Raw genomic sequence first — 57671 nt, forward strand, 5'->3', positions numbered from 1 at the left:
CGCGCCCGTCACAGCTTCACCCGCACGCCGACGGCGAAGGTGCGGCCGTATTCCTCGTACTGCTGGGTGTGCGCACGCGTGCCCTGGTAGCGCTCCAGCGGCTTGTCGAGCAGGTTGGAGGCGTCGAAGTACAACTGCACGGTGTCGGTCACCTGGTAATCGAGACTGAAATCGAGCTGGGTGTTGGGTGCCACGAAGATATCGTAGTCGCGGGCCTTGCCCAGCTCGTCGAGGTACGCACTGCGGTACACCGCCGAGAGCCGGGTGGAGAAGCCGTCGCGTTCGTAGCCGAGGAAGGCGGTATAGACGTTCCTGGAGGCGCGCGGCAAGGTGAAGTCCTCGCCTTCGCGATCGTCCAGGCCCGGGTCGAACTCGGTATGCAGCCAGGTGCCGCTGACGCCGCCGAGCAGGCCGTTCCAGCCTTCCGGCAGGAACGCTAACTGCTGCTGCCAGTTGAACTCGGCGCCGTAGACCTTGGCGCGCTTGCCGTTGATCGCCATGCTGACGTCGTAACCGGCGTAGGCGGGCGCGTTGTCGATCACCGTGTCCACGATGTAGCCGTCGATCGACTTGCCGAACAGGCCCAGCGAGACGATGCCGGTCTTGCCCAGGTAGCGCTCGAACGACAGGTCGAGGTTGGTCGACGCGTAGGGATCCAGATTCGGATTGCCCAGTTCCGCTTCCTCGTCGTCGTTGTTGATGGTCGCGTGCGGGGCGACCTGGCCGAAGCCGGGCCGCGACACGGTCTTGTTCAGCGCCGCGCGCAGCGACCAGTCCTCGCCGCCGTTCCAGCGCAGGTGCAGGCCCGGCAACACATTGGTGTAGCTGCTGCTGGCCTGCAGCGCGCTGGCCGCGAACGACTCGCCGTCGTCGCCGACGTCGACCTGGTAGCCGCTGGCCTTGAACCGGGTGCTCTCCACGCGCACGCCGGCGATCACCCGCAACGCGCCGATATCCCGGGTGCCCATCGCATACGCGGCCAGCACGTCCTCCTTGGCGACATAGTCCTCCGACAACGCGCCGACCGCATTGCTGCCGACATCACCGTCGTCGGCGCTGTACTGGCTGCCGTTGCGCGCCCAGTAGGCGCGCATCGCCGAGGAACTCAACGCCTGGCCCAGGCTGTTGTGGCGGTGTTCGGGCGGCGCCACGGTCCAGTCGGCCAGGTCGATGTCGGGACCTTCGGACAGCTCGCTCTCGTTCTTGTCCACGTCGCGGTCGCGCCAGCGCCCGAGCAGGCCGAATTTGTAGCTGGCGTTGTCGGCGTCGAAGCGCACGTTGATCTTTGCGCTGTATTCGTCGTCGTCGGTGCGGCCGGGCGAGAGCACGAACTTGTCGAACACGTAGTTGCCGTTGGACACCCAGTCGTCGCCGGACAGGCCGATGGCAGGCAGGCGGCCGTTCTGGTCGATGGTCGCGTCGAGATCGTCGCCGTCGTACTTGAAGCGTGCCTCCTTCTCGTCGTTCACCCGCTCGCGGGTCTTGGTATAGCCGGCCTGGTAGTCCAGCACCGCGCCGCCCAGGTTGTTCTCGCCACCGAAGCTCGCCGCCAGCGTGTCCTGCTGCTTGGTGCGGTAGCGCACCCGCTTGGACAGCTTGTCCACCGGCGCCGAGTAGGTGCCGTCGCCGTTGGCCTGGATGTCGTCGGCGTCGAAGGAAATCACCGTGTTCTGCCGGGTCTCGGCATCCTTGAAGCTGCTGAACAGCGTGCGCAGGTAATAGCGGTTGTCCTGGTCCGGATGCCAGTCCAGGTTGAGATTGGCGCCGATGCGCTTGCGGTCGATGTGGTACTTGCGGCGCTGCTGCTCGACCATGACCAGGTCGCCATTGTCGATCGCGTCGTACTCGCCTTCGGTGTTGTCGGACTCGAACTCGCGGTCCTGGTAGTTCAGGCCCAGCGCGATCCCGAACGTGTCGTCGGCGAACAGGTCGCTGTAGTTGAACGAGGCCTTGGGGCTGGTCTTGCCGCTGAGCTGCTGGTGATTGGCCTCGAGCTTGGCGCGGATGCTGCGGCCGTCGCGATCGAACGCCGAGGCCGACTCGACCAGGATCGCGCCGCCGATCGCATCGCCGGGCATGTCCGGGGTCGGCGACTTGACCACCTTCAGCCGCTCGGTGGATTCGGACGGGATCACGTCCATCGGCGCGGCGCGGTTGTCGCTCTCCGGGGTGCCGATGGCGATGCCGTCGATGCTGACGCTGTTGAGCGCCGCGTCCAGCCCGCGCACCACCACGAAACGGCCCTCGCCCTGGTCGCGGGTGACGCTGACCCCCGGCAGGCGCTGCAGCGATTCGGCGACGTTCTGGTCCGGATAGTCGCCGACCTCGTCGGCCGAGACCGCGTCCAGGATCGCGTCGGCGCCACGTTTGAGATCCACCGCGCGGGCCTGGGCCTCGAGTTGCGGGCGGACTTCGACCCGCTCCAGATCGATCGCCGCATCGGCGGCGTCGGCGGCCTGCGCGCCGTAGCCGGCGCAGGCGGCGCCCAGGCCGAACGCGATCGCCACGAACAGCGGAGTCTTGCTAGGCACGGTATGCACGGATGCGGATCCCCATCTAACGTTAAGAATTGGGAAACAACATATTTCCGACACGTTGCGTGCTAGTGACACGCCGGCGCCGGACGGGCAGCTGGCGGCCACGGAGCCGGCTGCGGCACACTGTGCGCACCCCCGTTGCGAGTGCGCCCATGAAGATCGTCGAAGTCCGCCATCCCCTGGTGCAGCACAAGATCGGCCTGCTGCGCGATGCCGCACTGAGCACCAAGGGCTTCCGCGAACTGGTCACCGAACTGGGCACCCTGCTCGGCTACGAGGCCACCGCCGATCTGGAAACCGAGACACACACGATGGACGGCTGGGCCGGCCCCACCCAGGTGCAACGCATCGCCGGCGCCAAGATCACCCTGGTGCCGATCCTGCGCGCGGGGCTGGGCATGCTGCCGGGCGTGCTGGCGCTGATCCCCGCGGCGCGGGTCAGCGTGGTCGGCCTGCAGCGCGACGAGGAGACGCTGCAACCGGTGCCCTACTTCGAGCGCCTCACCGGCCGCCTGGAGGAACGCGACGCGCTGATCCTGGATCCGATGCTGGCCACCGGCGGCACCCTGATCGCCACCGTGGACATGCTCAAGCGCGCCGGCGCGCGGCGGATCAAGGGCATCTTCCTGGTCGCCGCGCCGGAAGGACTGCGCGCGCTGGAAGCGGCGCATCCGGACGTGGAGGTCTATACCGCCGCGATCGACGACCACCTCAACGACAAGGGCTACATCCTGCCCGGCCTCGGCGACGCTGGCGACCGCATCTTCGGCACCCGGGTGGGTTGAGCCCGCCGCCGCCGCGCGCGGCGGCACTCACAAGGCGTTCGTGTCCACGTTCTAGGCAAGGCGGCCATGGCCGTCGCTGCCCCAGGCGGCGGCCGCGGCCCGGTCTCCGTCCGCACCCCCGCGGCGGGCATCGCCGTCGGCGCGCCCGCTGTCCCACCGCGGACGCGCCGGGCCGGCCGCATCCCTCCTTCCTTCAGGACACGGCATATGAGCTATTCCCTCAATCAAGCCTCCAATCCGCTGGCGATCGGCCCGCAGCAATTCGCGCAACTGGATCTGGAAAGCGGCAACAACCAGGGCGCCCTGTTGCAGTTCAGCACCTTGCTGTCCAGCGTGGGCATCGCCGTGGTGAGCAACGGCAACCTGATCGGGATCAATCTCCCCCTCTACGACAACCTTGGCGAAACGTTCACCGCCGCCGACGTAGCCACGGTACTGAACGTGTTGCAGACCGGCCTGGCGCCGGGAAGCACGCCGCCTTGCATCGTGTTCGGCCAACTCGCCTACTGGGAAAATTCGGCCAGCCAGGCCTACCAGGCGCTGATCACGGCATTGGTGCCGCAGGATGCGGTCGGGCTCGGCAATGTCGCGCCGGCCATCGGCGTCAACGACGGCGGCGCGCCTTACCTGATCCAGTCCTAGTGCGCTCGCGGCGGCGGCGCGCTGCCGCCGCGGCGGCCGCGAGCATCGGCAAGCGAGATGCAGCCGTCAGGCGACGGCGCGGCGGCCACCACGCAGCGCCGGCACCGCCGGCGCACCACGCTCAGCGCTGCAGGTTCTGCAGCGCTGCGCTCACGTACACCAGCGGCGCGTTCCAGTTGATCGCCACCTCGTTGCTGGCATAACTGCATTCCTGGTCCAGGTAGGACAGCGCCGGCAACGACGAGGCGTAGGCGTGCTTGCACTCCCGGGCGTCCTGCTGGCCCGGCTGCGGACCGCCGACCAGCAGGCCCGGCACCGGCAGGGCGACGCCATCGGCGATGGAGATGCGATGGTGGATGTGCAGCGGCGAACGCGCGCCGATGCCGGTCACGAACGACATGCCCAGCGGGTTGCGCCCGAGCACGTAGTCCAGCTGCGACTGCGCGGCCTGCAGGTACTCCGGCTTGCCTTGCAGCCGATAGGCCTGCAGCAGCAGCATCGCCTGGTTCAGCGCGGTGCTGTTGCTGCCCCAATGGAAGTCGCCCGGGGCCATCGCCACTTTCCACGCCGAGCCCTGCCAGGCATGCAGCAAGTGCGTGGCCACGCTGTCGATCTCGTGCGCGATGCGCGCCTGGTCCGCGTGCGCGGTCAGCCGCGTGCGGTGCTGCGCCAGCGACATCCACGCCAGCCCGCCGACCGAGCCCCAGTTCGGCACGCTCGCCGGCACGTTGCGCGCCATCGCCGCGTCGTAGAACGCGTCGTCGCCGGTGGCCAGGTACAGTTCGGTCGCCGCCCAGGCGAACTCGTCGTCGAGCTTGTCGTCGTTGTAGCCGCCGGTATGCACGTCCGCCGGCTGCCGGTAGACCGCATCCGGATGCGCCTGCGCCCACGCCCAGGCGCGGCGCGAGGCCTGCAGCATGCGCTTGGACACGCCGTCGAAGCGGTCGTCGAACGGGGCGTAGATGCGGCTGGCCTGGGCCATCACCGCCGCGAAGTCGAGCGTGGCCGCGGTGCTCTTCTGCACCACGTAACGCGGCGCGCGCGCCTGGTCGGGCATCTGCATGCCGCCGAAGTCCAGGTTGGTCAGCTTGTGGTAGACCCCGCCGTCGCCCGGATCCTGCATCGCCAGCAGCCACTGCAGGTTCCAGTCGACCTCGCGCAGGATGTCGGGCACGCCGCCGCCGCTGTCCGGAATGCCTTCCTTCTGCGCGGCGAAGTAGGCCGGGAATTGTTCGTAGGCGGCCAGCAGCGTGTACACGGTGATGCCGGAATTGACCACGTACTTGTTGTAGTCGCCGGCGTCGTACCAACCCTTCGGCGCGGAGATCGCGGTGCCGGCCGGACGTCCCGGCGAGCCCGCCGAGGCGTGGACCAGCACGTGGGTGTCGGGATGCCCTTCCGCGCGCGCGTGGCGGCCGGCGTACTCGCCGGGCAGCGCGGTGCTGGCGCGGTTGAAGTAATAGGCTTTCAGTGCCGCGCGCGTCACCGCGTCGTAGGCGTCGGCGGCAATGGCGAAGCTGTCCGATGGCGCCAGCCCGTCCACGCGCAGGCGATAGCGGCCCGGTTCGCGCAGCGCGGAGAAATCGGCGATGCGCACCGCCTGTTGCGCCGGCGCCCATGTCGCCACCGGCCCCAGCGTGCCGCGCAGCACCACCTTGCCCGAGTCGGCGCGTTCGACCGCGAAGGCGTCGCCGTGGCCATCGGGCACCACCGCAAGCTTGCTGGCGGCCGGCAGATAGCCGACCTGGTTGAGCCGGATCGGCGACATGGCGGCATCCTCGGAACGCGAAGCGCAGCCACCGACGACCAGGCAGGCGAGAAGCAGGCAACGCAAGGCGGTAGGCAGGTTCATGCGCCGATACTGGCCGGCCGCGATGACGGCTGCAAGCGCGGCGCGGCGCGCTTTCAGCCGCCAGCCGGAATGCCGCGGCGCCTGCGGCCTGTCACGCGATCGGGGCTGGCGCCCTAACCCGCCAGCGACCGCGCCTGCAGCGACGGCAGCTCGTGCGTGGTGACGAAACGGCCCTTGCCGTCGCGCGCCAGTTGCGCCAGCGCGCAGTCCGGGTCGTGGGTAAAGAACAGGTGCACGTTGCGCGCCAGCGCGTCTTCCAGGAACGCGCGCTTCTCGTCGATCAGCAGTTCGGCGTTGCGGTCGTAGCCCATCGTGATCGGCACATGCACCCAGGAGCGCCCGGGGATCAGGTCGGCGCAGAAGGCGACGCCGCCATGCGCCTGGCCCTCGACCTGCTGCGCGCCGACGATCTCGGCCAGCATCAGCCCCGGCGTGTGCCCGTCGCTGAAACGGAAGCGCACCGCCTCGCCCAGGCTGCGCGAATAGTCGCCGTCGACCAGCTCCAGGCGGCCGCTGGCCTCCAGCAGGCCGGGCAATTCGGGAATGAAGCTGGCGCGGTCGCGCGGATGCGGCTGCAGCGCGCGCTGCCAGTGCGCCGCGCCGACCAGGAAGCGCGCGTTCGGGAACAGCAGTTCCGGCGCGGCGCCTTCGCGCCATGGCGCCAACAGCCCGCCGGCATGGTCGAAGTGCAGGTGGCTCAACACCACCACGTCGATGTCGGTATGCGCGACGCCGGCCTCGTGCAACGACTCCAGCAGCACGTGGCGCTCTTCCTGGATCCCGTAGCGCTCGCGCAGCGCCGGCGCGAAGAACGCGCCGACACCGGTCTCGAACAGCACCGTCTTGCCGGCCAGCGGGCGCGCCAGCAGCGCGCGGCAGGCCAGCGCGATGCGGTTGCCGTCGTCGGGGGCGGCCCACTGCTGCCACATCGCCTTGGGCGCGTTGCCGAACATCGCGCCGCCGTCGAGTTTCTGGGAGTTGCCTTGGATGGACCAGAGCTTCATTGCAGGGATTCGGGATTGGGGATTCGCAAAAGCGGGCGGCTCAGCGCACCGGCGCTGCCAGTTGCAGGACCTCGGCGCTGCCGACCTCGTTGCGCGGGTCGCTGCCGCCGCTGAGCGTGTTGCTGCGCTTGTCCCACTCCACCGTCTGCAGGTTGCCCCACACGTGGCTGGAACCGCGGCCGCCCTCGGCGCTGTCGCCCGGCAGCTTGAGCGCATGGCCCATCGCCTGCAGGCCCTGCACGGTGGCCGCGTCGAAGGTGCCGGTCTCGGCCTCGATCACGTCCGGCAGCCACTGGTGGTGGTAGCGCGGCAACGCGGCGACCTGCTGCGCACTCAGGCCGTCGTCGTAGCCGAGGATGCCGAGCAGCACCATGGTGATGATGCGGCTGCCGCCCGGGGTGCCGAGCACGATGGTCTTGTCGGCGTTCTCCATGAAGGTCGGCGTCATCGAGCTGAGCGGGCGCTTGCCCGGCTTGGGCGCGTTGGCTTCGTAGCCCATCACGCCGAACGCGTTGGGCGTGCCGGGCTTGAGCGCGAAGTCGTCCATCTCGTCGTTGAGCAGCACGCCGGTGCCCTTGGGGATCAGCCCGGAGCCGAACAGCAGGTTCACGGTCTGGGTCGCACCGACGCGGTTGCCCTCGCCGTCGATGATCGAGAAATGGGTGGTCTCGTCGTCTTCCAGCGGGGTCGGCTGGCCCGACAGCAGGTCGCTGGGCGTGGCCTTCTCCGGGTTGATCGTCGAGCGCAGGCCGACCGCATAGTCCTTGCTCAGCAGCACGCGCTGCGGCACCGCGGTGAAGTCCGGATCGCCGAGGAAGAAGGTGCGATCGCGGTAGGCGCGGCGCATCGCCTCCACCACCAGGTGGGTGCGGTGCACCGGGTCCATCGCCTTCAGGTCGTAGCCTTCCAGGATCTGCAGCATGCTGGCCAGGGCGATGCCGCCGGACGACGGCGGCGGCGCGGTGGTGATGCTCCAGCCCTTGTAGTCGAACCGGATCGGCGTGCGCTGCTTGACCGTGTAGCCGGCCAGCTCCTCGGCGGTCCAGTGGCCGCCGGCCTGCTTGACCCCGGCCAGCAGCTTCTTGGCGGTGGCGCCGCGGTAGAACCCGTCGAAGCCCTTGGCGCCCAGCAACTGCAGCGTGTTGGCCAGTTCCGGCTGCTTGAACAGGTCGCCTTCGGCGATCGGCTTGCCGTTGCGCAGATACACCTCGCGGGTGCCGGGATAGCGCTCCATCACCTCGCGCCGCGACCGGTAGCCCTCGGCCATGCGCCGGTACACCGGGAAGCCGTCGCGGGCGATGCGGATCGCCGGCGCCAGCGACTGTTGCAGCGGCAGCTTGCCGTGCTTGGTCGCCAGTTCCACCAGCGCCGCAGGCAGGCCGGGAATGCCGGCCGACCACGGGCCGTTGACCGAGCGGTCGCGGTCCAGCGCGCCCTTGGCATCCAGGAACCTGTCGGCGGTCGCCGATTCCGGCGCGACTTCGCGCGCGTCCAGCATCACGTCCTTGCCGGTCTTGGCGTCGTGCAGCAGGAAGAAGCCGCCGCCGCCCAGGCCGGAGCTGATCGGCTCGACCACCGCCAGCGTCGAGGACACCGCCACCGCCGCGTCGAACGCGTTGCCGCCCTCGCGCAGGATCTGCAGGCCGGCCTCGGTGGCCAGGCGGTGGCCGCTGGCGACGGCGGCGCCGGGCGGATGTGCGGCAGAGGCAGCGGCAACGACCGGCGCCTCGGCCCACGCCGGCGGCGTCAGGACCAGGGCGAGCAGCAGGACACGGCGGACGAGGGTTCTCATGCGGCGGGGGGCTCCTGTCGGTAAAACTCGGGATGATCGCGCTGCAGTTGCAGCAGCTTGGCCAGCAACTGGTCGTGGCTTTCCGGAATCGCCGGATCCGGGTCGATGCATTCGACCGGGCACACCACCACGCACTGCGGCTCGTCGAAATGGCCGACGCATTCGGTACAGCGGGCCGGATCGATCACATAGATCGTCTCGCCCATCGCGATGGCCTGGTTCGGGCAGGCCGGCTCGCAGACGTCGCAGTTGACGCAGAGCTCGTTGATCTTGAGGGACATTTCACAGAAGTCGGCACTAACCGCGCCATCTTACCGGATCGGGCGCGGCGGCCCCGGCATGGCGGTCACGTCCGGCGGGACGCTGCGTCGCGCAGGCGACGGCTTGATGCGCCAGCGGACCGGGCCGGCGGCGCGGATGCCCGTGGCAATGGCTTGCGGCGTCCCAGGGAATGCACCTGCCGCCCTGCCGGGCCGAGGCGCGCGCAGGAGCCGGATCGGGCGAGGGATGCCGCTGGCGGGAAGGAGACGCTGCCGGCGACGGGCGGACGGTCGCGGCCGCAGGCCAGCGGAAGCTGGCAACTGCGTCGGCGCGCGCGCGATGGCCGGCCCGCCACGCCAGGCCGGCGCGCCCATGCAGGCACGCCGGCGCGACGGCGCTTACTTCGCTTCGACGAAGATGTACTCGGCGCCGGTCGGCTGGATCACGGTCTGCACGCGCGCGTTGTCGGCGGCGTTGCCGATGTAGACCACGCGCACGCCCTTCATCGTGTTCGGCTCGACCTTGGCGAAGGCGGCGGCGATCAGGTCGGCCATCTTGGCCGAGGCCGAGGAGCCGAACGCCAGCATGTTGCCCGGCTGGATGCCGCGGCCGATGGCGGTGGTGGCGCTTTCGACCTGGCGATCGTACTTGGCCTGGAAGTCCGCATCCGACTCCGGCGGCAGGTAGTACAGGAACGGGCTGTTGGTGATGGTGCCCATGTTCTGCAGCGCCACTTCCTGCAGGTACTTCTTCCAGCCGGCATCGTCGTCCTTGGACGGCACGGTGAGCGCAGGCTGCGCGTCGGCGGCGGGCGCGGCGGCCTCTTCCTTCTTGCAGGCGGTGAAGCCCAGTGCCAGCGAGGCGATCAGCAGCACGCGTACGGTGTTCTTCATGGATGGCTCCCTTGTTGTCTGTGAATGGCGGACGGCTCAGCGCTGCGCCGCGGCTTGGCGGGCCTGGACCAGCGCCTGCACCACCGACGGCGGCACGAAGCCGGACACGTCCCCGCCCAGCCGCGCGATCTCGCGCACCAGCGACGACGAAATGAAACTGTGTTGCTCGGCCGGGGTGAGGAACAGCGTCTCCACCTCCGGGATCAGATGCCGGTTCATGCTCGCCATCTGGAACTCGTATTCGAAATCCGACACCGCGCGCAGGCCGCGCAGCAGCACCCCGCCGCCGACCGAGCGCACGAAATGCGCCAGCAGCGTGTCGAAGCCGATCACCTCCACGTTGCGGTGCCCGGCCAGCGCCTCGCGGGCCAGGTTCACGCGCAACTCCAGCGGCAGCGTCGGCCCCTTGGACGGACTCTGCGCCACGCCCACCACCACCTGCTCGAACAGCGGCGCGGCCCGGTTGACCAGGTCGATGTGACCGTTGGTGATCGGATCGAAGGTGCCGGGGTAGACGGCGATGCGGCTGTGGGCCACGGTCATGCGTTGGATACCGCGTGAAGGTCGCCGGGAAGTGTAGCAGCGGTGCGCCGGTACAGGGCAGCGCGGACCTCGCGGCTGCCGCCCTCGCGGTACAGCGCCCACGGCGCCGGCACTGCGGGCGCCTGCCCGGCCGGCGACTCCAGGTACAGCCAGGCGTCGGCGGCCAGCCGCGCCGGCAGCCGCTGCAGCACCGCATCCCACAGCCCATCGGCGAACGGCGGGTCGACGAAGGCGATGTCGGCCGGGGCGTCGGCGCCCGGCGCCGCCAGCCAGCGCAGCGCGTCGTCCTGCACCACCTGGATCTGCGCCTGCGCCTGCAGCCTGGCGACGCTGGCGCGCAGGCCGGCGGCCAGCGCCGGGTCGCGTTCGACCAGGCAGGCCGAGGCCGCGCCGCGCGACACCGCCTCCAGGCCGAGCGCGCCGCTGCCGGCGAACAGGTCCAGCACGCGCGCGCCAGGCAGCACCGGCAGCAGCCAGTTGAACAGGGTCTCGCGGACCCGGTCGGAGGTCGGGCGCAGGCCCGGCAGGTCCGGCACCGGCAGCCGCGTGTTGCGCCAGCGCCCCCCGATGATGCGTACCTGGCCCGCGCCGGCGCGGCTCATCGGCGGCCTCGCGACGGCCGGGAATCGGGAGGCAACGGGCACGGGATCGGCATCGACGGCGGCGGTACGGAACGGGGCCAGGATGATAGACCAGCGCCATGACGCCCGCTCGCGCCGGCTGGCGCTTGAAGCCGGGCCCGGCCGCCACCATCTCCGCTGGCAGAGTCGCGCCCTCCTCCGCGCGGCCAGCCATCACCCATGGAGCAAGCACCGATGAGCGTGGAAACCCAAAAAGAAACCCTGGGCTTTCAGACCGAGGTCAAGCAGCTGCTGCAGCTGATGATCCACTCGCTGTATTCCAATAAAGAGATCTTCCTGCGCGAACTGATCTCCAATGCCTCCGACGCGGCCGACAAGCTGCGCTTCGAGGCGCTGGTCAAGCCGGAGCTGCTGGACGGCGATGCGCAGCTGCGCATCCGCATCGGCTTCGACAAGGACGCCGGCACCGTCACCATCGACGACAACGGCATCGGCATGAGCCGCGAGGAGATCGTCTCGCACCTGGGCACTATCGCCAAGTCCGGCACGTCCGACTTCCTCAAGCACCTGTCCGGCGACCAGAAGAAGGATTCGCACCTGATCGGCCAGTTCGGCGTGGGCTTCTACAGCGCCTTCATCGTCGCCGACCAGGTCGACGTGTACAGCCGCCGCGCTGGGCTGCCGGCCAGCGAAGGCGTGCACTGGTCCTCGCGCGGCGAAGGCGAGTTCGAGGTCGCCACCATCGACAAGCCCGAGCGCGGCACCCGCATCGTGCTGCAGCTGAAGGAAGGCGAGCAGGACTTCGCCGACGGCTGGAAGCTGCGCGGCATCGTGCGCAAGTATTCCGACCACATCGCCCTGCCGATCGAACTGCCCAAGGAACATCACGGCGAGGACAAGGACAAGCCGGAAACCCCCGAATGGGAGACCGTCAACCGCGCCAGCGCGCTGTGGACGCGGCCGCGCAACGAGATCAAGGACGAGGAATACCAGGAACTCTACAAGCACATCGCGCACGACCACGAGAACCCGGTGGCGTGGAGCCACAACAAGGTCGAAGGCAAGCTCGACTACACCTCGCTGCTGTACGTGCCCGGGCGCGCGCCGTTCGACCTGTACCAGCGCGACGCCTCGCGCGGGCTCAAGCTGTACGTGCAGCGCGTCTTCATCATGGACCAGGCCGAGCAGTTCCTGCCGCTGTACCTGCGCTTCGTCAAGGGCATCGTCGATTCCAGCGACCTGCCGCTGAACGTGTCGCGCGAGATCCTGCAGTCCGGCCCGGTGATCGACTCGATGAAGTCGGCGCTGACCAAGCGTGCGCTGGACATGCTGGAGAAGCTGGCCAAGGACGAACCCGAGCGCTACAAGAGCGTGTGGAAGAACTTCGGCCAGGTGCTGAAGGAAGGCCCGGCCGAGGACTTCGCCAACCGCGAGAAGATCGCCGGCCTGCTGCGCTTCGCCTCCACCCACAGCGGCGACGCCGAGCACAGCGTGGCGCTGGCCGACTACGTCGCGCGGATGAAGGAAGGCCAGGACAAGCTGTACTACCTGAGCGGCGAGAGCTACGCGCAGATCAAGGACAGCCCGCACCTGGAAGTGTTCCGCAAGAAGGGCATCGAAGTGCTGCTGCTCACCGACCGCATCGACGAGTGGCTGATGAGCTACCTCAACGAGTTCGACGGCAAGTCCTTCGTCGACGTCGCGCGCGGCGACCTGGACCTGGGCAAGCTCGACAGCGACGAAGAGAAGCAGGCCATGGAAGAAGCGGCCAAGGCCAAGCAGGGCCTGGTCGAGCGCATCCAGCAGGCGCTGGGCGAGGACGTCTCGGAAGTGCGCGTGTCGCACCGCCTGACCGATTCGCCGGCGATCCTGGCCATCGGCCAGGGCGACCTGGGCCTGCAGATGCGGCAGATCCTGGAAGCCAGCGGACAGAAGCTGCCGGAAAGCAAGCCGGTGTTCGAGTTCAACCCGGCGCATCCGCTGATCGAGAAGCTGGACGCGGAAGCCGATGGCGAGCGCTTCGGCGACCTGGCCCGGGTGCTGTTCGACCAGGCTGCGCTGGCGGCTGGCGATAGCCTAAAGGATCCGGCTGCTTATGTGCGTCGGCTCAACAAGCTGTTGTTGGAGTTGTCGGCGTAAGCCTTGGCAGCCATGCGTGTGTGGGAACGAAGCCGGCGTCCTGCCGGCTTCGTTGCAGTTGGCGCTCGGCGCTCGCTGCTGCGAACAAGCCTCGGGTGACGATCATCAGCGTCTTGCCGTGCAATCAACAACTGAACAAAGCTTCTCCATATCAAAGCCCCACAGCGCTTACTTTTTACATAGAGAGCGGTCTCCAGCCATGAAAACCGAGCTCCCAAAACCAGGATAATTGACAAATATCTGATGCAACGGCTGATTATTTGGCAATACACCATCTTCCAGCATCTCAGTTAGTTTTTTAGCTATCAACCTGTCAAGAACATAATTTTTTGAGCTATTTTTAATCGAAATCCTTCTATTTTCCAGAGAAGCTTTGACGCAGCTTTCTTTTGGCCAATCTCCGACAGGGCCTCTATGCAGACCTACTTCAAAGGCACGACCCCATTGTCCTCAGATGCAGAGGTCGCGCGCAAAACCTGAAGAGATAAAAAACCAATAAGAAAATTTTTCACGGATTTAATTCGCGGAATAGCTAGAATAAGACTTAATATAGCCATTCCCAATACCCAAAAATTAATTACTTTGAAACCCCTGCACTTGACAGAGATTTAATCAAATCATCGAAATTAGGCTCAACAACCGCATTAGTCAAATATTTACCGCCCTCGAAGTTGACAATTATCCGCGCCTCCGGGGATCCAATGCGATAGACATAAGACCCAATCTTCTCAAAGACACCATCGAGATCGACAACAAGAGGACATTTTTTTGAATCACTAGTATTGAAATCACTTGCGGGCTCCAAGAACAATGTGTACCTCTCCCCCACCTCCAGCGGAACATTGGAGCAAAATTTCTTATAGCCCACCCAAGAGGCTTCAGGCATCTTCAATGCCGCAATTGTTTTTTCCTCAAGCGAGATTATATATATTCGATTGCAATATCCCTTCACGGGACACGAACCGTAAACTTCCCTAACCTCCCCAACGATCACCGCAGTAGAATTTTCAAACAATTTCTCTATTGACCTGTTTGAAGGTGATGAGCCACAAGCCGAAAAAGGAAAAACAATCAATCCGACGAGCAGTATAAATACGTTTCTCATAGTTTAGTTATCCTTGCTATCTTCATCCCAGCCGGCGTTCATTGTTTCACGAGCTGCCGCCTCGACATTCCTCTCAAATTGGCAGTTCCACTCTGCGCACCCTGCTGCCAACTGGGCAACTTTTTGATTATCGAATTGAGTGTCAAAGTGAAACACTTCATGCATGAAACGAAAAACCCTAAAGTAAGTGGATCTACCATCAAAGTATCTTGCAGCACTAAGCACAATCGAACCTCGATCATTTTTTGAATGAAAATTCGCGTAGGCGACGCTCGTTGGCGCGACTTTCCCACCCTGTGCAGTTGAAACGTCCCAGTTACTACTATCTATTGCAACGCCATCAAGCTTATTAAATGCTCTAACAGCACGCGAATCTCCAGCAGCCTTAGCCGTCCTTCCGACGGAATTTGCATCCTTAACCGCAGTATCGATCTGTTTCTTTGACGCCTGTTCAGGCCCCGACGGAACTGACCATCGACGAAGTGATCGTTTTAGGCATTAATGCTGTACCCGCCATGGTTGTGTACTCTGCAGTGCTTACTGCAGTGCCGTCTTCATTACATACGTGTGTGCCTGTACACATTCCATTTGAATCAGAAAAACTATAAGGATTATTGTCTGAATATTTATACCGATTAAATAAAATAGCAGGATCCCGCATCGCGGCCACAGGATCAACTGATAAGAACCGCCCGATCAGCGGATCATAGTACCGCTGCTGCATGTACGTCAGCCCGGTCGCCGCATCCTGCACATGCCCGGTGAAGCCGGGTCCATCGGTCAGCGGGCGATTGAGCAGCTTACCGTATGGCTCGTACTCGCTGGTCTCGATCAGATTGCCGCTGGCGTCGGTGACGGCGATCGGGGTGCCGAGGGCGTCGGTGTGGACGTACTCCACCGTTTCGGCAGCCGCGTGAAGCGGTAGCGCCGCGGCTAGCAGCCACAACAGCTTGGTCAAGGACCTAGCGATTCCTTTCATATCGTGTCCGATGCTCATTGGTTCAGCCCTCCCTTGAGCGGCGGGGTGAAGGCGGCGGACCAGGCCGAGCAGCCGTTCTCGTTGCAGGCGCGGACCTGGACGCTGTTGCCACCCGTCTTGCTCAACGTGACGTGGTTAAACTCATCAAAGGGAAATGATTAGATTCCCTACCGCCAACCCCGTGCCCGCAATGCAATTTAGCTGATCAATGGCAACAGTACGGAAAGACCTTAAAATTAAGCAATATTTTTGAGACTTCCGCCAACCTTTCCGCATCACCAAAAACATCATAAGAAATGAAGCCCCTCAAGGATCCCCCTTGACGGACTCGATGCTCCCCACAGCCGCCAGGACAGTAGGCACTGAGCAATTTGCTTTTTTCTGGCAAAACGACATCATCTGATTTGACGAAGACGTTCTCATTGTCACTCATGAAGTGCCCGGACGAACTTGGCCAGTTCTCCACCGAGACGCACAAAGGACGACTGTCATACGATTCAAATACAATATCAAAGCGCTTCTTCGCCACGTTATCACTGACAATTATATTGTAATAATCAAACTCCGGTCGTGCACGCGTGGCCGTGGAAGTAGATGCACATCCAGCTAGAGCGAAGATCATTGCCGTCACTTTAGCGAAATTCTTTGCAATGACATCCAATTGAGCATAGTCCATAAAGTGATCCGTATTTGCCATTGGCCACGTTGTCCGCAGGCGGCATACTGAAAGATCCACAGCCGCCTAGCTGCGCCGGTTCAACAAGCTATTGCTGGATTTGTCGGCGCAAGCCTGTGGCACCCGATCGCGCAGAAGAACGAAGCGGGCACCTGACGGATTTTAATTAAGCTTTAATTCTACGAATTCGACCCTCTACCCAAAAAAAATGCCGTAATTCGAATTTCACTTAAGACGACCCACGCAATCATTCATCCCATTTCATGGCGAAGATTTCCTTAATTTCCTGACCGGGAAAACACCCTGATCGTATACAAGATCACACCCTGCATTGACGCAAGAATTTATTCTTTCAGTCAACGACATGACTTTCTCCACCCTCACTATTTTATTGATAGAACCTGCCTGTCTATAGTAGCTACCACCAACGTAGTCATGCCTGTCAAATGAAAACTGGGATACTAATTTAATGTGGCCAGCATCTTTAATCCTGAACCCAATCTTGTCCAGCATGATAAAAGACATTGAAAAATCGTCCGCTTCGGCAGAATCCCTGGATGGATACAATATAGCAGCGCCGTGCCCGGGATAATATGCCGTAAACTCGACATACATTTTGTTGTATTGCCTAGGATTAGCAGCCACTGAATAAAATGATGTCAAACACGGTGACTGGATCGTCCCTACCCCGCGTATACAATCCGCCCCTTGACTACTTTTACTGCAACTAGAGATTGTGAGTGCGATGACCACAACGCATATTTCTGAGAACCATTTATTCATCACTTTTCCTTCTCTATATAATCGGAGAGCGGAACATAATCTATGCGGGACGGCTTCTCGCTGGAGTACTTATCATAATTCCAGAAATATATGTGGCCATTCCAAGTCAAAGCAGCATTTACATGCTCATTAATCGCGGATGTCAAGTCTCCGGCGCAATTACTTGATTTACACATAACATCATTGAAGCCTCCGGGACCTACCATGAGATCCTGGCCTGAAAATTTCGGACTATACGGATGTGTATGTATGAAACCAAACCTTGAAAGACCTGCAGGGTGCCTAACATCAAAGAAACCATTTATTGACCGAACATTGCCACTACTATAAACAGAACCAAACGTATATTGCCCAGATGAGGTCAGATAAGTATGAGAGCCCAGTTCTACGCCATATGCATCAGACACTGGCTCAACAATACTGGACCACTCATCGTGCATCTCCTCTTTTGTTGCATAATTATGAAAAGCATCAGCCGCCTTCAAAGCTCGGTTAGCTTGATTTGCAGCCATTAAGCCAGTTCTTTTCGCGGAAACCTGCATCTCAGCGGTACCGCCGCTTTCACATATGGCGTTGATATGAGTACCTGTACATCCCAAGCGACCATCCGGATCTTTGAATTTATAGGGATTATTGTTTCCATACCAATATCTATTAAAATTGCTGCCAGTGACCGAACTGGCAGTCACCGGGTCAACGGACAAGAACCGTCCAATCATCGGATCATAGTACCGCTGCTGCATGTACGTCAGGCCGGTGGCCGCATCCTGCACATGCCCGGTGAAGCCGGGTCCATCGGTCAGCGGGCGATTGAGCAGCTTACCGTAGGGTTCGTACTCGCTGGTCTCGATCAGGTTGCCGCTGGCGTCGGTCACCGCGATAGGGGTGCCGAGGGCGTCGGTGTGGACGTACTCCACCGTTTCGGCCGCCGCATGCAGCGGCAGCGCGAGGGCCAGCAACCACAGCAGCTTGGTCAGGGGCTTGGCGATTCCTTTCTTCTCGTATCCGATGCTCATTAGCCTCTCCCCTCAAGCGTCGGCGTGAAGACGGCTGACCAGGCCGAGCATCCGTTCTCGTTGCAGGCGCGCACCTGCACCGTGTTGACGCTGCCGGTCTTGCTCAAGGTGACGAAGGTCTTGGGGCCGGAGTAGCTGACCGCACCACTTATCTCGTACCGCGTGGCGCGCGCGCTAGCGGTCCAGTCCAGTTCGAAAGTGGCTGGGGAGGTGTTGATGTAGCGATAGCCCGTATTGAACGACGGTGTAGTTGGTGGCGAGGTATCCACCACCGTGGTCTGCGTATTGGAGTACGGTCCGCAGCCGGCGATGTTGCAGGCCTTAGCCCGGTAGGCATAACTACCGTTGCCCTTGCCGGAAAACGCCTGGCTGGTGGCATTGGCGTTCTGAGTAGCCGTCCAGCCGCCGCCGTTGGCGCTTTCTTCCAGCGTGTAGCTGCTGGCAGTGGCTACCCCGCTCCAGCTCACCGTGTAGCCGTTGACGCCGGCGCTGGCTGGGGCACTCAGGCTGGGTGCGCCAGTGGGGGCGAAGATCACCTGAGTGGAGGCATTGCCGGAATAGCTACCGCAGCCGGCCGCGTTGCATGCCTTGACCCGGTACACGTACGTACCGGCGCCGCGGCCGCTGACACCCGCGCTGGTTCCGCCCACCGAGGCGATCCCACTCCAGTTGCTGCCGCCGTTGCTGCTTTCTTCCAGGTTGTAGCTGACGGTGGTGGCGACCGTGCTCCAGCTGAGCGTGTAGCTGCCGCTGGTGTTGGTTGCAGGCGCACTGAGCGTCGGGGCCGAACCCGGGGCATAGACCGCCTGCACCGTCCCGGTGCCCGAGTACGGTCCGCAGCCGGCCGGGTTGCAGCCGCGCACGCGGTAGGCGTAGCTGCCGGCGGCCTTGCCGCTGTAGGCATTGCTCTGCGCGCTGCCGCTGTAGGACACGCTCCAGTTGCCGCCGTTGGCGCTCTCTTCCAGCGAGTAGGTGGCCGCGCCGGTGACCGTGCCCCAGCTGATGGTGTAGTTGCCGACCACGCCGGTGCCGGGCACGCTGATGCTGGGCGCATCGCTGGGCGCGAACTGCACCACGGCCGTGCCGGTAGCGCTCCAAGCGCCGCAGTAGCTGCCCAGGCAGGCACGGGCGCGATAGGCGTAGCTGCCCGCAGCCTTGCCGGAGACCGCCTGGCTGGTCGCGGTGCCCGAGTACAGCGCGGTCCAGCTACCGCCGTTGGCTTGTTCCTGCAGTTCGTAGCGGTTGGCAGAGGCCACCGTCGTCCACTGCACGGTATAGCTGCCGGAACTGCTATAGCCGGGGACGGTCACGCTGGGCGAGGCCAGCGTCGGCAGGTTGCTGACCTTGGCCAGCAGGCTGCCGCCCAGGTACACGTACTCGGTGATCTTGCCGACGCGTTCGTCGCGCTGGTAACGCAGCACGCCGTCCTGCCCGTACAGCGAGACGATATTGCCCAGGCTCGGGCTGTTGGCCAGCACCCGGCGGCCCTGCGCGTCGTAGCGGTAGGTCTCCACGCCGGTGACCTCGCGCAGGCGGTTGCCCTTGTCGAACAGATAGTGGATGCCGTTCTTGTTGGACAGGTTGCCCTGCGCGTCGTAGCTCAGGCCGATCACCGCCGAGCTGTCGGAGCTGTTGTTGACGCTCAACAGCTGTCGGTTGGCGTTGTAGAAGTAGCTGTAGTCGCGGCTGCCGCCGACCTTGACCGCGGTCAGGTCGTCGAGCACGTTGTAGCTGTAGCGCGCCAGGTTGTCGCCGCCGAACATCGCCGATTGCGTGGTCGACAGGCGATCCAGTCCGTCATAGCTCATGCTGCGCGTCTGCCGGCCGCGGGCGTAGTCGGTGATGCCACCGACGTTGCCGTTTGCGTCGTAGGTATAGCCCAGGTCCAGCGGATTGCTGGCACCGCTGTCGCTGCTGCGCGCCGGCAGCTGGCGGGCGTTCTGCGCCATCGTGTGCACGATGCCGTTGCCGTAGGTGAACTGCTTGATCGCCCCGTTTGGGTAATAGCTCACGCCCAGCGCATAGCCATTGGCCTGCGAAGCCTGGCCGAGCGCATCGGGTGCGTAGTTCAACACCAGGCCCGAGGGATAGGTGACGCCGGCCGGATGGCCGTTGGCCGTATAGGCGTAGCCAACGCTAAGCGCACTCGATCCCGGCTGGGTCATGCTCTCGCTCAGCAGCAGGCGGCGCTTGTTATACGTGTACGCGTTGACCACGGCGTTGCCGCCGTTGCTGTTGTTGGTGGTGACCTGCGCAGGCAGGCCATCGGCGGTGTAGACGAAGGACTGGTTGCCGACGCCATCGGGGAACGCGAGCGTGGCCAGGCGGTTGCGCGCGTCGTAACTCCTGCCGACCTTGGCGCCTGCGGCGACGTCGGCGGTGTTGCAGGCCGAGGTCGACGTATAGCCCTGCCCGCTGGCCGACCAAGCCAGGTTGCCGGCTCCGTCGTAGTCCATCACCATGGCGCCGGTTTCCGGCTCGATGGTCTTGCACAGCTGCTGGTAGCCGTCGTAGACGTAGCTGCGGGTGACCGACAGCGACCCGTCGGCGTTATGACGGCGGATCGAGGTCGGCTTGCCGAATACGTCCAATGAGATATCGGTATTGGCGCCTTCCGGATGCATGATCCACACCGGCTTGGCGTAATCCGGCTGATCGAATATCTGGAAACCGCTGACCGTCTGCTGGCCGCGCGGATTGGTCACGCGGGTCTGGTTGTTGGGCAGATACTCGGTACGCGTGGTCAGCAGACCCAGTTCGCTGTCCTGCGACACGGAGGTGGCGCGGCCAAGTGTGTCGTACTCGCTCCAGGTGCCGGTGCTCAGCGCATCGCTTGCTCCTGGATACGAACTGAAAGTGGTGCGGCCGGCGTAGTCGTAGGCGAACTTCTGGAAGCGCTGCGCGCCGCCGGTGTCGAACTCGTGAACCAACAACGGTCGCCACAGCGCATCGAAGTAGGTCACCTTGCGTCCGTTGCCGGTAGCCACGGTCTGCCGCCAGTGGCCCGCATCCAGGCCGTACTCGCTGCTGGTGACCTGCTCGAACGTCTGCAAGGTGGTGTTCCACGCGACGTTGTCGTTGGACGGATAGGAGATGGCCCCCAGCCGGCCCATGGCGTCGTAGCCATAGGTGGTGGTGTAGCCGTTCTCGTCGGTGGTCGAGGTGATCCAGCCGCTATCGTTGACCGTGGCCGACTCGGTTGTGCCGTCGGCGTAGCGGATCGCCTGCGGTACGCCACGCTTCCAGCTGGAGACGGTGGTCGTGTTGTTGTTGCCGTCCTTCACCGTGGCCAGCGTACCGTCGCTGTTGTAGCCGAGGGTCAGACGCAGCTTGCCGAACGACCAGCGCTGCGACGGCATCGCGTTGCCGTCGTAGCTGGTCTGCGATTCCACCAGACCGGTATTGGTGTTGGTGCTCTTGGCGCGTTGGCCGACGATCCACTTGCCCAGGTCGTCGTAATACTCGGTCGCATCCGTGCGTGAGTGCCAGGGGCTGGCGCGGGTGACGCTGAGCGTGCGCGCGAATGCGTCAAAGCCGTTCGCCGTCCACGTGTAGCTGATGCCCTCCTGCTGTACCACCTTGCTGCGCAGCGGACGCAGCACGTTGGTCAGGGGATTGGGGATGCCGAGCAACGACTGCCCCATTTCCGCAGGGAAGGGCTGCGCGTCCACGTCGCCATCGGCGAAATAGGTGTTGCTGGTCTTGGACACCGTGTTGCCGTTGGCGTCCAGCGCAGAAGTACTCAGCAGGCGGCCGTCGTTGAGGCCGTACATCATCCCGAACTCGTAAGTTGTGGCTGTACCGTCGGGATTGATCACCTTGGCCGTTTTGCTAGGCGTGCAGGTTGGGCAAGGATCGGTGGCTTTGCCCGTTTTGTAGAGCTGCGTTGTCCCGTCGCCAGGAAGGTAATGCCAGACCTGCTGCGTAAGACCCGGTCCGGTCACGGTCTTCGACTTGAGAACATAGTTGTCGAAATAGCCTGGCACGTAAGGAATTGGCGGTTCTTGGCCAAAAGGCACATCGCACCGACCAGCGGGCGTATGAGTGCGGTACTGGCGCTGGTAGTCGAACGCGAACAGGCCGGTGGCACCGGAGGGATGGGTGACCTGTAGGGATACAGCACCGTTCATCGGATCCGGTTCGGAGACGCAATTACTGGCGCCGCCACCGGCCGGCGGCTCGCGCGTCGGCAACATGTTGCCGCTGGCGATGGTGTAGGTCCATTGCGAGCCGTCGGGCTGGGTGACGGTCTTCAGGCGATAAGCGCCCTGCGGCGTCGGGTAGGCGGTGCTGAGTTCGTAGCCGTAGCTCCACGTCTGGCCATTCGCCTGGATGCTGCTGATCAGGTCGCCGTTGTAACTCAGCGTGATCGCACGGCCGTCGCTGGATTGGACTGAGGTCAGTTTGCCGTCGGTATAGCTATAAGTAACCCAGTTACCGAAGCGGTCCTCGACACGGCTCGCCACCAGCGCGACGCGCGTACGCGGTGCGTAAGTAAAGCCCCCAGGGAGACTGGCCATCGGGAGCTTGTAGCTTTTGATGGCGGTAACAACCGCATAGTCGAAATAATACTTGACGCCGCTCGGCGAAATGGCCAGGAAGCCTTCGCCGGCATAGTTGCTGACGCTGGCGAGACAACCCAGGCGCCAACCTTCCTTTGTGATCCAGGGACGGGTGACACCGTCGGTTGGGCGCGGGGTCTTGGCTTGGTTATCGACCAGCATCTCCTGCTCGCCGGCACCAGGGACATGCAGGTAGTAGCCGTGCCAGATGTCGTCGGCTGTGCCGGGATAGGTGTTGCTGCCGACGGTCATTGCTGCATTTGGTCGGGCTGGAACGGAGCACCGCGCATTAGGCGAGGCGCTGGTCGTGACCCAACCCTTGTCCGCCAGGAAATCGCCGTACACGCGCGGCGTGTCGATTTCCCAGTCGCCGAAGCCTTTCGCCACGTATTCTGTGCGCCGGTTCATGACTTTGAATTCGCGCCCCACCGCGACCGGCAGTGCGTTGTTGCCCGGCACATCCACATCGGTGGCATGGAAGCCGACGCTCATGTCATACAGGCTGATGTTCTCGCCGAAGATGTCGCCCTTCAGCGGGCCGACGACTTGCGCAGCCTTGATTTTCTTGTCGTATTCCTCGTAAGGCGCCACGTCGTCCGCCGCGTGCGCACGCGCACCGAGGCACAGCAACACCATGCCGATCACCAGCCGTACTTTGAACATCCGCCAGCCTCTTCCTTTTCAGCCCGTTGCGGGCCGAATTCCCTGAACGATCGCGAGGCTCCCAACGGCGAGTATCGCGACAACGAAAATCGCAAAGAAACGCAATAAAAACCCATCGCGCCAAGGCACGAGGCTATGAGTTGAACGGAAAATCCCCTGCGGGCCGGATCCCGGCTTCGTCGAATTATCGGACTAATTCAGGGATAGCTGTCAACAAAATTTTTCAGCATCCGACGAGCGGTGCCGTCTCCTGAAAATTCGACACCACCAATTTGGCCGCTACGCAATTCGCGCACAGCCGATTCATTACAACGTCATCCAAGGGTGTGGGCGCTGTGTGGCGCAACGCCTGACCGGCGGTAGGTCAAGCCGCTCGATACCAGCTGGCAGCTTAGGGTTTTCACAAAGCGCGGCGCGGGCGAGAATCCGAGTCACTCCCGCCCGTGATTTTTTCGATGAATGCCAGCGATACCGTCGCACTGTCCCTGGACCAAGCCACCGCGCTGGTCGAACGTATCCTGCGCCATGCCGGCTTCGGCCCCGCGCATGTGCGCACCCTCACCGCCACGATCGTCGCGGGCGAACGCGACGGATGCGCGTCGCATGGGCTGTACCGGACCCTGGGATGCGTGGCGACGCTGCGCAACGGCAAAGTCGTGGGCGATGCCGAGCCGGTCGTGCACGATCAGGCGCCCGGCATCGTCCGCGTCGATGCATGCGGTGGCTTCTCGCTGCTGGCGTTCGAGCGCGGCCTGCCGGCGCTGATCGAAAAGGCGCGCAGCAATGGGCTGGCGGCGCTGGCGATCAACCATTGCGTGCATTTCTCCGCGCTGTGGCCGGAAGTCGAACGCATCACCGAGGCCGGGCTGGTCGCGCTGATCTGCAATCCCAGCCATGCCTGGGTCACGCCGGCCGGCGGCCATACGCCCTTGCTGGGAACCAACCCGCTCGCGTTCGGCTGGCCGCGCGTGGACGCGCTTCCCTTCGTGTTCGATTTCGCCACCAGCGCGGTGGCACGCGGCGAGATCGAATTGCACCGCCGCGCCGGCCTGCCGATTCCCGAAGGCTGGGGCGTGGACGCCGAAGGCAAGCCGAGCACCGATCCGACCGTGGTCGCCGGCGGCGGTGGCGCGATGCTGACCTTCGGCGGACACAAGGGATCCGCACTGTCGGCGATGATCGAACTGATCGCCGGGCCGCTGATCGGCGATCTCACCAGCGCCGAATCGCTGGCGCACGACGCCGGCGCCGGCGCCTCGCCCTACCATGGCGAATTGATCCTGGCGCTGGACCCGGTGCGCTTCCTCGGCGCGGAGTGGGCCACGCACATGGCACGCGCCGAAACCTTCTTCGCCGCCTACCAGGACACCGGTGCGCGACTGCCCTCGCAACGCCGCTATCAGGCGCGCGCACGCAGCCTTCGCGAGGGCGTGCGGATTCCACGCGACCTGCATCGGGACCTGCTGAAGTTGCTGGAGTAAGCCGATGCAGCTCGGCGGCGGTACGAGCATCTCGCCCCACCCCACCCCGCCCCACCTCACCTCACAGCTGCGCAGGCGACCAGGCACCGCGCCAATCGATCCAAAGCCCTGGCCGTCCAGCGTCAACGGCGACCAGGCATCACGCCGATCGATGGGATTGCCGGGACTGCAGCGGTCGCCGATCTACCGGCAGTCTTGCACTCATCAAACCAGTAGTAGGCGCCGTCACGTTCGCGCAGCAGGCCAGCGCCATGAACGCTGACGCTACACCCTGAAACTCTTGCCAAAGCTCCCCACGGCGGATCTGCTCGGCACCGGCGGCAGCCATGAACAGGCTGCCGCCGACATCGCGCATCACTACATCGAAGCGTCAGCAGACGCCAATCGGAAACGGCATCTGCAACGCCCTGGTTCGGACTGACCGAACGCAGGCTTAGAACTTCACCGTCGCCCGCGCCCAGTAGTAGCGGCCGAGCAGATCGTAGGTGGCCACGTCCGTGTTGGCGTTGGTGACGTTGTTGGCGTAGTACAGCGGCGGCTGCTTGTCGGCCAGGTTGTCCACGCCCAGCTCGAGGCGGGTGTGCCAGGGCTTGACGTTATAGCCGACCTGCACGTTGTGATACACGTACGAACCGATGCCGCGCACCACGGCGGCCTGGTCGGCGTCGGCCGACAGCCCCTGCCGCGTATCGGCACTGCCGATCTCGGTGCTGCCGATGTAGCGGATGCGCCACGATGCGCTCCAGTCGCCCAGGTTCCAGCTCAGCGTGCCCAGCCCGCGCCAGCGCGGGAAATTGCCGTAGGCGTAGGTGTACTTGCCGGCGTTGTGGATGGTGACGGTGCTGGCGTCGGTGGTATCCGGGTTGATGTCGTAGCGGATCACGTAGGTGCCGTTGAGGCTGGCGTTGAAGCTGCCCCACGCGGTGTCCGGCAGGCGGTAGTTGAGGCTGAAATCGGCGCCGCTGGCCCACAGCTTGCCGAGGTTCACGGTCGGCTCGGCGATGTAGTTGATGGTGCCGTTGTCGTTGCGGTGGATCAGCGCGCAGAACGCGCTGGACGCATTGGCGTAGCACTGGTTGAGCACGGTCTGCGCCGACACCTGGGTGATGGTGTCCTGCAGGTTGATCTTCCACAGGTCCGCGCTCATCGACAGGCCGTCCAGCCAGCCCGGATCGTAGACCACGCCGAAGTCGTAGGACTTGCCGGTCTCCGGCTTGAGCTGGTAGCCGGCCACCACCGCGCCGGACGCCTTGGCGCCGACCTGGTTGTCGGCCTGCTGGTAGCTGCCGTCGGTGGGCACGTTGGCGCAGGCCGCGGCATGGCCACCGGTGTAGCCGTTGCACGGATCGTTGACCGACGGCGAATCGCCGGCCACGCCGGCGTACAGCTCGTTGATGTTCGGCGCGCGGAACACCTGCGACACGGTGCCGCGCAGCAGCAGGTTCTCGATCGGACGGTATTCCAGCGAGACCTTGCTGTTGGTCTTGCTGCCGACGGTGTCGTAGTCGGAGAAGCGGCTGCCCACGGTCAGGTTCAGCGAATGCACCAGCGGCAGGTCGGCCAGCAGCGGGAACAGCGCCTCGGCATAGGCCTCCTTGACGCTGAAGCTGCCGCCTAGCACGGTGGCGCAGAATTCGATCACCCCGCACATGCCGTTCTCGTCGCCGGTCCACAGCGCATCGGCCGAAGTGGAGGTGCTTTCCTTGCGGTAGGAGACGCCCGCCGCCAGGCTCACCGTGCCGGCCGGCAGGTCGAACAGGTTGCCGTTGGCGTTGGCCTCGAACTGCTTGACCGTGTAGACGCTGGTGACGATCGGGTTGACCACCAGCGCTTCCAGCGCGGCCTTGTTGCTCTCGCTGTTGAGGTTGAACACGTCGATCGGGGTACAGCCGGCGATCACCGCGCCGGCGCTGCCGCACTTGACCGTGCCGTCGCTGTCCAGGAACGAGGGACCCACCGCGGCGTTGAAGCCGGCGTAGTCGAGGAAGCCGTAGTTGATCGACTTCTGCTTGACCTTGCCGTAGTTGACGCTGGCGTCCCACTGCCAGGAACTGTCGCCGAAGCTGCCGCGCAGGCCGGGATTGATCTGGAAATTGTAGGTGTTGTACTCGTAGCGGCGGTTGCCCAGCACCGTGGCGCGGGTGTTGAAGCTGTTGTACGACGTACCGGTGCTGCGGTCGGTGCCGAAATTGACCCCGAACGGGTTGTAGTAGCTGTCGGCCGAGACCAGGAAGTTGTCGCCGTTGGCGAAGATCGGGATCGGCGCGATGATCGAGGACGAGGTGGTCTTGCTGAAGTAGGTGTTGACGTAGCCTTCCAGGTGATCGTTGAAGCGGAAGCTGCCGAGCACGAAGGCGTTGGTGCGTTCCTGCGGGGTCTGCAGCAGGTTGTACGGTTGGTAGTTGTAGGAGTCGGTGGAGGCGACGTAGCAGTGGTACTGGCTGGCATTGGTCGGGCTGCTGCTGCCGCCGTTGAAGGTGACCCGCGAACAGCCGTTGCTCGCCGCCAGCGCCTTGGACTGGGCGGAACCTTCGTCGAAGCTGATGCTGCCGGTCGGCGTGGCCGAGGAGCCCTGCTTCACCGGCACCCCGTCGATCAGCGACAGCGCATCCTTGGAATAGCTGCGCTCGCCGGCCGAGACCGGATCGATGTTGTGGTAGGACAGCCCGGCGACGATGCTGCCGCGCTCGCTGGTCTTGCCGGCGGTCAGCGAGAAGTTGCGGCGGTTGCCGTCGCTGCGCGAGCTGGTGCCGAAGTCGGTGGTGCCCTCGATGCCGTCGAAGCCCTTGCGCAGGATGAAGTTGACCACGCCGCCGATCGCGTCCGAGCCGTACACCGCCGAGGCGCCGTCGCTGAGCACCTCCACGCGCTCGATCATCGTCGCCGGGATCGCGTTGACGTCGTTGCTGGCCAGGCGCGTGCCGTTGACCAGGATCAGCGTGCGCTTCTCGCCCAGGCCGCGCAGCGAGATGGTCGAGGCGCCGGTGCCGCCGCCGTTGTTGGTATTGGGGTTGGTCGCGTTGCCGGCGATCGACGGCAGTTCCTGCACCAGATCGCCGAGCGTGGCCTTGCCGGTCGCCTCGATCTGCGCGCGGTTGATCGTCACCACCGGATTGGCGGTCTCGGTATCGACCCGGCGCAGGCGCGAGCCGGTGACCACGATGCTGTCCAGGGTCTGGGTCTTGCCGTCGTCCGCGCTCGCCTCCTGGGCCAGCGCCGACCAGGAGGTGCCCAGCGACAAGGCGGCGACCACGGCCAGTGCCAGCGGCTGCGGCACCGGTGCGCGGCGATGGGAAGGATGGGGTGCGTGCGGAAACGACATGGAGATCTCCTGAGCGATGGCGACACGTGGCGTAAGCAAAAACGGTGGGCCGAACGGGTCCGCGCCGGCTTGCGCCAACGGCGGAACATGCGATGAGGACGCCGCTGCAACAGCGGCGCCGGTGATACGCATCCTGCGCCGCGGCTTGACAAGGCCGGACGCAATCGCGGGGATGCTTGCTGTCCTTCGCACGCTGCACGTGCGCAGATCCCCGGTCCTGCGGTGGGTGGCGAAGGGCGGTGGCGGATCCTGTCCCGCGCACCGGCCGCTGGCCGGAAAGCAAAAAGTCATCACGTTTTAACGATGCAATCACAATGTGCCCGTAACCACGGCCCGCGTCTTGTCGCAATTAGCGGTTCTGCATGCGGAATAACGCATGGTCGCGACACGGCGGCGCGATCGGGCAGCCCACGGGCATGCATGCCTGTTGCTTTCGGTTCAGCCAGGGAGCCGGTGCATGCCGGCGTCGCGCTACGTGGAACTCGGCACAACGCGTGTCGTTCCGTGGCGATGGATGTCATCCATTGCAAAACCGCGCCACGCGCGCAACACGCAGGCAGGCGCGCAGGCAGGACGGACCGCGCCGGTACTGGCGCGTCGTTGCCTTCCCGTCGAACTCAATGCGGGTGCGCGATCGGCGGCGACAGCCGCAACAACACCACGCCATGCGCCGCGACCTGCACGTCGCGCAGCTGGCCGGCGGGATGGCTGCCGCCGCGCCACAGATCGCGCCAACGGCGTCCGCGCAGCGCGGTGCCGGCATCCTCCGCCGTCAGCGCCACACGATGCGATTGCGCATCGCGATTGAACACGCCGAGCGCGACGCCGCCATCGGCCAGCGGCTTGCGCCAGATCTCGATCGCGCCGTCCTTGCGCACCGCCCTGCCCTGCACGCCCAGCGCATCCTGGTCGATCGCCAGCACGTCGCGGTTGCGCAGCAGCGCCAGCGTCGCCGGCGTCATCTGCCGCAGGTCGTTGCCGAGCAGCAACGGCGCCGCCGACAGCGCCCACAGCGCCAGGTGCGTGCGGTACTCGTCCGCGCTCATGCCGCCGTTGCCGATCTCGAGCATGTCCGGATCGTTCCAGCCGCCAGGCCCGGCGTCGGCGGGATCGCCGTTGCGGTCGAAACCGATCGAGGCCATCTTCGCGTAGGTGTCCTCGATGTCGCCGGTGGTGCGCCACAGATGGCCGCCGACCTCGCGCCCCCACTGGCCGACATGGTCGCGGCCGTACTGGCACAGGCTGTAGACGATCGGCCGTCCGCTCGCGCGCAGCGCCTGGCCCATCTGCAGGTAGGCGCGGCGCACCTGTTGCGGTTCGCGGAAGATGCCCTCGCCCGAGCACAGGTCGTACTTGACGTAGTCGACGCCCCAGCCGGCCCAGGTGCGCGCGTCCTGTTCGACGTGGCCGTAGCTGCCGATGTAGCCGGCGCAGGTCTTGGGACCGGGCGAGCTGTACAGGCCCAGCTTCAGCCCCTTGCCGTGCACGTAGTCGGCCAGCGCGCGCATGTCGGGAAAACGCGCGTTCGGCTGCAGTACGCCGTCGCGGTCGCGCTGGCCCTGCCAGCCATCGTCGATGTTGACGTAGACGTAACCGGCATCGCGCAATCCGGAGGCGACCATCGCATCGGCGATGCGGCGCACGGTGGCGTCGTCGATGTGTTCGGCGAAGCGGTTCCAGCTGCTCCAACCCAGCGGCGGGGTCTTCGCCAGGCCGTCGACCGGCAGTGCGGCATAGGCCGGCAGCGGCGCGACCGGGAACGCCAGCCGTGCCGCATCGGCCTCGCTGCCGCGGCTCGCGCGTACGTCCACCTGCTCGTCCCAGATGCGGCCGGCCACGTGCAGCTGGCCGTGCTCCAGGGTCGCGGTCCACGGCTGCGCCGGCAGCCGCGGATTGCCGTTGTCGATCTGGAAATGGGCCACGTCGCCGTCGATGCGCAGTTGCTGCATCGGCACGTCGCCATACCAATCGGTGGTGATGCTGCCCTGCGCGTGGCCGTCGCGCTGGACGATGCGCAGGTAACGCGGACCGGGAAACGACGGCCCCTGCGCGATCACCCAGATGCCGTGCAGCGGGCTGGCCGGCGCCATCGCCGCGGCCGGCGGCGGCGCGTGCGCGCAGCTGCCGCAGCCAGCCACGGCGAGTGCGAGCAGGCCGCGCCACAGCCAGCGGCGGGCGGGAAAAGCGAAGCGCGAGCGTGACGCCATCGATGGTTCCTTTCAGGGCGCGACGCCAGCGCCGCCTGCGTGCGTTGCCGCAGCCGTCATGCGCGCGCGGCCGGGATCAACCAACCGCCGAACAGCGGCCCGGCGGTATCGCCGTGTTGCGGCTCGATGCGGAAGGTCAGCTGCCTGGCGCCGGTCAGCGCCGACGGCAACGCGTAATCGCGATCGACGAAGTCGATGACCTGGCTGCGGTCCACCTGCACTTCCACCGCCAGCTTGCCGTCGATCAGGATGTTGAAGCGGCCCTTGTCGCTGCCCCAGAAACGCAGGCGCAACGCCAGCGGCTGCGCGCTGCCTTTCATCTGGAACTCGACGAAGCCCTTGCCGCGCACGTCGCGGCATTGCTGGCGGCGGTAGGCGCCGCCGAAGGACGTATCGCTGCGCAGCTTGTGCGCCTGTTCGGAAGCCTCGTCGCCGAACTGGATCATGTCCACCGCGGTGGCCTGCAGCGCGGCGCGCGCGGCCTGCGGGCGCGCGCGCCGCGCCGCTTCCTGCGCCCATTGCGCCGGCGCCATGCGCTTGAAGTACAGCGCGCTGCGGCGTTCGTACTGCGCGTAGAACGGCACGAAGGTCAGCCCCGGCGGCTGCGTGGCGGCGGCCAGGAAATGCCCGGGCTGCGGCAATTCGGCGAATCCTGCCAAGGGATCGGCCGCGGCCACCAGCGCCGGGTCCGGCGCATCGTAGGGATCGGCGACCGGGCCCAGATCGGCGGCCAGCGCCAGCGGACCGCGCATCACCACCACCGTGTCGGCATCGCCGGCGGCATGCTCCAGGCGCAGCGGCATCGCCAGCTCCAGTTCGATCACATCGCCGCTGCGCCATTGCCGCTCCAGCGCCAGGTAGCCGTCGGCGGACGTGCCGCGCTGAGCCTTGCCGTTGACGCGCAGCGTGTAGCCGCCCTGGCACCAGGCCGGCAGCCGCAGCAGCAGGCGGCGCGGCGTGCGTGCGCCGGCGCGGCGCAGTTGCAACCGCACCTTGCCGTTGTCCGGCACGCCGCTGTCCAGCTCCAGCGCCAGATCGCGCTCGGGCCAATCCAGGGTCGAGGGGATGTACAGGTTGACGTAGAGCGAGGCCGCGTCCTGCCAATAGATCGAGTCGCCGAACTGCGCGTGCGCCTCCATGCCGCTGCCGACGCAGCACCAGAACGAATCGAACTTGTCGGAGAAGCCGCGCTCGCCGCCGCTGATCATCGGCGTCATGTAGGTGAACATGCCGGTGGCCGGATGCTGCGCGGCCATGGTGTGGTTGTGCAGGGTGCGCTCGTAGTAGTCGAAATAGCGCGCCTGCGGCGTCCACTGGTACAGGTGCCGGGTCAGCTTGAGCATGTTGTAGCTGTTGCAGTGCTCGCAGGTCTGCTCGGTCAGGAACGCGGCGATGGTGTCCGGTTCCTGGAAATACTCGCGGTCGGCATTGCCGCCGATCGCGTAGCTGTAGTGGCCGGTCACCGTTTCCCAGAAGAAACGCGCCGCCGCTGCCGCGTCGGCATCGCCGGCGACCTCGAACTGGCGTGCCTCGCCGATGAACTTGGGCACCTGGGTATTGGCATGGATGTGCGGCAGCTCGTCGCGGCCGGCCGCGGCCGGATCGATCACCTTCTCGTGCCGCAGACGCTTGCCCAGCGCGACCCAGCGCTGATCGCCGGTGCGCGCGCCCAGTTCGATGTAGGACTCGTTGAGGCCGCCGAACTCGGTGTCCAGCAGGGTCTGCATCTGCGCGTGGTCGAGCGCGTCGAACACCCCGCCCAGATAGCCGGCCAGCGGCAGCAGCACCTGCAGCGCCTGCGCGCTGCCGGCCAGTTCGTGCGCATCGAGCAGGCCGGCGAACAGTTTGTGCACCGTGTACAGCGGCGACCAGCTGCCGTTGAGATTGAACTTGCTGCCCTTGATGACGCCGCGGCGCACCTCTTCGAACACCACCTTGCCGTTGTCGATGGCGCCCTTGTCGTTCTTGCGGGTAAGCCCGCCGACGTAGCCGTCCGCGTCCTTGGCCTGCGCACGCGCCAACTCGGCGACGATGTAGTCGATGCGCTGGCGCAGCACCGCATCGCGGGTCTGCGCATGCATCTTGGCCAGCGCGCTGAGGTAGTGGCCGAGCGTGTGCCCGGCGATGGTGTCGCCCTCCCAGCCGCCGTAGACCTCGCCCTTGGGCGGCAGGCCGGCGTACTGCAGGAAGTTGTGCAGCAGGCGGTCCGGTTCCAGTTCCAGCAGATAGCGGCGGTTGGTCTGCAGCGAATCCAGGAACAGCGACGGCTTGAGCGTGACCTGCTTGAGCGGCAGCGCCTGCACGGCACCGGCGCTGGACGCGGCGGCATCCAGCGGGAAACGCAGCAATCCCGCGGCCACGGCCAATGCGCTCCATTGCAGGAAACGGCGCCGCGATGGATCCAGCGCCGCCGCCGCGTCCGCGGACGCGGTGTGCGCGCAGTGCGCCGTATGGACATGTCCGGAGCGCGCGCTCATCGGGCACCGCGCGAATGGATGACCACGGGGAACCCAGGGGAAAGGCGAGACGGCATTGCTTGCTCCTTTGCGCTTGGCGGCGGCAGGCGCGGACCCGACCGCGGCCACGAACGGGCGGCCTGTCGCCACTGTGTCATCGATACGTCATCGCGTCTTGTCGCCACGGCTGCGCGAACATGCGGATTTGTGCCGAATCGCGCCCGCCGCTCACAGCGCCAGGCGGATCCCGCCGTAGTACATACGCCCGATCACGTCGTACACGCCGGCGTGGTAGCCCAGCTCGAAGTTGGCGCCGCCCGCCTCCGCCCCCGGCACCCGCGGCGGCGCGCGATCGAACAGATTGCTGACCCCGCCGAACACTTCCAGCCCCGACTTGAGCCGGTAGTAGCCGGACACGTCGCTGTAGAACACGTTGCCGGTCCACACCTTCTGGTAGTCGGTATCGGTGATCTCGGTGCTGTTGCGCATCTTGGAGAAGTGGCGCAGCGACCAGGTCGCGCCGGCATGCGCATTGGACCAGGTGCCGCGCAGCACGCCCTTCCAGGACGGCGAGCCGAACACGCCGGCGAAGCGGGTGACGTCCTCGGGCTGGTCCGGATCCAGCGTGTAGTCCTGGCGGATCAGGTGCGTGTAGTTCAGGTCGAACGACAGCGCGCCGGCATTCTGGCCCCAACGCTCCGCCAGGTCGTAGCGGTATTGCGCGAAGAAGTCGACGCCGCGGGTCAGGTAGCGCGACAGGTTGAGCTTCTGGGTCACCACGTTGAGCAGGTTGCCGTCGGCGTCGCGGCTGACGAAGGAACAGAACTGGTTGTCCAGGGTCGGCGCGTCCACACACTTGTTGATGATGGTCTGCGCCGGGAACGAATCGATCGCGCCGCGCAGGTCGATGTTGTAGTAGTCCACCGACAGCGAGAAATCCTTCAGGAAACGCGGACGCAGCACGATGCCGACGGTGCGGGTCTTGGCGGTCTCGTTGGCCAGGTCCAGGTTGCCCTTGGTGATGATGTCGCGGTACAGCCAGTAGGTGCTCTTGTCCGACGGATTGAGCTGCGCGCAGTTGGCCGCGGTGTACTGGCTGCGGTCGGTGCGGTAGCGCTGGTTGTAGGTGTTGCACGGGTCGGTGATCCACATGCCGCCGATGCTGCTGGCGGTGTACAGCTCGCCGATGTTGGGCGCGCGCACCGCCTTGCCGTAGGTGCCGCGCAGGGTGATGTCCTGGATCGGCGCCCAGTCGATGCCGAACTTGTTGGTGACCGTGCGGCCGGCGGTGTTGTAGTCGGACACGCGCACCGCCGCGTCCACGCCCAGGCGCTGCGCGAACAGCCTGTCGGCCAGTAGCGGCAGATGCAGTTCGCTGTAGAGTTCCTTGACGTCGTACTGCCCGACCAGCGGCAGCTGGGTGGTGCCCAGGCTGGCGTCGTAGGCCGGATTGGCCGGATCGTACTGGGCGATCGCGCCGATGTCGTTGCGCTCCTTGCGGTACTCGCCGCCGAACGCGATCTGCGCTTCGCCGCCAGGCAGGTCGAACATGCCGCCGGAGGCATAGGCCGACAGCACCTGTTGGGTCATGGTGGTGGTGGCCCAGTCCGAGGTGTAGCGCAGGTAGCCGATCTCCTGCGCGGTCAGGCGCTTGAACGGGTTCAACGGCACGCAGCCGTTGCCCGGGTCGGTGAGCGTGCTGCGGCAGATCGCGCTGCCGTCGGCGGCGGTGGTGGAATCCACCGCCAGGTAATAACGCGTGTAGGCCACCGTATCGATGTCGCGGTTGCGCTGCTCGGTGCGGCCGTAGGAGTAGTACGCGCTGTAGTTCCAGGCGCGGCCGCCCAGGCTGAAGTCGCCTTCCAGGCCGACCACGCCCTGCAGCAGCTGGCGCCGGTACTGGCTGCCGCCCTGCCCCAGTTCGTCGTCGAAATGCCGCGCGAAGTAGACCCCGTCGGTGATCGTGCCGCCGTTGGCCGCGCGCATCTCGTCGGTGATGAACGGGCTGTCGGCCGGCACCGCCTCGCTGCCGAACGCGCTCAACGCGCGCCACGCCGATTGCGAGGTGGTACGCGAATAGCCGACGTTGGCGAAGAAGCGCAGGCTGTCGCTGAAATCGAAGTTGAGCGTGGCGCGGCTGGCGAAGCGATCCGACGGTACCGCCAGGTACCACGAGTCGTAGCGGCCGCCGTACTCGCCGCCGTCGGTGAGCAGGCTGCCCAGTGCGGTGGACGGATCGGCCAGGCTCACCGGCACGCTGTTGACGTAACCGCCCGGGCCTAGCACCGGCGCACGCAGCTGGCCATCGGCGGTCATCGCATAGTGGCGGCCGCCGAGGATCAGCTGCGCGTCCTCGGCGTTGTTGATGTTGCGGTTGTTGTCGGAGATCCAGTAGCGCTGGTTGCGGTTGTTGCGCGTGTACATCGGGTAGCCGGTGGCGGTCCACGGACGGTCCTGGCCGGACACCGAATCGGGCTCGCGCTCGTAGAAACCGTAGACGGTCACGTTGCCGCGGTTGTCGGCGAAGTTGTGCCCGAACAGCGCATCGACGCTGTTGCTGCGCATATCGCCGCGGCTGGAGATGCCATAGCGCGCGCTGGCGTCCAGGCCCTGGAAATCCTTCTTCAGGATGAAATTGGCCACGCCGGTGACCGCGTCGGCGCCGTACAGCGCCGAGGCGCCGCCGGTGATGACTTCCACCCGTTCGACCAGGCTGGAAGGAATATTGCTCACGTCCACCGCCGAGGTGCCCGGGATCGCCGGCACCTGGCGGCGGCCGTCGACCAGCACCAGGGTGCGCTGGGTCCCCATGCCGCGCAGGTCCAGTGCGTTGATGCCGGGATTGCCGGCCAGGTTGCTGGTCTGGCTGGTCTGGGTCAGGGCCAGGCTCGGCAGCTGATTGACCACATCGGCGATCTCGGTATAGCCGGCCGCGCGGATCTGCTCGGCGCCGATCACGGTCAGCGGCGTGGGGCCGTCCAGCGCGTCGTTGCGACGGATGCGCGAACCGGTGACGACCACGCTGTCCAGGGTCTTGGCGTCGGCGGCGCTGTCGCTGCCGTCGGCGGCCGCGGTGGCGCTGTCGCGCACGGTGGTCGCCTCCTGCGCCGCCGCCGGCAGCGCGGCGAGCAGCGCCATGCCGATCGCGGCGCACAGCAGCGTGCGCCCGTGTCCGCGTCGATCGCGACAGGCGGAGGCCGGAAATGGGGAAGGCAAACGAACGTCGCGCATGGACTGTCTCTCGGTTGAGCGGCCTTCACGCAAATCCAGGCCGCACGACGCCGTGCTCTCGCTGCGCATGGCAGCGAGAACCCGCATCGATCGATGGAGGCCGTGCATCCCCGCACGGCGCAGAATGCGGTGCGCGTGTCGCGCATCGGAACACCGTTGCGCGTCTTCGCGCCCCAGAAAGAACCCGTTGCGCGTCGCTACGCACCGCAACTGCAGAGTTTCACGCCGGCAGGGTCAGCGTCTTGTGGAAAAACGTCGCCTTTGACGTGGAAATTTGTCGATATGTTGCGATGTGTCGCAGACGCCGCCACATGCCGCGCGCCAGCTCGCGCGGGCACGCGCGCAACCCTCAGTGCGCGACCGGCGCCGATGCCGCCGCCTGCCGATTCCAGTCCGGCGTCGACGCCTGCTGCAGCCAGCGCACGAAGAAGTCCGCCAAGCGGCGCCGGCCGTAGTCGCCGCCGGCGCCGTGGTCGCCGCCCGGCACCACCAGCAGATCGAAATCCTTGCCGGCCTTGATCAGCCGATCGGCGACCTGGAAGGTGCTGGCCGGATCGACGTTGTGGTCCATGTCGCCGGTCACCAGCAGCAGATGCCCCTGCAGGCGCGCGGCGTTGTCGACATTGGACGAGGCCGAATACCACGGCCCGACCGGCCAGCCCATCCATTGCTCGTTCCACCAGATCTTGTCCATGCGGTTGTCGTGGCAGCCGGAATTGGACACCGCGGCGACGTAGAACTCCGGATGGAACAGCAGCGCGCCGAGCGCGCTCTGGCCGCCGGCGGAGGTGCCGTAGATGCCCACGCCCTGCTCGATCGCGTACCACGGGTACTGCGCCGCCACGGCGCGGTGCCAGGCGATGCGATCGGGGAACCCGGCGTCCTTGAGGTTGCGCCAGGCCACGTCGTGGAATGCGCGCGAACGGTTGTTGGTGCCCATGCCGTCGATCTGCGCCACGGCGAAGCCGAGCGCGGTCAGCGCCGGCACGCGCGCGCTGAAGGTCTTGGGCACGAACGAGCCGTGCGGCCCGGCATAGATGTTCTCGACCACGCGGTAGCGCTGCCCGTCGGCTTGCGCCTGCGGCCGATGGATCACGCCCCAGATCTCGGTCTTGCCGTCGCGGCCGGGTGCGTGGAACGGCAACGGCGGCAGCCAGCCGGCCGCGCGCAGCCGGCTCAGGTCGGTGCGCTCGACCTGCCGCACCAGCGCGCCGTCGTCGCTGCGGCGCAGTTCCAGCACCGGGCCCAGGTCCACCCGCGAATACAGGTCGAGCAGCCAGCGTCCGTCGGGCGACAGCACGACCTCGTGGTCGGCCTGCGCCGGGGTCAGCGCGGTCAGCCCGCTGCCATCCACGCCGATGCGATAGGCGTGACGGTAGTAGGGATCCTCGCCGGGCGTCATGCCCGAGGCGATGAAGTAGATCTGCTGCGCGGCCTCGTCGACGCGCTCGACCTTGCGCACCACCCACTCGCCGCGCGTGACCTGGCGCGGAGCGCCGCCGCTGCGCGTGTCGTACAGGTACAGCTGCTCCCAACCGTCGCGCTCGGAGGCCCACAGGGTGCGCGCGCCATCGGCGAAATCGTGGCGATAGCGTTTGCCGCCGCCCTCGTGGGTACCGCTGAGATCGGAATACTCGATGAAGGTCGGCGAGGTTTCCTCGATCAGCGTGCGTGCCTGCGCGCTGCGTCCATCCGCCTCGATCACCCGGTAGCGCTGGTGGCCGCGTTCGTTGTACTCGAAGGTGAAGCCGCTGCCGTCGCTGCGCCACTGCGGCCAGCTCAGCGCGAACGCATTCGGGAACAGCGTTGCCGGCACCGCCTTCGCCTGCCGCGAGGCCAGATCGAACAGCACCGGCTGCAGCACCGGCAGCGGATCGCCGGGCTTGGCGTAGATCTGCTCGTGCAGCTTGGGCTGCAACTGGTCCGGCGGCGCCGACTCGATGTAATGCACCGTGCGCAACGGCGCCGGTTTGACCCGGTAGGCGACCAGCCGGCTCGAATCCGGCGACCAGGCGAAACTATCCGCGGCGTAGTACTCGGCGATGCTGCCGTCATGGCTGAGCGCGACCGGGCTGCCGCCAGCGGCCGGCACGACCACCACGTTGCCGGCCTCGACCCAGGCCCGCCACTTGCCGTCCGGCGACGCCTGCGCATACGCCGGGCCCTGCTTGAGCGGGATGCTCATGTCGTAGGAATCGGGCGGCAACGCGCCCATCTCGGTGCGCGTGCAGCGGTACTGCGGCAGATCGCACTGCCAGCGCACGCGATAGCTCTCGAAGACCAATCGGTGCGCGTCCAGCTTCACCTCGTACAGCTGCAACGCCGCCGCATCGACCGGCTTGCCGCTGGCCGCGGACATCGCCGCCGCCAGCCGCGCGTGATCGAAGGCAGGTTCGTTGCGGCCGTCAGCGACCGCGACCCGGCGGTACTCGATCGCCGGTGCGGCGCCGCTGCGCGCCAACGAACGCCGATACAGGAAATGCCCGGCGTCCAGCCACACCGGCTGCGACGGCTGGCGGTCGACCAGCGCCTCGTAGCGTTGGCTCAACGCCTGCGCGCGCTGATAGTCGTCCGCGCTCGGCGCGGCCAGCGCGCATGGCGCCAGTACAGCCAATACGAACAGCAATGCGCCCGGTGCGGCGACGCGCCGCCCGTTTCGATCCGTCTTCATCCGTCGACCACCTGGTGCATCAAAGCGTGTCGCAGCGCTGCGCATCCGCAACGCCGGCCTGGGCCAGGCGCTGCGCGCGCGTAGCCCACATTTCCCATTCCTGCACCGCCAGCGCGGCATAGCGGCCGTCGCCGCCGGAGGCATCGAACACCGCGCGCACGCAGCGCGTGGTCACCGGCGCGAAACGCAACGTCTGCACGCGGCCGGCAACCGCGCCGCTCGTCGCCTCCGCCAGCGGCCGCCACTGCCCGTCCTTGCGGTATTCCAGATGCCAGCGCGCCGGCGGCGCCACGCCTTCGTTGGCGCCGCGCGGATGGTCGGCCCAGAACACGATGCGGCTGCGCTGCAGCGTCACCGGCTGCGCCCAGCTGTACTGGATCCACTGCTGCGGCGGATTGTGCGCGGTCCAGCTGCCCCACATCTGCGGCGGCAGCGGATTGCGCTTGACCACGCCGTCGTTGAGCGCGGCGATCCAGTATTGATGCGGGATGTCCGGGCCGTTGGAAGCGCTGGCGGCTGCGTAGCGGGCGACGTTGCGCTGGACCGGCTGCGGCGGCTGCGGCGCGCGCGTGGCCAGCACCGGGCGAATGCGTGCCGGCCGCTGGGTGTCGTCCCAGTCCAGCCGGTCGATCGCCACGCTGCGGCGGAAGTGGCCGCCGCCCTTGGCATCGGCGGTGTGATAGACCAGATACCACTGGCCCTTGAATTGCACGATGCCCGAATGCGAGGTGGTGGAGGACACCGGCGGCAGGATCACCCCGCGGTAGGTCCACGGCCCCAGCGGCGACGGCGCGCTGCCGTAGGCGATGCAGGCGTGATACAGCGTCGGCGTGCAGTCCGAGTCCGGCCCGGCGCGGTTGCCGGCGTAGGCCATGTAGTAGGTGCCGTTGCGTTTGAACAGCCACGGCGCCTCGAAATAGCCGTCCAGCGTGGTCACCGCCACCGCCGCGCCCTTGGGCGTGACCATGTCGCGCTCCAGTTCGATCCCGAACAGCTTGCCGAAGGTGCCCCAGTACAGGTACACGCGGCCGTCGTCGTCGACCAGCACGGTCGGATCGATGTTCTGGATCGTGTTCCTGACCGGCAGCGACTGCGACAGGATCGGCCCTTGCGGATGCGCATCGCGCCACGGCCCCAGCGGGCTGTCGGCGACCGCCACGCCGATCGCGAACGGATCGGCATTGGGCGAGTGCCTTTCCTCCACCGGTGCGTACAGGTAGTAGCGCCGGTCCGGTCCCTGCACGATCTGTGCGGCATAGGCGCGGCCCGCGGCGGCCCAGGCGAAGACCTGTTCCGGACGCAGCAGCGAGGGATAGTGGGTCCAGTTGCCGCTGCCGACATCGTCGGTCGCCAGCATTTGCCAGCGCTGGATCACGAAGTCGTTGACGTCGGGCGGCGCTTCGTCGCGGCCGGCGATGATGTACAGCTTGCCGTCGGCGACCAGCGGCGCCGGATCGGCGGAATAGTCGCGGCCGTCGGCCAGAATCGGATTGCCGGCGCTGTGCACGCTTCGCGCGGGCAAAGGTGCCGCCTGCGCGCCAGCAACGGCAAGCGCCAACAGCAGGCAGGCGCCGATGCGCCGGGCAACACGCGCGGCGCGACGCAGGCTCATGGCGCCACCGCCGCGTCGACCACGATCTGCAGCCGCACCGGCAACTGCCCGCTGCCGCCACGCCCCTGCGCGCTGCCGACGATGCTGCTGGTACCCGGCGCCGCATACGCAGCCGGCGCCAACGGCGGCCACTGCACCGGCACGCGTTCGCGCGAGCCGTCGTTGTACTGCACGCCGACGAATGCCGGCAGCGCCGGCACCTGCCCCGCACGTACGTGCAACGGCGGCGGCGCCTGCACCGTGTTGATCTGGCCCGGCGCGGTGGCGCGCACCCAGATGCTGGCGCTGACCGGCATGCCGCCATCGGCCAGGCCCTGCACCTGCACGCGGCCTTCGCCGGCCAACGACGACGCGTCGAGTTGCGGCCAGCGCACGCCCAGCCAATCCCAGCTGCCATCGGCGAAATAAGCGGCGATGCGCTGCGGCAACGCCGGCGTCTCGCCCGGCGCCACCCGTACGTCGATCGGCTCGACCGCGTCGGCGCGTTCGGCGAACACCTGCCATTCGTCGATGCCGACCGCGGCATGGCCGTCGCCCTGCACCGCGGTATCCAGCACCGCACGCAACGCGCTGGTGGTCACCGGTGCGAACGCCACGCGGCTCGCTTCGCCGCGCGCGGCGACCGGATAGCCGCCGCGCACCGCGATGTCGCGCCACTGCTCGCCATCGCGGTATTGCAGCTTCCACGCGCGCGGCGGCGCCACCCCGCCATCGGGCTGGTCGTCCCAGAAATACAGCGCCGCTGCGTTCAAGCGCTGCGGTTGCCGCCATTGGTACTGCACCCACACCGAAGCCGGTTGCGCGCGGCCCCAGCTGCCCCAGCGGCGATCCGCGGACGGCGCTTGATCCGGCGCGGGCAGCAGCCCGTCGTTGAGCGCCTGCAGCCGGTGATGGCCAGCGGTGACCTGCGCGCTGGCCTCGGCATCGCCCTGTACTTCCAGGCCCTGCCCGGCCGGCGTCGGCGCGGCGACCACGGCCACGTCGGCATGGCCCTGCAACGCGCCATCGTCGGCCTGCAAGCGCAGCGTGTAGGCGCCGGGCGCGGTGAAGCGCACGCTGCTGCTGGCCGCCTGCGGTTCCTCGAAGATCGCCGCGCCGCCGGTCGGCGCCTGCAGCACGCGCCAATGCAGCGCCAAGCTGCCGTTCGGCAGCGCGTCGTCGCCGACGCGGCCAACGACACGCAGTGCGCCGCCGCCGACGCCATCCTGTTGCCAGGCCTCGACCTGCGGCGCCTGGTTGGGCCTGGCCGCAGGCGCCCGCGCGCCGCTGGCATAGGCCTGGATTTCCTTGATCCCGGTGCGCAGCGTGCCGGCATGAGTCACCAGCACGCGCAACCGCTGCACGCGCAACGCGGGGAAGCGCACGCGGTTGCGATTGCCTTGCGCGATCGGCGCATCGCGCACCTGGCCGGGCACTGTCTTCCACGCATGCCCGTCGAAATACTGCAGCACGTACAGCCACGGCGGCGCGTAGCCGGCGCGGGTGCCGGACGGAAACCCGTGCTGCTCGCCGGGCGGCGAGGAGCTGCGGTAGAAGTACAGGCGCACGTCGTCAAGCAGTTGCGGCCGGCCCAGGTCGAGCTCGATCCAGTCGCTGCGCGACGGCGACCCGGCCGTGCCCCAGAACGGTTCGTTGGCGGTGCTGCTGTCCACCGCCGCGGTGGCCGGGAAACCGTCGGCGGCATAGCTGGCGCTCACCGTCGCGCCTTGCGCGAGGTTGCGCGCGGTCGCCGGCAGCGTGGTGTCCACGCCGGCGTCGGCCAGCACGGTGGTGATCCGCGCATCGGCGGCGAAACGCACCTGCGCCGGCGTCTGCAGGGCGATGGCCTTCGAACCGACCACACGCAGCTGCGCGGCATCCGCATTGACCGCATCCGGCAGCGCCTGCACGCGGCCGCTGGCCGGGTCGTAGAGCACATGCGCCAGGCGATCGACGGTGAACGCCAGCTTCCCGTCCAGATACAGCGAATAGCCCTTGGGCACCGCGCCGCCGTAGTGGCGACCATCGCGGTCCCAGACGATGGACAGGTCGCGGTCGCGGTAGCGCACCGCGTCGGCGGCGAAATGATCCCAACCGATGTCGATCGGATACAGCTCGATCCTGGCGTCGCTGCGCGGACGCAGGCCCATCGCGTCCTCGATCACGGTGAAGTTGGTCGCGCCGAGCTGGGTGTGGTGGATCCACGAGCGGTAGCCGATGCTGCCGCCGGCGGCGGCGCTGCCCTGCGCCCAGAACTCGTTCTGGTCCGGGTAGCGGTTGTCGCCGTCGATGTAGTGCGCCCAGGCGTTCCAGTACAGCAGCTTGCGGTAGCTGCTCGCGTCCAGGTACGGACTGGGATAGTCGCGCAGCGCGCTGCCGAGCAGGCGAAAGGCGACGGTGGAGTTGATCACCGAGAAATTGTTGCTGCCGCCGGCGCCGCGCGCCTGCCGGTCGGCCTGGTTGGCGGTATAGAACGGGAAGATCGGGTACTGCCGCGCGTCGGCGAACAGGCGCAGCGCGCGCACGTACTTCGGATCGTAGTCGGCATCGCCCTGCCTGGGCATCAGGCCGACGCTGAACGGGTAGTAGTTGTTGGTTTCCTTCCAGTCCACCGGCAACCGCGCGCCATCGGCCTGGCGCTGCTTGAGCAGGTCGCCGTGCAGGCCCATGCCATCGGCGGTGGCGCTGTGGTCCTGCCACAGCACGGCGAGCACGGCGCTGCGGATCTTGGCCGCCAGCGCCTGCATGCGCACAGCGGTGGCCGCATCGCCGGCGAGCTGCGCGGCCTGCGCCGCCGCCAGCGCGTTGGCGTAGACATAGGCGCTCTCGCTGCGGTCCATGCGGATCTGGCCGTGCTGCTTGGCCCAGTCGAAGGACACCGCGTCGGCGTCGTTGCCGGTCATCGCCGCCCAGTCGTACTCGATCAGGCCGTTGCCGTTGCGGTCGTAGGCGCGCAACAACGCGTCCACGTCGGCGCTGGCGTAGCGCGCCAGCTGCGCCGCCACCGCCGGTGGTCCGCCGTGCAACTGGTAGGCGCGCCAGGCAGCGGCGCTGAGGTATTGGGCGTAGGAATTGGACCAGTTCTCCGGCGCGCCGGGATTGTCCACGTACTTGCCGCCGCCGGCGGTCTCGCCGGCGCCCAGCCACGAGCCGTACGCGTAGCTGGGATCGCGCAGGTACTTGAGGTCGTCGATGAACATGCCGGTGGTCAGCACGATCGCATTGTCGTAGCCGAGCACGCCTTCGATCGCCACCGGGAACTGGTAGTCGTTGCCGGGCACCGCGGCGTCGAGGAAATTGAACCGGAGCAGCCACCAGCGATAGAACAACGTCTTGTCGATGTTGTCCTCGGGCGTGTCCAGGTACGGCAGGTTGTCGGCCCACCAGCGGTTGTAGGCGACCACGTGTTCGCTGTACGCCTGCTGCGGCGACTGCGCGGCGATGCGCCGGTACTCCTGCAGCGACGCCGGCAATTCGCGCGTGACCAGCCCGAGCTGCACCTTCAGCGTGGCCGCTTCGCCGCTCGCCGGCACTGCCACGCGGCGCGCGATGGAACCGCCCTCGACCGCGAAGCCGTCGCCGGACAGCCGCGGAAATACCGTGGTGATCGCGTTGTGGGTGGCGAACGCGCCGGTGAGCTCGGCGCCGTCGGCATGCGTGGCCATCGGCGAGATCGCGCGCAGGGTCAGCGTGCGCGCCACGCCGTCGCTGCTGGACAGCGTGGCCTCGGCCACGGCCACGTTCTGCTCGCTGATGAACTTGACCAGGCGCAGCCGCACGCCGGCGCCGGCATCGGCGTAGACGCTGCTGAAATAGCTCGGCGTCTGCCGCCGCTGCGCGCTGTCCTCGACCAGGTGCAGCGGCGTGCCGTCGATCTCCGCCTGCAACCGGAACAGCGCATCGTGGCCGGTCTTGTGCGCATAGGCGACATCGCCGACGAAACCGGGCTGCTGCGGCTGGTGGGTGTACATGTACGCGGCGCGGCCGCGGCTGAACAGCCAGTTGTTGTCGTCGTCGAACCCGCCACCGGTGCCGCTGCGCGCGAGCATGTGGTCGATCCAGAAATCCTTGCCCGGCGCCGTGCCGGCGCCGGCCGCCAGATCGGCGGCGAACACCCGCTGCAGATGCCCGCCCGGCGCGAAGGCCACGCCGCTGTCCGGAATCGGTGTCGGCGTGCCCTTGAAATGCGGATAGCCGAGCGCGGCGTTGCTGGCCTGCAACGCTTCGCCATCCGCCGCGGCGACGGCGCTGGCCGCCACCGCGCCGCACGCCGTGCACAGCAGCACCGCGAGCAACGCGGCGGCGGCGCGCGGTTGCCGCCATGCCGCGGCCACGCCGCCTGCCGGCAACCTCAAAACTCGGTCCTGAGCCGGGCCCAGAAGTAGCGTCCCAGCGTGTCGTAGGTGAACGCGTCGGTATTGGCCGCGCTCGCATAGCCGTAGTACTGCGGCGGCTTGCGGTTGCCGACGTTGTTGGCGCCGGCCGACAGCGTGGTGTGCAGGCTCTCGAACTTCCGGCTCAGCGAGACGTCGTGGTAGGTGACCGTGCCGACCTTGAAGTAGACGCAACTGCCGTCGGCGGCGGTGTTCACGCAGAAGTCCTCGTAGGCGCTGCCGACCGTGGTCGGGCCGAGCAGGCGCGTGTTCCAGCTGGCGTGCCACGGCCCGTTGTCCCAGCCCAGGTTGAAGCTGGCGCGCCAGCGCGGCATGTTGCCGTAGCTGGACATCTCGCCGACGTAGTTGTGATCGTCGCCGCTGAACTTGTAGCTGGACAGGAACGTGGCATCGACGCCGGCCTGGAAGTTGCCCCAGGCGGTGTCGCGCAGCGCGTACTTGATGCCGATGTCGTAGCCGCGGATGTCGACCTTGCCGCTGTTGATCGCGAACGGCACGGTCACGCTGACCAGTTGCCCGCTGGCGTTGCGCTGGATCAACGGGCAGTAGGTGCTCTGGCCGTCGTAGCAGTTCTGCAACACCTGATCCAGGCCGACGCCGTTGATCATGTCGTCGAGGGTGACCCGCCAGCTGTCCAGGTTCAGCGACAGGCCGTCCGCCCAGCCCGGATCGTAGACCGCGCCTACGTTGTAGGAACGGCCCTGCTCGGGCTTGATCGCAAAACCGGCATTGGCCGAGCCGGTGGTCAGCACGTTGAACGAGGAAGTGTTGACGAAGCTGCCGTTGGTCGGCACGTTGGCGCAGGCCGCGGCGTTGCCGCCGCCGGTGTAGCCGTTGCACGGATCGGTGTAGTCGCCGGTGCTGTCCACCACCGAGTTGTACGGCGAGCCGTACAGGTCGCCCAGCGCCGGCGCGCGGAACACCTCCGAGCCGGTGGCGCGGATCAGCAGGTTGTCGATCGGCCGCCATTCCAGCGCGACCTTGCTGTTGGTGGTGTTGCCCCAGTAGTCGTACTTGGAATAGCGCGTGCCCAGGTTGAGGTTCAGCGCCTGCGCGCCGGGCACGTCCTTGAGCAGCGGGATCAGCACCTCGGCGTAGGCTTCCTTGATCGTCTCCTCGTGGCCCTGGTTCATGATGCAGCCGTCGTTGTAGTCGCAGTTGCCTTCGGCATCGGCGGCGGCGACCGGATTGCTGGTGCCCTGCGAGAACCCGTTCTTGCGGAACGACAGCCCGAACGCGGCCTGCACCATCCCCGCCGGCATCGCGAACAGGTCGCCGTTGACGCTGGCCTCGGCGAACTTCATCGTGCTCTCGTCGATCAGGTCGACCGCGCTCTGGGTGGCCTTGATCCCGGCGATGGTCGCCGGATCGTCCGGATTGAACACGTTGATCGGGGTACAGCCGGAGATCACGTTGCCCGGCGTGCCGCACTTGACCACGCCGTCGCTGTCCAGGAACGAGGCGCCGACCGCGTTGTTCAGCGCCGAGGTGATCGAGAAGCCGTTGCGCACCAGGGTGTCCTTGTAGCGCGCATAGCCGGCCGCCGCGTCCCACTGCCAGCTGGTGTCGGCGAACTTGCCGCGCAGCCCGGCCACGATGTTGGTCTGGTACATGGTCGAGGTGTAGACGCGGGTGTTGGCCGCCTCCGAGCGCAGCAGGTAGCGCGACAGCTGGCTGCCGAACGGGTTGTAGTAGTTCTGCGAGGCGTTGGGCAGCTCCAGGCCATAGGCGGTCAGCTGCGAGGTGGTCTCGCTGCGGGTCCAGAACATGTCCAGGTAGCCCTGCACGTTCGGGGTGAAGTCGAAGCTGGCGTGGGCGGAGAAGTTGGTGCGCTGCACCGGGGTGATCAGGTACTGGCCGTAATAGGAGTTATAGCCTTCGACCGCCTGGCTATAGGTGTGGAAGTCGCTGGCATCGACCGCACCTGGCGCCAGTCCGCTGTTCGGGGTCAGCACGCTGCCGTCGCTGAGGAAGGCGCGGGTGCCGTTGCCGCGGCGCTCCACCACCTGGCCGTTGAGATAGTTCACCGCGGTCTTGGCATAGCTGCGGTCCTCGTCGTACAGCGCGTTCATCGAGCTGCGGCTCAGGCCCAGGATCAGCCCGCCGCGCTCCCAGGTCTTGCCCCACTCCACGCCCACCGAACGGCGGTTGCCGTCGCCATGCGTGCTCTGGCCGTAGTCGACGGTCGCCGCGGCGCCGTCGTACTTGTCCTTGAGGATGATGTTGACCACGCCGGCGATGGCGTCGGAGCCGTACACCGAGGACGCGCCGTCGGTCAGCACCTCGATGCGCTCCACCATCGCCGCCGGGATGGCGTTGATGTCCACGCCGGGCGCGGCGGACACGCTGCTGGCCGGGCCGGCCATGCGGTGGCCGTTGACCAGCACCAGGGTGCGCTCGGCGCCGAGGTTGCGCAGCGAGACCAGCGCGCGGCCGTGGCTGAAACCGGAATTGAGCGAGATGTTGGGCATATTGCCGGCCATCGCCGGCAGCTGCTGCAGCAGCTGGCCGAGCGTGTCCTGGCCGCTGTCCTCGATCCGCTGCCGGTCGATGGTGATCACCGGGCTGGCGGTTTCCGCATCGACGCGGCGGATATGGCTGCCGGTCACCGTGACCTTTTCCAGCGTGGTGGCGGCCGCGTTGTCGGCCGTGGCGTCCTGCGCCAGTGCGGCGGGTGCGGTCGCGGCCAGCGCCAGTGCGGTGCAGATCGCCGCTGCCAGCGGGCCCGGCCGCTGCGCGCGGCGCCACGAAGACGGGAAAAGCGGCGCAGCGCGTTCAGACAAAGACGACATCGGGATTCTCCTGGGCGGCGACGCATGGCGATCGGCAGGGCCGGCATGCCCTTCCCCGGGCTGCCATCCCCATCGCCAGCGGTCGTTGGCGGGACGGAACAGGGCGTCGTGTGCAAGGCGCGGCGGCAGCGCGAGCTGCCGCCGTCGCCGCTGCGTGCGGCGCTGCATCGTGCAGGAATCTCCCCCGGAGACTTCATTGCACGGACACAATGTGCGCGTACCGTGATGGCGTCGTCTTGTCGTATTTATCGGTTAAACGTGCGGAATATCGCATTGCGCGACGCGCAACGGGACATTTCCGACTTTTTCGCCACTCAGCCGTAGGCGGCCGAAATCGTCATTTCCCGCGCCGCGCCGGCGGGCACCTGCACGCGCTCGTTGCGCGGCCCGGACAAGGCCACCGCGCGGCCGTCGATCAGCACCTCGCGCACCTGCGTGCCGGCCGGCACGCGCAGGGTCAGCCAGGTGCGTGTCGGTGCCTGCGCAGGCAACCTCAGCGTGCCGTCGATGCGCTTGCGCGCCGGATCGCCGCGCAGGCTCAACGACACCGCGCCCCAGCGGGTCGGTGCGGCCTGGATCGCGATCGGCTCGCCGCTGCCCAGCCACGCGCGCGGCAGCGCGCGCGCCAGGAACAGTTCCTCGCCGGCGCTGTCCTCGAACACCAGCATCCAGCGCAGCAGCAGCGGGATGGTCATCTGCGCCGGGATGCAGAACAGCGGCATGCCGCCGGTGATGCCGCTGACCTCGCCCGCGGTCCAGCTGCCGCGCGTGTGCACGTGGTAGCGGTGCGCGTACAGGAACAGCAGGTATTCCTCGATCCGGTCCAGGCGCAACAGCTGCTGCGCGTAGCCGTAGGAGATGAAGCCGAGCAGGTCGCGCCCTTCCGGGGTGGGCGGGGCGATGTTGCCGACCACGCCCAGGCTGGTGCCGCCGTGGCCGCGCACGCAATCGACGACCAGGTGCGCGAGCTCGTCGGGCAGCACGTCTGCCTGCAGCAGTTCGGCGTAGGCGCGGTGCGGCCAGCCCTGCTCGCTGGGGCTCTCCTGCTGCAGCGACTGGCGGAAGGTCAGCTTCACCCCCGGCAGCGGGCCGATGTAGGCCGGCTTGAGGTCGCGGCGGATATTGGCGCGCAGGGTCGTGTGCAGCTGCGCGGTCAGTTGTTGCGCGCGCCGCCGCCACTGCGCCGCGGCGGCCTGCGCGCCCGGCCCGGCGATCGTGGTCCACACCGCGGCGATGTCCTGCCAACCGCGGATCGCCAGCGCGCTGTTGGCGTAGTACGGCTTCCACCACAGGGTCGGATCCGGGAACAGGCAGGCGTCGGATTCGTTCCAGCCATGGATCAGGCCGTGCCCGGGCGCCTTGGCCGGCAGCTTCAGGCTGGCGTCGTGCAGTTCCAGCAGGATCTGCACCGTCGCTTCGATCTTGCCGCGATGTTTGCGCAGCAGCGCCGCATCGCCGGTGTAGCGCAGGTAGCGCGCCAGCAGCGACAGGGTCAGGCCGAACTGGCCGGTCTCCGCGCCGCGCATGTTGACCATGCCGTCGTCCTGCACGAAGTCGCTGAAGTAGCCGTCCAGCACCGCGCCGGCCTGGGCGAAGCGGCCCCACTCCAGGTTCGCGTACAGCGAGCTGGTGAAGGTGTCCTGGAAGCCGTCGTATTCGTTGCCGTAGTAGTCGCGATCGACCGCGCCGTACTTCGGATACGTGCCGCCGGGGCGCACCACCAGTTCGCGGACGAAGGCGAAGCGCGCCATGTCGCTCCAGCTGGCATCGGGCAGTTGCGCCTGCACGGTGTCGGCGAGCAGGCCCTGCCAGTAGCCGGCGAAGGCGAGCAGGCCGCGGTAGAAGTCCTCGGCGCTGCGCGGACCGCGCCGCGGCGGATAGTCGGGATAGCTGTAGCCGTACACCACCTTGGTCACCTGGCCGTGCTCGACCAGCGCGCTGCGGTGCCAGGTCTGCACGATGAAGCGATCGGTGGCGAGCACGTCGGCGAACAGCAGCACATCGTAGTAGCGGCCCTCGCCGGCCGGCACCACCTTGCGCACCGCCGGCATCCAGCCGCCGATCAGGCCTTCGTGGCGGCGTGTGACCAGTTCGGCCTTGCCCAGCTCGGGAAAGGCGTGCAGCGCGCGATAGGCGCGGGTGCGGCCGTCCGGATACACGGGCATGGTATCGGCGCATTCGCGGGTGCCGACGAAGGTGGTCCACGGCAGGCGCCCGTTGTAGTCCTTGGGATCCAGTTGCGAGGCCGGCGGCGGCGCCGCGTCGCGCACTTCGTCCATGCGCGGATCGCCGTCGCGCAGCAGGCGGTCGGCAAGCAGGTCGGCTTCGGCCAGCGCCACGTCGGCCAGCTTCATGCCGAAGTACGGCGCCTGCGCGCTGGGGTAGACCGCTTCCGTGCGCTTGCCCAGCACCAGCGCGCCGCCGGGGCCGAGCAGGGTCAGGTCGCCATCGGCGCTGCGCAAATCTTCGTACACCTGCCATTGCGCGCCGGCCTCGGTGAAGCGGCATTGCAGGGTGTGGCCGGCTAGCGCATCGGCGGCCAGCGGCTGCAGGCGTGGCAGGGCCGGTGCTGGCGCTGCGGCGGGCGCTGCATTCGCGGGCGCGGCGATGCCGCCGGCGAGCGCTTCGACACCTGCGACCGCGCCGACCGCCAGCCCCTGACGCAGGAAATCTCTCCGATCCATGTACCGTCCCCCGATGAGCAATAGCGCATCATCGTGCGCCGCAGGTGCGGCGACGTCTTGTGCGCTGTGTCGAGGATCGGTGCGGAAAATTGCATAGCGTTGGGTGGGGTGCAGGAGCTGCGCTGGGCTTTGTGCTTGCTCTTGCGGGTTGCGCAGGAGCAGGTACGCGAGGCTGCGCCCGTACCCTCATCCGCCCCTGCGGGGCACCTTCCCCCGAAAAGGGGGCCATGGTCCCGGTGGGAGAAGGGACAGCGCTAGCCCCTCTCCCGCCGGGAGAGGGGTTGGGGTGAGGGTCCGGCGCGAAGCGTCTCGCGGAGTTGGGTGCACGAGGCTACGCCCGTCCCCTCATCCGCCCCTGCGGGGCACTTTCCCCAAAGAAGAGGGCCATGATCCCGCAGGGAGCGGGAGAGCGGCGCGGCCTCAGGCCAGGATGTCGAGGAGGCTGCCGATGGTGTCGTCGGCCGCGCGCAGCACCCGCGCATTGGCCTGGAAATCGTTGCGTGCGGACAGCCCGCCGACCATGTCGTCGACCAGGTCGCTGCCCTCGCCGCCCGCCGCCCGCACCTGGACGCTGACGCCGCCGCCGGGCGCTTCCTGGTTGGCCGTCACCTGGCGCTGGAAACCTTCGGTGGCGGCGTTGGCGACATTGTTCGCGCGCGCCTGCAGGCCGGAGGCGGCGGCGCGCATGCCGGACAGGGCGATCGAGGACACCGAGGCGATGGAACTCATGCGCGTTTGCTCGTCGGGCGGCCGGGTTGCGGCCGCAAGGTCAGTAGGTTCCCACGGTCACCCGCAGCACGTAGGGATCGGCACGCCGGAAGTTGAGCCCGTAGTCGGTCTCGTCGCCGTTCAACAGGCGCACGAACCGCCACTGCCCATCGACGTAGCGGCCCTGCTCCACGCGCAGCAGTTGCCCGTACTTGCCATCGGCACGGTCGCGCACAAATTCAACGCGGGAATTGAAACCTGTGACCAGGAACACGTTCGGCTGCAGTTCCTGCACCAGCGCGCGGCCATCGTGCTGCGGCGTGCCGGGCAGGATCGCCGGCGCCTCGCCCCAGCCCGGCGCGCCGAACGACACCTGCGCCTGCCACGGCCCGAAGCGCAGGCTCTGCTTCGGCACCCCGGCCTTCTCCACCGCCGCCTGCAAGGTGCCGGCGAACGCGCCGGCGGCCAGTTCGCGCTGCAATGGCGCGAGCAGGCCGAAGCCGGCCACATGCGCGGCGATCGCGGCCTGGTTCTCCGGCGTGTCCTCGTTGCCGTCGATGCCGAACACCGAAAAGCCGATGCCGCCGCGGCCGAGCACGTGGAAGTGGTACGGCGCGGTCGCCGCCTCGAAGCCGGTCTCCGAGACCCAGGCCGGGTTGTCGGCGCGCGCGTACTGGCCGACCACCTTGGTGTATTCGTCGTAGTCGCTGGTGTAGATGTCGGTGCCGATGAAGTCGATCGCCGGCGTGGCCAGGCGCCACAGGTCGAACACGTTCCAGGTGGCGCCACCGGCCGGGTATTCCTCGCCCGGCTTGGTGCGGCCCTTGTAGCGCAGCCAGGTGTTCACGTACAGCGGCAGCGGATACGCGGCCTTGCCGGCGGCGGCGACCTGCTGGATGTAGCTGGCGTTGCTCCAGGCGCTGAACATTTCCTCGGCGTCGCGGCCGAACACCTGGGTCCAGGTGCCGGCCGGCTTGCCAAACCGTTGCAGCACTTCCGCCGGCACCGCAGCATCGAACGCGCGCTCGCCGGCGGCGCCGTGGTCGCGCACGGTGCCGATCGCGCCGGGTTCGTTCTGCACCTGCACCGCGATCACCGTGTAGCGGCCGGCGTCGATCTTGCGCAGGTGCTGCATCAGCGCGGCGAAGGCGCGCGCGTCGGCCTGCACATTGGCCGGCGCATGCGGCGACAGCACATCCACCGGCTCGCCCTTGGCGTCGCGCATGCGCGGATACGTGGCCGGATCGCGCTTGATCCATTCCGGCACGTAGTGCATCTGCCCGTTCTTCCAGGTGCCGAACCACAGCACGATCAGGCGCAGCCCGCGCGCGCGGCTCTGCTCGACCAGCGCATCGACGTTGCGGTAGTCGTAGCGGCCCGGCTCCGGCTCGAACTGTTCCCAGTACACCGGCGCCTCGACCGTATTGGCATGCAGCGCCTGCACTGCGTCCAGCGCCTGCGGCAACACCTGCGGCCAGGCGCTGGAGTTGTGCAGCTGCGCGGCCATGATGCTGTACGGCGCGCCGTCGACGAACAGCGCGTGGTGGCCGTCGCGGCTGACGTAGCGCGGCATCTCTTCGGCGTGGGCGAGCAGCGGCAGCAGCATGGCCAGCATGGCGTAGCGGACGACTGACGACGCTTTGTGTAGGAGCGGCGTCAGCCGCGACACCGGCGCCGAACGGATTCTGGCTTCGGAAATATCGGTCGCGGCTGAAGCCGCTCCTACAGGGAAGTGCGGATGGCGGTCGGTCATTGCGCGTCTCCCGCGGAAATGGCATTCCAGCGCGGCGTCTGCGCGCCCAGCAGATGGCGCACGAAGAAGTCGTACTGGCGCCGCTGCACGTAGTCGATCGGACCAGTGGAGCGGCCGACCGAGTGCTCGCCGCCGGGCACGTTCAGCAGGTCGAAATCCTTGCCGGCCTTGATCAGCGCATCCACTACCTGCGCGGTCGAGGCTGGATCGACGTTGCTGTCCTGCTCGCCAACGATCATCAGCAACTCGCCGCGCAGCTTGCCCGCGTTGTCCACGCCGGAGGCGGCGGCGTAGCTGGCGTCCACCGGCCAGCCCATCCACTGCTCGTTCCAGCTGATCTTGTCCATGCGGTTGTCGTAGCAGCCGGCGAACGCCACGCCCACCTTGTAGAAATCCGGATGCCGTTCCAGCGCGCCCAGCGTGCTCTGCCCGCCGGCCGAGGCGCCGTAGATGCCGACCCGGCTGATGTCGTAGGACGGATCCTTGGCCGCCAGCGCCTTGTGCCAGGCGATGCGGTCGGGGAACCCGGAATCGCCGAGGTTCTTCCAGGCCACGTCGTGGAACGCCTTGGAGCGGTTGGCGGTGCCCATGCCGTCGATCATCACCACGATGAAGCCCAGGTCGGCCTGCGCCTGCATGCCGATCTGCTTGTCGCCGCCGGAGTGGTAGCCGAACGGCCAGAAGGTCTTGGGCACGAAGCTGTCGTGCGGGCCGGCGTAGATGTTCTCGATCACCGGGTATGTCTTGCGCGGGTCGTAGTCGCGCGGGCGCACCACCATGCCCCAGATGTCGGTGCGGCCGTCGCGGCCCTTGGCCACGAAGGTCTGCGGCGCGCGCCAGCCGGCGGCCTGCAGCTTGCCGATGTCGCCGCGCTCCACCACCTGCAGCAGCGTGCCGTCGATGGCGTGCAGCTCCATCACCGGCGGCAGGTCCGGGCGCGAATAGGTGTCCACGTAGTGGCGGCCGTCGTCGGCGATGGCCACGTCGTGGTCGGCGTCGGCGGTGGTCAGTCGGGTCAGGTGGCGGCCGTCGAAATCGACCGCGAACAGCTGCCGGTAGTACGGGTCCTTGCCCGCATCCATGCCGCTGGCGGAGAACCAGATGCGGCGCTGCGCGTCGTCCACGCGCAGCACGTCGCGCACGATCCACGCGCCCTTGGTGATCTGCGTCTTGACCTTGCCGGATTCGCCATCGAACAGATAGAGATGGCGCCAGCCGTCGCGTTCGGAGATCCACAGGATCTCCTTGCCGAGCCCGTCCACGTCGTGACGGTAGCTGCGATCGGCGTAGACGAAGGTCGTGGCGTCCTCGCCCACCGCCACGCGCGCGCGGCCGCTGGCCGCGTCCACCGCGATCGCGCGCATGCGCTGGAAACCGCGCTGCACGTAGTCGAACACGAAGCTGCGGCCATCCCTGCGCCACTGGATCGGCGACAGCTGGTACGGATTGGCGAACAGCGCATCATCGATGGCGATGCGCCGCGCGCCGGCGCCTGCGGACACGCCGGCGAGATCGAACAGCACCGGCCGCTCGATATCCACCGCGTCGCCGGGCTTGGGATACAGCTGGGTGCGCACGCGCGGCTGGCCGCCGCCGGGCGGCGCCGCCTCCACTCGCGTCACCCGCCGCGCGAAACCAGGACGCACCTTGTACACCGCAAGCCGCTGCGAATCCGGCGACCAGGCCAGCGTTTCCGGATCGTAGAAATCGTCGGCGCGGCCGTCCTCGCTCAAGCGCAGCACGTGGCCGTCGGCGACGCTGCGCAGCACCACATCGTGGCCGTAGGCCAGCGCGTCCCAACGCCCGTCCGGCGAACGTCGCGGCGTGTTGTCCGCGGCCACCGCCGGATCGCGGACCACGCCGAAGCCGCGCGGCCGCGGCTGCGGACCGGCATCGGCGCGCGCGCAGACATAGTCGGCGAGCGTGCAGCGCCACGGCACGTAGTCGATCTGGAACACGATCGCGGCGTTGTCGCGTCCGGCGTCGGCCGCATAGCTGAAGCGCTCGAACGGCAACCGCAGCGCCGGGTACTCGGTCCCGGCCGCGGCACTGAGCCCGCGCGCCAGCCGCAGCGCATCGAACGCCGGCTGCTTGCGCTGGCCGGCCACGTCCTCGAGCACGAAGGCGAAGCCGCCGGGCACCGTCTTGCGGTAATAGAACGTGCCGTCGTCGCGCCATTGCGCCGGCCAGGTCACGTTCTCGGTCAGCGTCATCCACGCCTCGCGCAGGCCGAGCGAGCGCTGGTAGTCGGCGGCGCTGGGCGCGGCCTGGGCATGGCCGGCGAAAGACACCGCAGCCAGCACGATCGATGCAGCGAATCTGTTCATTGCGTTCCGATATCCCCTGAATTCCCTGCCCTTCTGTAGGAGCGGCTTCAGCCGCGACACGGGCTCTGCAGCATGCTGTCGCGGCTGAAGCCGCTCCTACAAAAAGCGGGCAACCTATTCGCCGTCGTCTTCTTCCAGCGCCAGCTCGTCGCTGCGCAACCCGGTGCGCGCGCCCCAGTGGTAGCAGCCGAACGCGATCACCGCCACGCTCAGCGTGTCCCAGGGATGCGCGATCTGGCCGGTGCCGCCGAAGGTGCCCAGGTAGGACACCAGCAGCACCAGCACGAAGAACCCGATCAGCCACAACGCGCCGCGCACCTGCCGCCACAGCTGCGCGCGCCCGGCCGCGCTGGGCAGCCGATACAGCACGTACAGCGCGAACATCGCGACCTGCAGGCCGAGCAGCCACGACAGCGTGTTCCAGGTGGACCAGTAGACGATCAGCGCGGCGACGATGAATGACAGCGGCCCGAGCACGGCGAAGCCGCGCAACAGGAACGGCCGCGGCAGTTGCGGCGCGCTGCGGCGCAGCGCGGCCACGGTCACCGGCGCCACCGCATAGCTCAGCACCAGCGCCGCCGACACCACCTGGATCAGCGTCTCCCACGACGGGAACGGCAGGGTCCAGAACACCGACAGCGCCAGGCTCAACCACAGCGCCGGACGCGGGATGCCGGACTTGGCGTCGACCCGGGTCAGCACCGACAGGAAGCCGCCGCTGCGCGCCCAGCCGTAGACCACGCGCGGCGTGGCGTTCATGTAGATGTTGCCGGTGCCGCTGGGCGAGATCATCGCATCGCAGATCACCAGCGCCGCCAGCCAGCCCATGCCCAGGGCCAGCGCGATGTCGTGGTACGGCAGCGCGAACGCCTTGTCGATGCCGCCCCAGCCCTGCGCCAGGTACGTCGACGGCACGCTGCCCAGGAACGCCAGCTGCAGCAGCACGTAGATCACCGTGGACAGCGCCACCGACAGGATCAGCGCGATCGGGATGTTGCGCTGCGGATCGCGCACCTCGCTGGCCACCGACACGATCGGGGTCAAGCCGAGGTAGGCGAAGATGATGCCGCCGGCCGAGATCGCCGCCTCCACGCCGGCCGCGCCGGATGGCGCGAAGCCCTGCACGTGCAGGTTCTGCGGATTGAAGTGGGCCATCAGCAGCACGATCACCAGCACCGGCACCAGGAACTTGAACACGCTGACGATGTTGTTGGCGGTGGCGAAGGTCTTGACGCTGAAGTAGTTGAGCAGGAAGAACGCCACCAGCAGCGCCAGCTGCAGCAGCCAGCCGGCCACGCTGGGATGGGTGCTGCCGGCCTGGTTCAACGAGGGGAACCAGGCCGCGGCGTACTGCCGCGCCGCCTCGACCTCGATCGCGATCAGGCTGGAGAACGCGATCAGGGTGATGAAGCCCATCAGCCAGCCGAGCAGCGCGCCGTGCGAGTACTCCGGGTAGCGCACCACGCCACCGGCGCGCGGCAGCGCCGCGCCCAGTTCGCAATACACCAGGCCCAGCAGCAGCACCGCCACGCCGCCGGCGATCCACGACACGATGCCGGCAGGGCCGGCGATGGCCGACACATGGCTGGCCGAGAACAGCCAACCGGAGCCGAAGATCGAACCGAGCCCGATGAAGGTCAGGTCGGTCAGGCTCAGACGCTTGTGGAACTTGCCTTGTGTGGTCATGGTGCCCCCGCTGGAAAGGTTGTAACCGATTCCTAACTACCTGCAGTTGTCCCTTCTCCCCTCGGGAGAAGGTGCCCCGAAGGGGCGGATGAGGGTACGGGCGCAGCCTCGTGTCGTTTCGACCGCATGAGGCTTCGCCCCGTACCCTCACCCCAACCCCTCTCCCGGGGGGAGAGGAGCTTCAGCGTGCCTACTGCTTTGGCGCCTCCTGCGCCCACGGCGACTTGCCACCCTCGGCGATGAAACGGTCGATGCGCTGCTCCAGCACCGGCAGCGGCACCGAGCCGGTTTCCAGGATCGCGTCGTGGAAGGCGCGGATGTCGAACTTCTCGCCGAGCGCGGCTTCGGCCTTGCGCCGCAACTCGATGATCTTCAGTTCGCCCAGGTAGTACGACAGCGCCTGCCCCGGCCAGGCGATGTAGCGGTCGACCTCGGTGGTGACCTCGTGCTCGCTCAGCGCGGTGTTGTCGCGCAGGTAGGCCTGCGCCTGTTCGCGGGTCCAGCCCTTGTGGTGGATGCCGGTGTCGATCACCAGCCGGCAGGCGCGCCACATCTGGTAGGTCAGGTAGCCGAAGCGGTCGTACGGGGTGTCGTACATCCCCATTTCCTGCCCCAGGTATTCCGAATACAGCGCCCAGCCTTCGCCGTAGGCGGAGATGTAGCCGTAGCGGCGGAAGTCCGGCAAGCCCTGCTGTTCGGCCGCCAGCGGCATCTGCAGCGCGTGGCCAGGCGAGGATTCGTGCAGGGTCAGCGCGGTCAGGTTGTACAGCGGACGCGACGGCAGGTCGTAGGTGTTGACCAGGTAGATGCCCGGGCCGCCGCGGCCGCCGGTGTAGAACGGCGCCAGGTCCGGCGGCACCGGCTCGATCGCGAAGCGCTGCCGCGGCAGGCGGCCGATGTAGTCGCCGACCTTGGCGTCCACGCGCTTGGAGATCCACGCCGCCTGCTTGAGCAGTTCCTCCGGCGTCTTCGGATAGAACTGCGGATCGGTGCGCAGGAATTTCAGGAACGCCGGGAAGGTCGGCTGCCCCTTCGGTGCGACGAAGCCGCTGGCGACGATGGTCTGGTCCATGTCCTTGCGCAGCTTGGCCACTTCGCGCAGCCCGATCTGGTGGATCTGCTCGGGCGACAGGTCCAGCGTGGTGAACTCGCGGATCTGCGCGCGGTAGTAGTCCTTGCCATCGGGCAATGCCTCGCCGGCGAGCGTGCTGCGCGCCTTCGGCTGGTACTCCTCGCGCATGAAGCGCAGCAGGTCGGTATAGGCCGGCACCACGCTGTGCGCGATGGCGTCCAGCGCCTGCTGCCGCAGCTGCGCCTGCACGTCGGCCGGGATGCTGGCCGGCATCTGCTTGAACGGGGTGTAGAACAGGTTGGCCTCGCCGCTGGCGTTGGCCACGTCGGCGATCGACTGGTCGCGGCCGGTCAGCGTCACCTTCGGCTGGCTGAAACCGCGCGCCAGGCCGGCGCGCATGTTGACGATCTGCTCGTCGAAGTAGCGCGGAATGTCGGCGAGGATCTTCAGGTAGCGCTGGTAGTCGTCGCGGGTGCGCAGCGT

The 57671-nt window shown here is 66.9% G+C and carries 32 protein-coding genes (1 of these 32 running past the window's edge); 4 read left to right on the top strand and 28 right to left on the bottom strand.

Features of this window, described 5'->3' with window-relative positions:
* Window positions 1-8: 8 nt before the first annotated feature.
* Window positions 9-2531, bottom strand: coding sequence for a TonB-dependent receptor (locus tag H9658_RS05625; RefSeq protein ID WP_406848111.1), 2523 nt, complete (start codon window positions 2529-2531; stop codon window positions 9-11).
* A 158-nt stretch (window positions 2532-2689) separates the two neighbouring features.
* On the opposite strand from H9658_RS05625, the gene upp reads away from it, so the two are divergent.
* Both upp and H9658_RS05635 read left to right on the top strand, forming a co-directional pair.
* Window positions 2690-3322: a uracil phosphoribosyltransferase gene (gene upp / locus H9658_RS05630; RefSeq protein WP_145700641.1), complete on the top strand. Its 633-nt coding sequence runs from the start codon at window positions 2690-2692 to the stop codon at window positions 3320-3322.
* Window positions 3323-3529: 207 nt separating this feature from the next.
* Window positions 3530-3964, top strand: coding sequence for a hypothetical protein (locus H9658_RS05635; protein ID WP_179563907.1), 435 nt, complete (start codon window positions 3530-3532; stop codon window positions 3962-3964).
* Window positions 3965-4085: 121 nt separating this feature from the next.
* Here H9658_RS05635 and H9658_RS05640 read toward each other — a convergent pair whose 3' ends face one another.
* The 7 genes from H9658_RS05640 to rsmD all read right to left on the bottom strand — a co-directional run bounded on the left by H9658_RS05640 (window position 4086) and on the right by rsmD (window position 10911).
* Window positions 4086-5816: a glycoside hydrolase family 9 protein gene (locus tag H9658_RS05640; protein ID WP_191824660.1), complete on the bottom strand. Its 1731-nt coding sequence runs from the start codon at window positions 5814-5816 to the stop codon at window positions 4086-4088.
* A gap of 113 nt (window positions 5817-5929) precedes the next feature.
* Window positions 5930-6820 (bottom strand): MBL fold metallo-hydrolase, encoded by an 891-nt coding sequence (locus H9658_RS05645; protein ID WP_191824661.1) that lies wholly within the window; start codon window positions 6818-6820, stop codon window positions 5930-5932.
* Between the two features lie 40 nt (window positions 6821-6860).
* Window positions 6861-8612 (bottom strand): gamma-glutamyltransferase, encoded by a 1752-nt coding sequence (gene ggt, locus H9658_RS05650; RefSeq protein WP_191824662.1) that lies wholly within the window; start codon window positions 8610-8612, stop codon window positions 6861-6863.
* A complete protein-coding gene (locus H9658_RS05655; RefSeq protein ID WP_179563903.1) occupies window positions 8609-8893 on the bottom strand; it encodes a YfhL family 4Fe-4S dicluster ferredoxin in 285 nt (94 codons plus the stop codon). The genes ggt and H9658_RS05655 overlap by 4 nt, the downstream gene beginning before the upstream one ends.
* A 378-nt stretch (window positions 8894-9271) precedes the next feature.
* The gene (locus H9658_RS05660; protein ID WP_179563902.1) at window positions 9272-9766 is read right to left on the bottom strand and encodes a hypothetical protein; all 495 of its coding nucleotides are present in this window, start codon (window positions 9764-9766) and stop codon (window positions 9272-9274) included.
* A gap of 36 nt (window positions 9767-9802) precedes the next feature.
* The gene (coaD, locus tag H9658_RS05665; RefSeq protein ID WP_184411109.1) at window positions 9803-10309 is read right to left on the bottom strand and encodes a pantetheine-phosphate adenylyltransferase; all 507 of its coding nucleotides are present in this window, start codon (window positions 10307-10309) and stop codon (window positions 9803-9805) included.
* A complete protein-coding gene (gene rsmD, locus H9658_RS05670; RefSeq protein WP_191824663.1) occupies window positions 10306-10911 on the bottom strand; it encodes a 16S rRNA (guanine(966)-N(2))-methyltransferase RsmD in 606 nt (201 codons plus the stop codon). The genes coaD and rsmD overlap by 4 nt, the downstream gene beginning before the upstream one ends.
* Window positions 10912-11124: 213 nt before the next feature.
* Here rsmD and htpG point away from each other — a divergent pair, with 213 nt between their 5' ends.
* Entirely contained in the window at window positions 11125-13029 is a 1905-nt protein-coding gene (gene htpG / locus H9658_RS05675) for a molecular chaperone HtpG (RefSeq protein ID WP_191824664.1), read from the top strand.
* Window positions 13030-13606: 577 nt separating this feature from the next.
* Here the strand turns inward: htpG and H9658_RS05680 are convergent.
* The 6 genes from H9658_RS05680 to H9658_RS05705 form a co-directional block, all read right to left on the bottom strand.
* Window positions 13607-14134 carry a hypothetical protein gene (locus H9658_RS05680; protein ID WP_191824665.1) on the bottom strand — a complete coding sequence of 176 codons (528 nt, stop codon included), beginning with the start codon at window positions 14132-14134 and terminating at the stop codon, window positions 13607-13609.
* Window positions 14135-14585: 451 nt separating this feature from the next.
* Window positions 14586-15092, bottom strand: a complete 507-nt coding sequence (locus H9658_RS05685) for an RHS repeat-associated core domain-containing protein (protein ID WP_225209783.1) — start codon at window positions 15090-15092, stop codon at window positions 14586-14588.
* A 226-nt stretch (window positions 15093-15318) separates the two neighbouring features.
* Complete coding sequence (locus tag H9658_RS05690) at window positions 15319-15789, bottom strand: hypothetical protein (RefSeq protein ID WP_191824666.1); 471 nt, start codon at window positions 15787-15789, stop codon at window positions 15319-15321.
* Between the two features lie 261 nt (window positions 15790-16050).
* On the bottom strand, window positions 16051-16572 hold the full coding sequence (locus H9658_RS05695) for a hypothetical protein (protein WP_191824667.1): 522 nt from the start codon (window positions 16570-16572) through the stop codon (window positions 16051-16053).
* Window positions 16572-17588: an RHS repeat domain-containing protein gene (locus H9658_RS05700; RefSeq protein ID WP_191824668.1), complete on the bottom strand. Its 1017-nt coding sequence runs from the start codon at window positions 17586-17588 to the stop codon at window positions 16572-16574. The genes H9658_RS05695 and H9658_RS05700 overlap by 1 nt, the downstream gene beginning before the upstream one ends.
* Window positions 17588-22813, bottom strand: coding sequence for an RHS repeat protein (locus H9658_RS05705; protein ID WP_191824669.1), 5226 nt, complete (start codon window positions 22811-22813; stop codon window positions 17588-17590). Before H9658_RS05705 ends, H9658_RS05700 begins: the two co-directional genes overlap by 1 nt.
* Window positions 22814-23268: 455 nt before the next feature.
* Here H9658_RS05705 and H9658_RS05710 point away from each other — a divergent pair, with 455 nt between their 5' ends.
* Entirely contained in the window at window positions 23269-24294 is a 1026-nt protein-coding gene (locus tag H9658_RS05710; protein ID WP_191824670.1) for an Ldh family oxidoreductase, read from the top strand.
* A gap of 433 nt (window positions 24295-24727) precedes the next feature.
* Here the strand turns inward: H9658_RS05710 and H9658_RS05715 are convergent, their stop codons facing one another.
* From H9658_RS05715 to H9658_RS05780, 14 genes are all read right to left on the bottom strand, one after another.
* Window positions 24728-27616, bottom strand: coding sequence for a TonB-dependent receptor (locus H9658_RS05715; RefSeq protein ID WP_179563896.1), 2889 nt, complete (start codon window positions 27614-27616; stop codon window positions 24728-24730).
* 617 nt (window positions 27617-28233) lie between these two features.
* Window positions 28234-29823, bottom strand: coding sequence for a glycoside hydrolase family 27 protein (locus tag H9658_RS05720; RefSeq protein WP_191824671.1), 1590 nt, complete (start codon window positions 29821-29823; stop codon window positions 28234-28236).
* A gap of 56 nt (window positions 29824-29879) precedes the next feature.
* Window positions 29880-32300: a glycoside hydrolase family 127 protein gene (locus H9658_RS05725; RefSeq protein WP_191824672.1), complete on the bottom strand. Its 2421-nt coding sequence runs from the start codon at window positions 32298-32300 to the stop codon at window positions 29880-29882.
* 207 nt (window positions 32301-32507) lie between these two features.
* A complete protein-coding gene (locus tag H9658_RS05730; protein ID WP_225209784.1) occupies window positions 32508-35417 on the bottom strand; it encodes a TonB-dependent receptor plug domain-containing protein in 2910 nt (969 codons plus the stop codon).
* Window positions 35418-35859: 442 nt separating this feature from the next.
* The gene (locus H9658_RS05735; RefSeq protein ID WP_191824673.1) at window positions 35860-38181 is read right to left on the bottom strand and encodes a S9 family peptidase; all 2322 of its coding nucleotides are present in this window, start codon (window positions 38179-38181) and stop codon (window positions 35860-35862) included.
* Between the two features lie 19 nt (window positions 38182-38200).
* Entirely contained in the window at window positions 38201-39793 is a 1593-nt protein-coding gene (locus H9658_RS05740) for a family 43 glycosylhydrolase (RefSeq protein ID WP_191824674.1), read from the bottom strand.
* Complete coding sequence (locus H9658_RS05745) at window positions 39790-44127, bottom strand: Ig-like domain-containing protein (RefSeq protein WP_191824675.1); 4338 nt, start codon at window positions 44125-44127, stop codon at window positions 39790-39792. Before H9658_RS05745 ends, H9658_RS05740 begins: the two co-directional genes overlap by 4 nt.
* Entirely contained in the window at window positions 44124-46958 is a 2835-nt protein-coding gene (locus tag H9658_RS05750; RefSeq protein WP_191824676.1) for a TonB-dependent receptor domain-containing protein, read from the bottom strand. The genes H9658_RS05745 and H9658_RS05750 overlap by 4 nt, the downstream gene beginning before the upstream one ends.
* A gap of 314 nt (window positions 46959-47272) precedes the next feature.
* A complete protein-coding gene (locus tag H9658_RS05755) occupies window positions 47273-49642 on the bottom strand; it encodes a glucosidase family protein (RefSeq protein WP_191824677.1) in 2370 nt (789 codons plus the stop codon).
* Between the two features lie 420 nt (window positions 49643-50062).
* Window positions 50063-50371 (bottom strand): flagellar basal body rod C-terminal domain-containing protein, encoded by a 309-nt coding sequence (locus H9658_RS05760; RefSeq protein ID WP_191824678.1) that lies wholly within the window; start codon window positions 50369-50371, stop codon window positions 50063-50065.
* 40 nt (window positions 50372-50411) lie between these two features.
* Window positions 50412-51965 carry a DUF5597 domain-containing protein gene (locus H9658_RS05765; RefSeq protein WP_225209785.1) on the bottom strand — a complete coding sequence of 518 codons (1554 nt, stop codon included), beginning with the start codon at window positions 51963-51965 and terminating at the stop codon, window positions 50412-50414.
* 134 nt (window positions 51966-52099) lie between these two features.
* Complete coding sequence (locus H9658_RS05770) at window positions 52100-54430, bottom strand: S9 family peptidase (protein WP_191824680.1); 2331 nt, start codon at window positions 54428-54430, stop codon at window positions 52100-52102.
* 114 nt (window positions 54431-54544) lie between these two features.
* Window positions 54545-56116: an APC family permease gene (locus H9658_RS05775; protein WP_179563886.1), complete on the bottom strand. Its 1572-nt coding sequence runs from the start codon at window positions 56114-56116 to the stop codon at window positions 54545-54547.
* 190 nt (window positions 56117-56306) lie between these two features.
* Window positions 56307-57671, bottom strand: the 3' portion of a protein-coding gene (locus H9658_RS05780) for a DUF885 domain-containing protein (protein WP_191824681.1). 462 nt of this gene lie beyond the right edge of the window; 1365 of the gene's 1827 nt are visible here — the last part of the coding sequence; its start codon lies beyond the right edge, outside the window; its stop codon occupies window positions 56307-56309.

This window comes from Xanthomonas bonasiae (assembly GCF_014836395.1).
Classification (GTDB): Bacteria; Pseudomonadota; Gammaproteobacteria; order Xanthomonadales; family Xanthomonadaceae; genus Xanthomonas_A; species Xanthomonas_A bonasiae.

What these genes read in the sequence shown, in the direction of transcription:
- upp (WP_145700641.1), top strand. Translation starts at nt 2,690, where the DNA reads ATGAAGATCGTCGAAGTCCGCCATCCCCTGGTGCAGCACAAGATCGGC.
- H9658_RS05635 (WP_179563907.1), top strand. Translation starts at nt 3,530, where the DNA reads ATGAGCTATTCCCTCAATCAAGCCTCCAATCCGCTGGCGATCGGCCCG.
- H9658_RS05640 (WP_191824660.1), bottom strand. Translation starts at nt 5,816, where the DNA reads ATGAACCTGCCTACCGCCTTGCGTTGCCTGCTTCTCGCCTGCCTGGTC.
- H9658_RS05645 (WP_191824661.1), bottom strand. Translation starts at nt 6,820, where the DNA reads ATGAAGCTCTGGTCCATCCAAGGCAACTCCCAGAAACTCGACGGCGGC.
- ggt (WP_191824662.1), bottom strand. Translation starts at nt 8,612, where the DNA reads ATGAGAACCCTCGTCCGCCGTGTCCTGCTGCTCGCCCTGGTCCTGACG.
- H9658_RS05655 (WP_179563903.1), bottom strand. Translation starts at nt 8,893, where the DNA reads ATGTCCCTCAAGATCAACGAGCTCTGCGTCAACTGCGACGTCTGCGAG.
- H9658_RS05660 (WP_179563902.1), bottom strand. Translation starts at nt 9,766, where the DNA reads ATGAAGAACACCGTACGCGTGCTGCTGATCGCCTCGCTGGCACTGGGC.
- coaD (WP_184411109.1), bottom strand. Translation starts at nt 10,309, where the DNA reads ATGACCGTGGCCCACAGCCGCATCGCCGTCTACCCCGGCACCTTCGAT.
- rsmD (WP_191824663.1), bottom strand. Translation starts at nt 10,911, where the DNA reads ATGAGCCGCGCCGGCGCGGGCCAGGTACGCATCATCGGGGGGCGCTGG.
- htpG (WP_191824664.1), top strand. Translation starts at nt 11,125, where the DNA reads ATGAGCGTGGAAACCCAAAAAGAAACCCTGGGCTTTCAGACCGAGGTC.
- H9658_RS05680 (WP_191824665.1), bottom strand. Translation starts at nt 14,134, where the DNA reads ATGAGAAACGTATTTATACTGCTCGTCGGATTGATTGTTTTTCCTTTT.
- H9658_RS05690 (WP_191824666.1), bottom strand. Translation starts at nt 15,789, where the DNA reads ATGGACTATGCTCAATTGGATGTCATTGCAAAGAATTTCGCTAAAGTG.
- H9658_RS05695 (WP_191824667.1), bottom strand. Translation starts at nt 16,572, where the DNA reads ATGAATAAATGGTTCTCAGAAATATGCGTTGTGGTCATCGCACTCACA.
- H9658_RS05700 (WP_191824668.1), bottom strand. Translation starts at nt 17,588, where the DNA reads ATGAGCATCGGATACGAGAAGAAAGGAATCGCCAAGCCCCTGACCAAG.
- H9658_RS05705 (WP_191824669.1), bottom strand. Translation starts at nt 22,813, where the DNA reads ATGTTCAAAGTACGGCTGGTGATCGGCATGGTGTTGCTGTGCCTCGGT.
- H9658_RS05710 (WP_191824670.1), top strand. Translation starts at nt 23,269, where the DNA reads ATGAATGCCAGCGATACCGTCGCACTGTCCCTGGACCAAGCCACCGCG.
- H9658_RS05715 (WP_179563896.1), bottom strand. Translation starts at nt 27,616, where the DNA reads ATGTCGTTTCCGCACGCACCCCATCCTTCCCATCGCCGCGCACCGGTG.
- H9658_RS05720 (WP_191824671.1), bottom strand. Translation starts at nt 29,823, where the DNA reads ATGGCGTCACGCTCGCGCTTCGCTTTTCCCGCCCGCCGCTGGCTGTGG.
- H9658_RS05725 (WP_191824672.1), bottom strand. Translation starts at nt 32,300, where the DNA reads ATGAGCGCGCGCTCCGGACATGTCCATACGGCGCACTGCGCGCACACC.
- H9658_RS05730 (WP_225209784.1), bottom strand. Translation starts at nt 35,417, where the DNA reads ATGGCGCTGCTCGCCGCGCTGCCGGCGGCGGCGCAGGAGGCGACCACC.
- H9658_RS05735 (WP_191824673.1), bottom strand. Translation starts at nt 38,181, where the DNA reads ATGAAGACGGATCGAAACGGGCGGCGCGTCGCCGCACCGGGCGCATTG.
- H9658_RS05740 (WP_191824674.1), bottom strand. Translation starts at nt 39,793, where the DNA reads ATGAGCCTGCGTCGCGCCGCGCGTGTTGCCCGGCGCATCGGCGCCTGC.
- H9658_RS05750 (WP_191824676.1), bottom strand. Translation starts at nt 46,958, where the DNA reads ATGTCGTCTTTGTCTGAACGCGCTGCGCCGCTTTTCCCGTCTTCGTGG.
- H9658_RS05755 (WP_191824677.1), bottom strand. Translation starts at nt 49,642, where the DNA reads ATGGATCGGAGAGATTTCCTGCGTCAGGGGCTGGCGGTCGGCGCGGTC.
- H9658_RS05760 (WP_191824678.1), bottom strand. Translation starts at nt 50,371, where the DNA reads ATGAGTTCCATCGCCTCGGTGTCCTCGATCGCCCTGTCCGGCATGCGC.
- H9658_RS05765 (WP_225209785.1), bottom strand. Translation starts at nt 51,965, where the DNA reads ATGCTGGCCATGCTGCTGCCGCTGCTCGCCCACGCCGAAGAGATGCCG.
- H9658_RS05770 (WP_191824680.1), bottom strand. Translation starts at nt 54,430, where the DNA reads ATGAACAGATTCGCTGCATCGATCGTGCTGGCTGCGGTGTCTTTCGCC.
- H9658_RS05775 (WP_179563886.1), bottom strand. Translation starts at nt 56,116, where the DNA reads ATGACCACACAAGGCAAGTTCCACAAGCGTCTGAGCCTGACCGACCTG.